At 68.8% G+C, this 57,671-nt stretch carries 41 protein-coding genes (2 of these 41 cut by a window edge); 23 read left to right on the top strand and 18 right to left on the bottom strand.

The genetic code is table 11. The features are described 5' to 3' along the window. On the bottom strand, nt 1-242 hold the 5' portion of the coding sequence (locus QHF84_RS39390) for a winged helix-turn-helix domain-containing protein (RefSeq protein WP_281318710.1). Its footprint begins 964 nt before the window's first position; only the first 242 of its 1,206 coding nucleotides appear in the window; the start codon lies at nt 240-242; the stop codon falls past the left edge of the window. A gap of 292 nt (nt 243-534) precedes the next feature. On the opposite strand from QHF84_RS39390, the gene QHF84_RS39385 reads away from it, so the two are divergent. Beyond that, a complete protein-coding gene (locus tag QHF84_RS39385; RefSeq protein WP_281318709.1) occupies nt 535-3,513 on the top strand; it encodes a hypothetical protein in 2,979 nt (992 codons plus the stop codon). Nucleotides 3,514-3,533: 20 nt separating this feature from the next. Here the strand turns inward: QHF84_RS39385 and QHF84_RS39380 are convergent, their stop codons facing one another. The 4 genes from QHF84_RS39380 to QHF84_RS39365 all read right to left on the bottom strand — a co-directional run bounded on the left by QHF84_RS39380 (nt 3,534) and on the right by QHF84_RS39365 (nt 7,477). Beyond that, nucleotides 3,534-5,321, bottom strand: a complete 1,788-nt coding sequence (locus tag QHF84_RS39380) for a hypothetical protein (RefSeq protein ID WP_281318708.1) — start codon at nt 5,319-5,321, stop codon at nt 3,534-3,536. Between the two features lie 185 nt (nt 5,322-5,506). Beyond that, nucleotides 5,507-5,995, bottom strand: a complete 489-nt coding sequence (locus QHF84_RS39375; RefSeq protein ID WP_281318707.1) for a hypothetical protein — start codon at nt 5,993-5,995, stop codon at nt 5,507-5,509. Between the two features lie 199 nt (nt 5,996-6,194). Beyond that, nucleotides 6,195-6,317: a hypothetical protein gene (locus tag QHF84_RS39370; RefSeq protein WP_281318706.1), complete on the bottom strand. Its 123-nt coding sequence runs from the start codon at nt 6,315-6,317 to the stop codon at nt 6,195-6,197. A 26-nt stretch (nt 6,318-6,343) separates the two neighbouring features. Beyond that, nucleotides 6,344-7,477, bottom strand: a complete 1,134-nt coding sequence (locus tag QHF84_RS39365; RefSeq protein WP_281318705.1) for a 50S ribosomal protein L11 methyltransferase — start codon at nt 7,475-7,477, stop codon at nt 6,344-6,346. 322 nt (nt 7,478-7,799) lie between these two features. Between QHF84_RS39365 and QHF84_RS39360 the strand changes: the two genes are divergently transcribed. The 7 genes from QHF84_RS39360 to QHF84_RS39330 all read left to right on the top strand — a co-directional run bounded on the left by QHF84_RS39360 (nt 7,800) and on the right by QHF84_RS39330 (nt 16,582). Then, nucleotides 7,800-8,453, top strand: a complete 654-nt coding sequence (locus tag QHF84_RS39360) for a hypothetical protein (RefSeq protein ID WP_281318704.1) — start codon at nt 7,800-7,802, stop codon at nt 8,451-8,453. Next, on the top strand, nt 8,454-9,401 hold the full coding sequence (locus QHF84_RS39355) for an alpha/beta hydrolase (protein WP_281318703.1): 948 nt from the start codon (nt 8,454-8,456) through the stop codon (nt 9,399-9,401). It abuts the gene before it with no gap. Next, nucleotides 9,388-10,665, top strand: a complete 1,278-nt coding sequence (locus QHF84_RS39350) for an ATP-grasp domain-containing protein (RefSeq protein WP_281318702.1) — start codon at nt 9,388-9,390, stop codon at nt 10,663-10,665. The genes QHF84_RS39355 and QHF84_RS39350 overlap by 14 nt, the downstream gene beginning before the upstream one ends. A gap of 279 nt (nt 10,666-10,944) precedes the next feature. Further along, nucleotides 10,945-11,094, top strand: a complete 150-nt coding sequence (locus QHF84_RS39345) for a hypothetical protein (RefSeq protein ID WP_281318701.1) — start codon at nt 10,945-10,947, stop codon at nt 11,092-11,094. A 264-nt stretch (nt 11,095-11,358) separates the two neighbouring features. Next, nucleotides 11,359-13,254, top strand: coding sequence for a patatin-like phospholipase family protein (locus QHF84_RS39340; protein WP_281318715.1), 1,896 nt, complete (start codon nt 11,359-11,361; stop codon nt 13,252-13,254). Nucleotides 13,255-13,295: 41 nt separating this feature from the next. After that, the gene (locus QHF84_RS39335; RefSeq protein ID WP_281318700.1) at nt 13,296-14,018 is read left to right on the top strand and encodes a hypothetical protein; all 723 of its coding nucleotides are present in this window, start codon (nt 13,296-13,298) and stop codon (nt 14,016-14,018) included. Beyond that, nucleotides 14,015-16,582 (top strand): cytochrome P450, encoded by a 2,568-nt coding sequence (locus QHF84_RS39330; protein WP_281318699.1) that lies wholly within the window; start codon nt 14,015-14,017, stop codon nt 16,580-16,582. Before QHF84_RS39335 ends, QHF84_RS39330 begins: the two co-directional genes overlap by 4 nt. 8 nt (nt 16,583-16,590) lie before the next feature. Here QHF84_RS39330 and QHF84_RS39325 read toward each other — a convergent pair whose 3' ends face one another. Beyond that, nucleotides 16,591-20,016, bottom strand: a complete 3,426-nt coding sequence (locus QHF84_RS39325) for a serine/threonine-protein kinase (RefSeq protein ID WP_281318698.1) — start codon at nt 20,014-20,016, stop codon at nt 16,591-16,593. A gap of 291 nt (nt 20,017-20,307) precedes the next feature. On the opposite strand from QHF84_RS39325, the gene QHF84_RS39320 reads away from it, so the two are divergent. Then, complete coding sequence (locus tag QHF84_RS39320; RefSeq protein ID WP_281318697.1) at nt 20,308-21,135, top strand: HAMP domain-containing sensor histidine kinase; 828 nt, start codon at nt 20,308-20,310, stop codon at nt 21,133-21,135. On the opposite strand, the gene QHF84_RS39315 is transcribed toward QHF84_RS39320, so the two are convergent. Continuing rightward, a complete protein-coding gene (locus QHF84_RS39315; RefSeq protein ID WP_281318696.1) occupies nt 21,047-22,954 on the bottom strand; it encodes a sigma 54-interacting transcriptional regulator in 1,908 nt (635 codons plus the stop codon). The genes QHF84_RS39320 and QHF84_RS39315 overlap by 89 nt on opposite strands. 168 nt (nt 22,955-23,122) lie before the next feature. On the opposite strand from QHF84_RS39315, the gene QHF84_RS39310 reads away from it, so the two are divergent. The 4 genes from QHF84_RS39310 (at nt 23,123) to QHF84_RS39295 (ending at nt 30,128) form a co-directional block, all read left to right on the top strand. Further along, complete coding sequence (locus QHF84_RS39310) at nt 23,123-26,890, top strand: serine/threonine-protein kinase (RefSeq protein ID WP_281318695.1); 3,768 nt, start codon at nt 23,123-23,125, stop codon at nt 26,888-26,890. A gap of 192 nt (nt 26,891-27,082) precedes the next feature. After that, nucleotides 27,083-28,504, top strand: a complete 1,422-nt coding sequence (locus tag QHF84_RS39305) for a VCBS repeat-containing protein (protein ID WP_281318694.1) — start codon at nt 27,083-27,085, stop codon at nt 28,502-28,504. A gap of 35 nt (nt 28,505-28,539) precedes the next feature. After that, the gene (locus QHF84_RS39300) at nt 28,540-29,103 is read left to right on the top strand and encodes a hypothetical protein (protein WP_281318693.1); all 564 of its coding nucleotides are present in this window, start codon (nt 28,540-28,542) and stop codon (nt 29,101-29,103) included. Then, nucleotides 29,100-30,128: a hypothetical protein gene (locus QHF84_RS39295; protein ID WP_281318692.1), complete on the top strand. Its 1,029-nt coding sequence runs from the start codon at nt 29,100-29,102 to the stop codon at nt 30,126-30,128. Before QHF84_RS39300 ends, QHF84_RS39295 begins: the two co-directional genes overlap by 4 nt. 4 nt (nt 30,129-30,132) lie before the next feature. Here the strand turns inward: QHF84_RS39295 and QHF84_RS39290 are convergent, their stop codons facing one another. Then, on the bottom strand, nt 30,133-31,422 hold the full coding sequence (locus tag QHF84_RS39290) for an Hsp70 family protein (protein WP_281318691.1): 1,290 nt from the start codon (nt 31,420-31,422) through the stop codon (nt 30,133-30,135). Between the two features lie 79 nt (nt 31,423-31,501). Between QHF84_RS39290 and QHF84_RS39285 the strand changes: the two genes are divergently transcribed. Next, nucleotides 31,502-32,551: a DUF2804 domain-containing protein gene (locus QHF84_RS39285; RefSeq protein ID WP_281318690.1), complete on the top strand. Its 1,050-nt coding sequence runs from the start codon at nt 31,502-31,504 to the stop codon at nt 32,549-32,551. Between the two features lies 1 nt (nt 32,552). On the opposite strand, the gene QHF84_RS39280 is transcribed toward QHF84_RS39285, so the two are convergent. Further along, nucleotides 32,553-34,334, bottom strand: coding sequence for a hypothetical protein (locus tag QHF84_RS39280; RefSeq protein WP_281318689.1), 1,782 nt, complete (start codon nt 34,332-34,334; stop codon nt 32,553-32,555). 673 nt (nt 34,335-35,007) lie between these two features. Here QHF84_RS39280 and QHF84_RS39275 point away from each other — a divergent pair. Next, on the top strand, nt 35,008-38,373 hold the full coding sequence (locus QHF84_RS39275; protein ID WP_281318688.1) for a hypothetical protein: 3,366 nt from the start codon (nt 35,008-35,010) through the stop codon (nt 38,371-38,373). 7 nt (nt 38,374-38,380) lie between these two features. Here QHF84_RS39275 and QHF84_RS39270 read toward each other — a convergent pair whose 3' ends face one another. Then, nucleotides 38,381-40,003: a DUF4419 domain-containing protein gene (locus QHF84_RS39270; protein ID WP_281318687.1), complete on the bottom strand. Its 1,623-nt coding sequence runs from the start codon at nt 40,001-40,003 to the stop codon at nt 38,381-38,383. Nucleotides 40,004-40,084: 81 nt separating this feature from the next. On the opposite strand from QHF84_RS39270, the gene QHF84_RS39265 reads away from it, so the two are divergent. Beyond that, nucleotides 40,085-41,098: an NAD-dependent epimerase/dehydratase family protein gene (locus tag QHF84_RS39265; RefSeq protein WP_281318686.1), complete on the top strand. Its 1,014-nt coding sequence runs from the start codon at nt 40,085-40,087 to the stop codon at nt 41,096-41,098. A gap of 51 nt (nt 41,099-41,149) precedes the next feature. On the opposite strand, the gene QHF84_RS39260 is transcribed toward QHF84_RS39265, so the two are convergent. Further along, entirely contained in the window at nt 41,150-41,887 is a 738-nt protein-coding gene (locus QHF84_RS39260) for a HEAT repeat domain-containing protein (protein ID WP_281318685.1), read from the bottom strand. Nucleotides 41,888-41,960: 73 nt separating this feature from the next. Here QHF84_RS39260 and QHF84_RS39255 point away from each other — a divergent pair, with 73 nt between their 5' ends. Together QHF84_RS39255 and QHF84_RS39250 are read left to right on the top strand one after the other, a co-directional pair. Further along, entirely contained in the window at nt 41,961-42,974 is a 1,014-nt protein-coding gene (locus QHF84_RS39255; protein WP_281318684.1) for a hypothetical protein, read from the top strand. 53 nt (nt 42,975-43,027) lie between these two features. Next, complete coding sequence (locus QHF84_RS39250) at nt 43,028-43,543, top strand: N-acetyltransferase (RefSeq protein WP_281318683.1); 516 nt, start codon at nt 43,028-43,030, stop codon at nt 43,541-43,543. Between the two features lie 40 nt (nt 43,544-43,583). Here the strand turns inward: QHF84_RS39250 and QHF84_RS39245 are convergent, their stop codons facing one another. Continuing rightward, nucleotides 43,584-45,803: a DVUA0089 family protein gene (locus QHF84_RS39245; RefSeq protein WP_281318682.1), complete on the bottom strand. Its 2,220-nt coding sequence runs from the start codon at nt 45,801-45,803 to the stop codon at nt 43,584-43,586. 609 nt (nt 45,804-46,412) lie between these two features. Here QHF84_RS39245 and QHF84_RS39240 point away from each other — a divergent pair. Next, a complete protein-coding gene (locus QHF84_RS39240) occupies nt 46,413-48,419 on the top strand; it encodes a hypothetical protein (RefSeq protein ID WP_281318681.1) in 2,007 nt (668 codons plus the stop codon). Between the two features lie 343 nt (nt 48,420-48,762). Here the strand turns inward: QHF84_RS39240 and QHF84_RS39235 are convergent, their stop codons facing one another. Beyond that, the gene (locus tag QHF84_RS39235) at nt 48,763-49,179 is read right to left on the bottom strand and encodes a VOC family protein (RefSeq protein WP_281318680.1); all 417 of its coding nucleotides are present in this window, start codon (nt 49,177-49,179) and stop codon (nt 48,763-48,765) included. 116 nt (nt 49,180-49,295) lie between these two features. Here QHF84_RS39235 and QHF84_RS39230 point away from each other — a divergent pair, with 116 nt between their 5' ends. After that, the gene (locus QHF84_RS39230) at nt 49,296-50,135 is read left to right on the top strand and encodes a class I SAM-dependent methyltransferase (RefSeq protein WP_281318679.1); all 840 of its coding nucleotides are present in this window, start codon (nt 49,296-49,298) and stop codon (nt 50,133-50,135) included. Nucleotides 50,136-50,159: 24 nt separating this feature from the next. On the opposite strand, the gene QHF84_RS39225 is transcribed toward QHF84_RS39230, so the two are convergent. Genes QHF84_RS39225 through QHF84_RS39210 form a run of 4 tightly spaced genes read right to left on the bottom strand, consistent with a single transcriptional unit; the run spans nt 50,160 to nt 55,524 of the window. Further along, the gene (locus QHF84_RS39225; RefSeq protein WP_281318678.1) at nt 50,160-51,605 is read right to left on the bottom strand and encodes a hypothetical protein; all 1,446 of its coding nucleotides are present in this window, start codon (nt 51,603-51,605) and stop codon (nt 50,160-50,162) included. Further along, nucleotides 51,602-53,536 carry a tetratricopeptide repeat protein gene (locus QHF84_RS39220; protein ID WP_281318677.1) on the bottom strand — a complete coding sequence of 645 codons (1,935 nt, stop codon included), beginning with the start codon at nt 53,534-53,536 and terminating at the stop codon, nt 51,602-51,604. Before QHF84_RS39220 ends, QHF84_RS39225 begins: the two co-directional genes overlap by 4 nt. A gap of 60 nt (nt 53,537-53,596) precedes the next feature. Beyond that, the gene (locus tag QHF84_RS39215; protein WP_281318676.1) at nt 53,597-54,721 is read right to left on the bottom strand and encodes a metallophosphoesterase; all 1,125 of its coding nucleotides are present in this window, start codon (nt 54,719-54,721) and stop codon (nt 53,597-53,599) included. Then, on the bottom strand, nt 54,718-55,524 hold the full coding sequence (locus tag QHF84_RS39210) for a tRNA(His) guanylyltransferase Thg1 family protein (RefSeq protein ID WP_281318675.1): 807 nt from the start codon (nt 55,522-55,524) through the stop codon (nt 54,718-54,720). The genes QHF84_RS39215 and QHF84_RS39210 overlap by 4 nt, the downstream gene beginning before the upstream one ends. An 88-nt stretch (nt 55,525-55,612) precedes the next feature. Here QHF84_RS39210 and QHF84_RS39205 point away from each other — a divergent pair, with 88 nt between their 5' ends. From QHF84_RS39205 to QHF84_RS39195, 3 genes are read left to right on the top strand one after another with little or no spacing between them, the layout of a single operon-like run. Next, complete coding sequence (locus QHF84_RS39205; RefSeq protein WP_281318674.1) at nt 55,613-56,386, top strand: methyltransferase domain-containing protein; 774 nt, start codon at nt 55,613-55,615, stop codon at nt 56,384-56,386. A gap of 32 nt (nt 56,387-56,418) precedes the next feature. Then, the gene (locus QHF84_RS39200; protein WP_281318673.1) at nt 56,419-56,667 is read left to right on the top strand and encodes a hypothetical protein; all 249 of its coding nucleotides are present in this window, start codon (nt 56,419-56,421) and stop codon (nt 56,665-56,667) included. Nucleotides 56,668-56,691: 24 nt separating this feature from the next. Continuing rightward, entirely contained in the window at nt 56,692-57,375 is a 684-nt protein-coding gene (locus QHF84_RS39195) for a hypothetical protein (RefSeq protein ID WP_281318672.1), read from the top strand. On the opposite strand, the gene QHF84_RS39190 is transcribed toward QHF84_RS39195, so the two are convergent. After that, nucleotides 57,372-57,671, bottom strand: partial view of a hypothetical protein gene (locus QHF84_RS39190; RefSeq protein WP_281318671.1) — the 3' portion only. Its footprint extends 126 nt past the window's final position; the window shows 300 of its 426 coding nt (coding positions 127-426); its start codon lies off the right edge, out of view; it ends in the stop codon at nt 57,372-57,374. The genes QHF84_RS39195 and QHF84_RS39190 overlap by 4 nt on opposite strands.

The raw sequence follows: 57,671 nt of genomic DNA, 5'->3' as shown, positions 1-57,671 counted from the left end.
TTCTTCCCCCAGGCCTCCTTTTCCAGGAGCGCCTGCGGATACACGCCGAGCCGCGAAAACGCGGGGAGATAGTGCGTGCGGACGAGGACGTTGACGCTGTCGAGCTGGATCACGCCGAGCCGCTCCGCCGCCTTCGCGAAATGGCGCCGGTTCACGCTCGCCGGTCGCGCTTCGGCGAAACCTTGCGCCGCGAGAGCGATGCGCCGTGCCTGCTTGGCCGAGAGGTCGAGCTTCTTCGTCATGAGGGCACCGCATGGTAGCCGCGGTACGTCCGAGGGCCAAACGGGGCGCGAGCGCCGCGCCGCTCGGGCAGCCGCGAGCGCCCTTGACAACGAGCCCTCCCCGCGTGCAAGCTCACGCCGCCATGCTCTTCTTCTTCGTGTAAGCGCGAAGCCCGTCCCAAATCGTCGCCCCTGGTGTTTCTCGTACCCAGGGCGGACGGGGACGAGTGCGCGCGCTGCACGTGAGCCGCTGGCCATTCGAAGCCGCGCCGTGCGCGCGCCATCCGCCCGCGTCCGCCCGAAGGAGGAGCGCATGGACTCCGCCTATGGCGCATCGAACCCGTTTGCGACGGACTCGATGGCGCGCGTGCTCGTTTTTGTCCGTCAAATGGTCTCGGTATCCGCAGAAATCCGCCGGCCCGCCGTGCGTGCCGCCGCATGGATTCACCTCGCCGCCGCTGTGCGCGCGCTCGAGCGGCGATATCTCGGGTCCGTGGCCCGCGAAGGCGAGCTTTCCGGCGAGATTCTCTCGTCGCTGCGCGCGCTCGTGGGCCGACGCGAGGGTTGTGAGGCCGGCCCCGCGGGCGCGCTGCTCGTGACGTATCTGGAGGAGCGGCTCGCGGCCGAGGAAATGCCCCGCCCGCGGGCCATCGCGCGGATCGCCGAGCGCGCGGAAGGGCTCTTCGGCAGCGTCGAATTCGCGCGGCTCCATCGCTTCAGCGTCGAGCTTTCGAGCGGCCGGCGTCGCGAGGCCCTCGAGCGCGCGAGGGCCTTGCCCAAAGGCGCGCTGCGGGAGCGCGCCCTCGCTCGGATCGAAGACGGAATCGAGCACCACCCAGGGCGCGAGCGCGCGTGCTCGTTCGTGGGGAATCTCGATTCGGTGGAAGAAGCGCGCGTGTATCGGCCGTCGTTGCCGCTCGTGCGCGAGCTGTTCGTGATCGGCGGGGACGCGCTCCCCATCGCCGAGGAAATGCTGCCGCGCATCGACGGCAGTGCAGGACAGGAGGCACGCGCGCTCCTTGCGATTGCGCGATATCCGGAGCGTGGTCCCGCGGGGGTCGTCGACCTGCTGCGCGCCGTGCGCCATCGAAACGCGTGGAATCACGGCTGGCTCGGCGCGATCGGGGCAGCGCTCTTCGCGGAGCGCCTGGACCACGCCGAGACGCTGCTCGCGCACGCGCCGGGGCGATATCTGCGAGGTCGCGCCGAGCTTGCCATCGCGGCGTTTCTCGCCGAGCGCGGCGAGCGGCTCGCGGCGCGGCGACGGATCCAGCGCGTGGAGGATCGCTCGCTCGGGCACGCGCTCCAGCTCTTGCTCGCGCGCCTCGATCTCGATGCGGGCCTCGCGCGGCGGGCCGAGAAGCGCGTGCTTGCCTTGCCGATGACGCTCCTCTGCCCGCCGCGGCGCGCGGCGCAGCACGAGCCGCGGCTCGCCGGCGAACCCGCGCCCATGGAAACCATGCTCGCCCGCGAGGCATGGCTGCTCCGGCACGCGCTCGTTCGTGCACGCGGCGGAGACGACCACGGCGGCCTGCTCCCGGGCGCGCTCGTGGCTCGTGCCTTCGAGGATGCTTCGCTGCGCCGCGCATTGTTCCATCGAATCAACCCGGGGAGTGACGTTCTCGTCCGGGACGACGCGTGGATCACGGAACACTGCCTGAAGCTCCTCGAGAGCGCCTCCACGCTGCAGGATACACTCGCCGATCTCGATCGCGGCGGCCACGTCACGCCCGAGGCGGCCTTTGCGCTCGGCGCGCTCGGCCCGGCGTCGAGCTGGGATCGCTGCCGTCGTGATCCACGTTTCCGCGACGCGCTCGGCGCCGCGCGCGCCCACTACGACGAGGGCATCTCGCTCACGAGCCGCCGCAAACGCCATCGTGTCGCGCTGATCGACGCAGCCCGCGCCCACCTCCGCCGCGTCATCGACATGGCCGCCATGGGCGGCGAGGAGGTGCGTGTCGCAACGGTATCGCGCATTCGCTGCCTCCAGAACCTCGGCGGGGAGCAGGCCGCGACGATCCTGCAAGGCGCGCTCTCGCGCTCCGTGGACCGCGGCGCGGATCCACGCGCCACGAAACCTCTGCTCCTCGCCCTCGCCAAGCTCTCGCCCCAGCGCGCGACGGAGGTCTTCGTCGAGCGGTACGACGTCTTCGCCCGCGAGCGGCAGGCGCGCTGGGCCGCCAAGTGCATCGAGGATCAGTGCCTCTTCCCGCCGGGCACTGCGAGCGCGCACGGCGGCGCGTTCACGCGCGTCACGTTGCGCCTCGGGGATCGTGCCTCCACGTGGCTCGCCGAGTTCGTCCGGACGTACACGAGGGAGGTCGGCACGCCCCCCGGCCCCGAGGTGCTGGCGATCGTGGACGGCCCCGATCTGCCGGCGACGGGCGAGGAGCGCGTGCGCCAGATCCTCGAACGTCGCGAGGCGCTGTTCCAGGGCGATGCCGAGGACTTCGTGCGTCGACTCGCCGAGGCGCCGGATCAGCTTCGGCTGCTCTCCGCGCTTTGCCCCGTGTCGCCGGGACATCAGGCCGGCGTGTGGAGCGATGACGACTGGCGCCGCATCGTGGAGCGCTTGCAGAAGGACGTCGGCCCGGTCGCCGTCGGCCCGATCGCGCGTCTCCGCCGACACCTGCCCGGCGCCGAGCACGCCGTGCAGGCGCTCGTCGAGGGGGCGCCGCCCGTGCCCGCGCTCGCGTGCCCCTTGCCCCTCGGATCGAAGGGCGTCCTGACGCTGCGGTACCTCGACAAACGGCGCGATTTCCCGGCGTTTCTGCGCTTCGCCGACTGCGTGCCCTGCTGCTTCAACAGCACGAGCTTCATGTACAAGCCGTACATGCGCGAGGAGGGCACCCAGCGCATGGTGCTCTCGCTCTGGAAGGACCCGCTCTCCTTCTGCTTTCAGCTCGTGCGCGCGCCCCGCGCGGGCGTCGCGGAGGCGCAGGGCTTCGTGTTTGGCGGCTTCGGGCTCTGCGAGGACGGGCCCGCGGTCCTGCTGAACGGTCTCTATTTGCGAAGGCAGCTCCCGTGGCTGCGCTTCGCGATCGTCGAGGCCATCGAGCAAGCGCTCTGCCGGCCGCTCGGCATTCGCCACGTCGCGATTGCAGCGCGATACGGCGGCGCGGGCCCGCTGCCGCCCGGCTATACGACGCAGCCGCGGCGCGTCGTGCACCGGCTGCGGGCGCTCTGCGAGCCGAACGGCGTCCTCGCGACGCGCGTGTACGACGACCTTTCGTCGCGGGTGAACGGCGACGTCACGTCGTTGTACGGCATTTCCTGGAAGAAAATCGCGTGACCCGCGGAGAGCCCGGGCTCTCAGGTCGGCAGCGCGTAGACGCCGACGTCGCCGTGCTCGGTGCCGACCACGAGCGTCTTGCCACGGAAGGCGCAGAAGGCGCGCTCGCCGTGGACGCTGCGGCGGCCGAAGATCGGGCCGGTCCATCCGGCGATCGTGCCCTCGCGATCGCAGACGACGACGCCGAGCGCGTGGCTCTTCGTCTTCGCGGTCATGGCGAGCCAGCGGCCGTCGTGGCTCACGGCCACGCTGCGCAAGGGGCCGTCGGAGAACTTCGGATCGGTCTTCGCGCCCCCGATGCCGTTCTCGAGCGCGTTGAGCCGCTCGCAGTTGCCGGCCGCGTCCCAGCGGAAGATGCGGCACCTCGCGAGCGCGTAGACCTCGCTCCCGTGAACGACGAGCTCCGAGGGCCACGTGTAGCCCTTGAGCTTCTTCGGGACCGTGAGCGTGCGCAAAACCGCGCCGCTGGCGTCGCGCTCGACGAGCGTCGTGTCGGTGCCGATGAAGAAGCGGCCCGCGCCGTCGCTGCCGAGGCAGGCCGAGCCCGGGAGCTCGCCGAGCGCCGTGACCGCGCTCGTCGTCACGTCGAGCACGCGCAGACCGGTGGAGCCTTGGACGGCGAGTCGATCCCCGTCGATCCATGCGACGGACGCCGCAGGCTCGATCCGCCGCACCTCGCGCCTCTCGGCGAGATCGAGGATCACGACCGGGAAGCCGGCATGGCCGCAGCGCACCGCGGCCCACCGGCCATCGGGCGAGATCCGGAGCCCATCGAGGACGGGTTCGACGGCCGGCTCGACCGGGATGGGCGCGCCGCCGTCGACGCGGACACCGTCTTCGTGGAGCGTGACGACACGCTCGCCGGCGAGCGCGAGGCCAAGCAGCGCCACGGGCCCGTCACCGATCGGGCGCCCCGTGCGCGGGTCGACGAGGAAGAGGCCGAAGCGCGACGCGATCGCCAGGTGCTCGTCGACGAGCGCCCAGATCCCGGGGCCGATCAGCGTATGCTGGGGCGGCACCGTGGGCAGCTCCTCCGGCTCGAGGCGCTCCGCGTCGAAGAGCGTGTTCTTGCCGACATAGCGACCGAGGAGGAAGCGGCCGTCGACGCTCGCAAGCATCGGGTTACGCGCGCGCCAGACGTCCGCGCGTCGCCAGGCCTGAAACGCCTCGGGCACCGGGAGCTCTTTGCCGTCGCGGTCACGGCGTTGCGTAGCGCCGGGTTGCTCGACGTCCCGACCGAGGTGGAGCGTGCCACGTCCGACGCGGAGCACATCGCCGGGGCCCTCGCCCCGCTCGATCGGGGTGAAGGCACCTCCCTCGCGCGCGTACCAGCCGTCGTAGAGCAGGACATCACCGGTCGCCGGATCGACCTGCGGCGGGGAACCCCCGCTGTTGCCGATGCGGAGCGTGTCGACGAGGGTGTTCGTGTTCGTGTCGTGCGTCTCGATCACCTCACCGCCGTCGCGATACATGACGAGCCGCAGCCGCTCGGGCGTGATGGGATCGAAGAAGGGCCACGCGCCGGGCGCCTCGATCTTCGACGCGCTTCCGCCGGGTCGGACGACGTGGATCGTGCTCCCCACGGCGAAGGCGACGACGCCGGCATCCGATACCGCTGCCTTCCCGAGCCGGGCGTCCCCGAAGCGATAGCCGATGCGCGCCGGGCTGTGGTCGAGGACCTCGGTGAAAACGCGCCGGTCATGCGAGAAGACACGGACCCGGAGCGCGTCCTTGTCATCGCGCTCGTTCTCACTTTCGGGCGGGAGGGCGTCGAAGACCGCGACGTACAGGCCGCGGGGCGCGACCACGACGGTCCCGTCGACCGCCGCCGGCCGACCGGAAAGCGGCGGAGACAGATCCGATACACGGGACAGAACGGCCCAATTCGTCGATTTTGCCATCATCTCTCCAGCAGAACGCGGACTCATACACAAGGCTGCGCTCATGGCCCCAGCCAAGAGCAAGATTTTCACACTGCCGTTTGGCAGGCGCCTTACGCGTATTCCGCTGCCGAACGCGCCGATGTGAACATCCCGATGATTTCCGCCCCGTCCCCCGACACGGTGACGCACGTGGCCTCGTCCCCGAGCAAACCACGCTCCCGCGCGAGCGCTCGCACGGCGACGCCAGCATTCTGAAGCTGGAGCCCCACGGCGCCGCCGCCGATCCGCACCGGCATCCCCCGCTTCAGCTCGATCACGTACGCCCGCCGCTCTGCCCGCCGCGGGTTCGACATGTCGACGGCCAGGAAATCGCCGCAAAAGGCGCGCTGGTTCGCGCGGAAGAGCCAGAGCTCGGTGCGGCGGGAGAGAAGCTCGCGGGCGAATTCATGCTCGTCCGCCTTGAACGCGAATGCATGAAATGCGAAGGCCGCCTCGGCCTGGGAAGGTTTCGTGATTTTCTGGACGAGCTCGCAAAAGAGGTCACGCCGCGCGACGGTGCGGCGCGTGAGCTTGATGGCAAGCGGAAGACGGGGCGCCATGAGGTCCTCGGGGGTCGAAGGTCGAACGCAGGCCAGCTCGCTCGCGCAATGGGAGCGCGGGACGAACGGCGACGAATCGCGCCGACGAGAGCAACGCGGGCGGCGGGGGGACCCGCCCGGCGAAAGGACCGCGTTGCTACCGGAAGACCTTCATGGCGCCACCTGAACGCGCCGAGACTACAACGAACGGATGATCGGGTCAACGATGCGTCGCCAGGATCAGGCGGCCGTCGACGGTGATCGGCTCGCCGCCCGGGTCCGGCAGGACGGCCGTCGCGCTGCCCGGTCGCACCACGAGCGGCGCCCGCCGCGATGCGGGCACGCCGCGTGGGGAATCGGTCGTTCGAATCAAGCGAGCGAGAAGCGGATGCTCGTATCGTCGTGCCTGCACGTGACGGTCAGGTCCTCGTCGCGCTCGACGTCGATCGGCGTTTCGAACACCTGAACAGCCTGCATCCAGTGGTTCTGATGGTTCGTCGGGGCGTTCGTCAGGACGACCCCGCCGCCGAGGTCGAGCTCGAACCAGAAGGCGATCCCGTGGACGCGCCCGCGTTGCTTCGTCGTGACTGTCACCGTGCGGGTGCGCGGCTCCAGGGGGCCTCGCTCGAAGTCGAATTCGAATGCCTCGACGACGGGGCTCAGGAAGGCGTGCGGGTGCGCGCACAGGCGTACCGGAAAGTACGTCTTCGTCGAGACCTGATTGAACAGGCTCACGTCGAAGCCGCCCGCCTCGAAGGCGAAGTTGTTGCGGTGGACCGCGTCGCTCTCGAGGAGCTGAAAGCGGATCTTCGCCCGCCCCGGGATGATCTGCGCCTCTCGTCGTAGGAGTTTTTCCCGCGCGTGGCGGACGATGGGAAGGATTCCTTCCCCGAGCAGACCACAATCGACGGTCTCGATGACCAGCAAATCGGCGCGCCGGGGAATGTCCCGGCCGACGACGAGGTCGGTCGACACCTTGGGGATGACCGAGACGTGATGATCGAGCCTGTTTTCCGCGATGATCCGCCGCGCCAACCGCGCGATCGTCGCGACCGACTCGCAGGTGAACACGGCCCCGGCCCCCGCGCGGGCCGCCATCATGGAGAGCAGCCCTGTCCCGGAACCGACATCGAGCACCGTGCATTGCGAGCCGCCGATGGCGATCTCGAGCGCTCGCTCGAAGGCTCGATTGCGCTCGTGATCGTTCAGCATCGCGAAATGCCAGCGCGGAACGAGCTTGCGCAGGAGCCCGTTCATCGTCAAAACGATGGCCTCGTTGTCGGCGTCGAGCGACGAAGCCTCCTCGAATCGTTCGAGGGCCCGCTCCAGTTGAAAGCTCGCGGCGAGGCGGTGGCCTTCCTCGACGAGAGCGCGCACGCGCGCTCGATCGGCCACCACGCGTAGCTTCGCGCGGGGCGCTCGTCGCTGCTCCCTGGTCGATTGCGGACCGGCGTCGGACGCGGGGGGCTGGTCCGCCGCGCCGATTCCGTCGTACAACTTCACGAGGTGTCCTCCTTTGGGCGGTGTGTCGCGAGCCCCCCACAGCATTCCGCATGCCAGACACAATTCGCGGCCTTCCAGGCCGCGTCGCGCGCCGTCGCCCGCGCCGCCGCGCCAAGCGCCTGCCGAGCCCGAGCATTGCGGGGCCTTGCGTTGACTTGCAGGGATTTGCTCGACCATGCAAACAAGCCGGGTTCGTCCGGCCGATAAAGGGGCGACAAACGGGCCGGATCGTGACCAAACGAGGATCGGGGCCCCGTGGCACGACGCTTGAGTAAGGGGGCGCCGAAGGTCCCGACCCCAACGAGACAACCAGGAGGCCACGATGCCCAAGGCCCATCCGAATGCCGACCTGAACGGCCGTCCCACCGTCCTCCTCGCGAGCAGCGGGTATCACCTTTACCGCGAATATCTCCTGCGGATGATCTCGCGGGCCGCGCGGGTATTTCTCCTCCTGGACCGGCAGCCCTCCTGGGAACGGTCGTACATCGCGAATTACAAGATCGTCGATACGCTCGACGCCGAGGCCATGATCACCGCCGCCCGCGAGATCATGGCGCGCCTCCCGATCGACGGCGTCATCTGCTGGGACGAGATCCGCATGGTGCACGCCGCCCGCGTCGCCCAGGCGCTCGGCGTGCACGGCGCGGGCGAAGGTGCGTTCGGCCCGACCTCGCTTCCGTTACGCCAAACCGCCTCACCTCCGCACTTGCTCGGCCGGATCAATGCCGTCCAGCGGCTATTGCTCTGGGGCACGGTCCTGCTCGGCAGCCTGATCGCGTCCCTCGCCATCAAATTCGTGGGCCTCCGCGGCGCCGTATGGATCGGCGTCCTCGGGACCTGCCTCTGCCTGCCCGTCCTGCTCCGCCGCGGTATTCGCGACGGCCTGGTCCAGCGCTGGGCCGCCGCACGCGGCCGCGTCTTCTCGCCCTGCCCTTCGACCCCGACCGGCGCTCCGAGCGCCCCCGAGGAGGATTGAATGCCTCTCGCCGATGGCCTCCAGACCTTCATCGACCGATGCAATCGAGCCATGCCGCCCGATTTCTACACGCGCCCCCTCGCGGAGCAGCGCGCCCTCTATCTCGGGCTCACCCGCGAATTCCCGTACGACGTGCCCTCGGACGTGACCATCACCGACGACGTGGTCGCCCACGGGCGGCGACGCCTTTCGATTCGCGTGTATCGTCCGCGCGCCCCGGTGGGCCGGGGCCTTCTCGTTTACCTCCGCGGCGGCGGGTTCGTCGTCGGCTCGCTGGAGACACACAATACCGTCGTCGCCGAGTTCGCCAGCCGATCCGGGCTCGTCACCATCGCGCCCGATTTCCGAATGGCGCCCGAGCACCCCTTCCCGGCGGCCCTCGAGGACTGCTACGGCGCCCTTTGCGGCATCGTCGTCGAGGCTGCGCGGCTCGGCATCGATCCCGATCGGATCGTCATTGCCGGCGACAGCTCCGGCGCGAACATGGCCGTCGCCGTGGCCATGATGGCGCGTGACCGCGGCGGCCCGCGGCTCTGCGGCCAGGCCCTCATCAGCCCGGTCCTCGATTTCACCCGCTGGCGCCGCAGCGGCGCCGACGCCCCGCTGCTCACGGCCGGCGAAATGGAATACTACACGGCCTGCTATGCGCCCGATCCCGGGCAGGTCGCGCACCCGTACGTCTCCCCGCTCCTTCGTGGAGCGTTCGACGGCCTGCCGCCCGCGTATCTGATGGGCGCGGAGCTCGATTCGCTTTGCGTGGACGCGGAGGCCTACGCCCGTTGCCTCCGCGAGCACCGTATTGCCGTCGACCTCGTAATCGAGCCCGGCCTCGTGCACTCCGCCGTCCGCGCGCGAGGGCTCTGTCCGCAGGTCGAGGACGCGTGGGCCAGGTATTGCAGCCGGGCCGCTCGGCTCGCTTGCGTGGAGGAGCGCCATGCCTCGAAGTGATCCGAATGGGCCGGCCGTGATCGTCGACCCCTATTCCTCGGGCGCCCTCTTCGCGCCTGCGTTCGCGGCGGCCGGCGTCCCGGTCGTGGCCGTCGTCTCCAGTCCCGCGCCGCCGGCCGTTTACGCCGCCTCCTACCGGCCGGAGCACTTCGAGACGATCCTCACCACGACCGACGGCCTCGAGCCCTTGGTGGAGCGCCTGCGGGCCTTGCGCCCCCGGTGCGTGCTACCGGGCTGCGAGTCGGGCGTGGAGCTCGCGGACGTGCTCGCGCCGGTCGTCGTCCCGGACGTCGCCAACGACCCCGAAAAGGCGGCCGCGCGCCGGCACAAGGACGAAATGGCGGCCGCCGTGGCCCGGGCGGGCCTCCCCATCATCCGGCAGCTCTGCACGAGCAACGCCGACGAGGTCGAGGCCTGGCTCTACCGTTCGAACCTCGCCGGCCGGGACCTCGTGATCAAGTCGCCGAAGAGCGCCAGCACCGACGGCGTGACCCGCGTGCCCCGCGGAGAAGACTTCCGGGAGGTATTTCATTCGATGCTCGGCCGCCCGAACCGCCTCGGCATCGTCAATGATCGGCTCGTCGTGCAGGAATACGTGACCGGCACCGAATACGTGGTGGACACGTTCACCTACGAAGGCAAACACACCGTCACCGACGTGTGCCGCTACCACAAGGTGGACAATGGCCCGTACATGGCGATCTACGAGCGCATGGAATGGTTGTCCCCGAAGACCCCGGGGATCGAGCGCTTGATCGGCTACACGCGTGGCGTGCTCGACGCGGTCGGGATCCGGTTCGGCGCGGCGCACGTGGAGCTGATGCTCACCCGCGAAGGGCCGCGCCTCATCGAGATAGGCGCGCGCCCGCACGGTGGCGGCCAGCCGAGGTTTTGCCGCGTCGCGACCGGCGACAGCCAGGTGGACCGGACGGTGCGTTATTTCGCCCGGCTGGGGCACGTCCGTGAAGGCTTCGGCCTGCAATCGCACGTCCTCGTGGTGTTCCTGATCGTCCGGACGCCGGGGATCGTGCAGAATGCCGAGGTCTTCGCCGACGTGGAGGCGCTCCCGACCCACCATTTCTCGGTCATCCGCATCCGGAACGGCGATCGATTGCAGCCCACGAGGGCTCTCTTCGGCAGCCTGGACCTCGGCTTCGTGGTCCTCGCGCACGCGGACCGCTCCCAGGTGCAGGCCGATTACCACAAGATCCGCGACATGGAGCGGCGGCTCCGGCTCGACGATTCACGAGGAGCGCCGGGATGAGCATGGAGCCGCAATCGTTCGTTCACCCCGCGGGGCGTCTGCACGACGTCGGCGGGCATCGCTTGTGGGCGGAGCAGGCCGGCGGGTCCCGTACATTTGTACGGCGTGCGCACGCTGGTCCTCGCCAACAGCCTGCACAGCCCTGTTTTGCGGGGCCGACGTCGATTTCATGATCGGCGGCGAGGTCGCCCGCATCCCGGATTTCCGGCCGCGGCGCAAAGACGTGGCCGTCCCGATGCTCGTGCTCGCGGCCGCTTCGACCGGGCGCTCTACCCCGCCTTGCAGCGCCAGTTCGCGACGTTCGCGCCCTCGGCTGAATTTCACGTGCTCGAGCGCAGCGGCTCGTTCGAGCGCGTCGAGAAGCTCGACGAGGTCCTCCGGATCCTGCGGGACTTCTGGGCCCGCGCGTCGTCCCCGCGCCTTGCCTGATCACGCAAGGCCCTGCACCCCTCCTCCGTCCCTCCTCCGAGAAACGGCCGAACCGTAGCGTGACGCGATCGGCGCAGAACCCGCGCCTTTCCTGTGAATCATAATCGAGCTGCGGCCGCCGGCGCGCTCGGCGGCGCGTGGCCTCCCGGTTGCACCGCCCTCGTGAGGCCTGGGGGAAAAGGTATGACCTATCGAGCAAGCGGCGATCGCAACGAGGTTTATCGACGCGTGCCGGACGACGACGACAATCGGTGCGACCTCGTCATGAAGGGCGGCGTCACGAGCGGCGTGGTGTATCCATCGGCGGTCCTCCGGCTCGCCAAGGAGCGACGGTTCCGTTGTATTGGCGGCGCCTCGGCGGGCGCCATCGCGGCCGCGTCCGCCGCCGCGGCCGAGTATGGCAGGGCCGACGGAGGCGGCTTCGCTCGATTCGAGCGCATGCAAGAGGACCTCGACCGGGAGGGTTTTCTGATGGGGCTCTTCCAGCCGACCCCACAGGCTCGCCCGATTTTCGAAATGCTCCTCCTCGCGAAACGACTGCATGTTCAGCAGCGGCAGAACGGAGAGGAGAGACGCGTGCCCCATCCCGCTTGGCGCCTCCTCCGTGAAGTACGCAAGGCGGGTATCGATTCCATCTGTGCGGCCTGCCCCGGCGAAGGCTACACGCAGGGCCGGCGGCGCGGCGCCCGCATGGGGGCGCTCGTCTCCCTCGTGGTCGTGGTCCCGGTCGCGGCGCTATTCACGTTCGTCCTGTACCAGACTCCGATATCATTCGCGAGCGAGCTCGCGTGGCTCCCCCTGCTCCTCGGTTTGTCCCTCTGCGGGGGCCTCCTCGTCTCCGGCGCCTACCTCGGTGGAATCGCGGGGACGCTCCTCGCGAGCCTCCGGCATATTCACGATGACGAGGGCAAGAGCCTGTTCGGTTTGTGCACGGGCTCGATCGACCAGGGCTCTCGCCATGACCAGGTCCCCCTCACCGAATGGATGCACGAGGGCCTCCAGGAAATGGCCGGCCTCCCCGACGATCGCCCCCTCACCGTGGGAATGCTTCATGCGAGAGGCATTCGTTTCAAGGTGGTCACCTCCGACCTCAACGTCCGGCAGCCGCGCGCGGTGCCCGAGGAGGAGCTCGACGGCACGATCAAGAAAGACCGCTCGTTCGTCTTCGAGGAAAACGAAATGCGACGCCTCTTCCCCGAAAGCGTGGTCCGCTTTCTGGTAAACGTCGCGCCCGCGCACGAGAGCGCCACACTCCCGCCGGGCTACCACGTCTTCCCGATGGACGAGCACATGCCCGTCCTCGTGGCGATGCGCATGAGCCTCGGTTTTCCCGTGCTGCTCTGCGCCGTGCCGCTGTATACCGTCGAGGAATCGGGGGAACTCCGGCGCCACTGGTTCAGCGACGGCGGTATCGGGATCAACTTCCCGATCCATTTCTTCGACGGCTGGTTCCCACGCTTTCCGACCTTCGGAATCAACCTGCGGGAAAAGGCGCCGCGCGCGAAGGAGAGCCGTCACGCGCAAGGGGACGATGTCTCCTTGCCCGAGCCCCGCGACGGCCACACGTCGAGCCCCTCGTTCCGCGAGATCTCCGACATGAAGGATTTTTTATGGGCCGTCTTCGAGCTGGCGCAGAGCTTCCGGGATGATAGCCAGGCCGCGCTGCCCGGCTACCGCGAGCGAGTCGCCCATGTCTACCTCGACGAACACGAGGGAGGGCTCAACCTGGACATGAACGTCGAGACCATCGAAAAACTCGTCGAGAAAGGCGACACCGCCGCGCGGCTTTTCCTCGAACGATTCGACTTCCCGCAACATCGATGGGTGCGCACGGTGCTCCTGATGTCGCTCATGGAAGTCGAGCTCGGGCGCCTCTGCAAGAGTTTCACCACGAACGGCCTGCGGCAGAAGCTCCACGAGCTCCTCGAACAGGAGCAAGAAGCGTATCGTAACGACAAACCTTGGTACGGCTCCGTGAGCCCTGCCGAGGACGAATGGTTCCGCCAGGCCAGGGCGCGGATGGATGCGCTCGTCGATCTCATGGCCCGGTGGTCCGAGCTCCAGGAGGCGTGGCAGGAGCGCCACCCGACCGAGGCGTTTTTCTTCGCCGAGCGCAGGCTCAGCCCGGCGGGGAAGCTCAGGTTCACGCCCGAGGTATGAGGTTTTCGGGGGCGATCTGCCCGCACGAACAAGGAGACATCATGCGTGAATTGGAAACCATTGCTCCGGCGACGCGCGTGCGATCGCTCGTGCTGATCACGCCGATCCTGCAGGGATTCGTGCCCTCGCTCCCCGCGCTCCGGTACGTCGATCGCCTCCAGGTGGTCCTCGGCGGGTCCTCGGACGGCAAGATCACGGGGCCGAGCGTGCTCGATCTCATCGATTCCGTGCATTTCGGCCAGTGGTCCATCCTCGACGGCGGAAGGCGGCTCCTCTTCGTCTCGATGTTCGTGGGCGAGCTCGAGCCGTACCTGAAAGACTTCTCGGTCCGCATGGCCTGGGGCCTCGACCTCGTCTGGATGCATTGCGAGGGATATCCGGGGGCCGCGCAATTCGAGCCGTTCGTCGCGTGGGTGAAGCGGCACATGGTGGAGGCGGACCGATTTTATGCAGCCAATCCGGGCGTGACGGTCATCGACGTTCGGTGGTGGAAGGCGCTCCACACACAATTCGAGGAATTCCGGCGCAAGGTCCGCTGCGGCGGCGACATCCACGCGCTGTTCGCCGAGCTCGAACGTGGGATCGCGCGGCTCTCCGGCGTCGACGAGGAAGCGGAGAGCCGCCTCCTCGGGTCGATCGTGGACAGCGTTCGCGCGAACCTCCGGGACCTCGCGGACAAGAGGCTCTTCGCTCCGGCCGAGATCGAGCCCATCGCGCGCAATTTCGAGCAGGTGATGGCGACGTTGCAGGGGGAGAAATCATGAAAACGACGAACGACGTTTCGATCGAGCTCGACGACGTGCAGGGCCACCTCCTGCTCTCGTACGGCAAGACATTCGGCATGCGCCACGCGCGCTTCCTGTTCCTGCATTTCGAGGACATCGCCGCCGGGCGCCGCTTCATCGCCGAGAAGATCCCCGAGGTCACGACGGCCCGCACCAGGCCGCCGGGGCCACGATTCACGCTGAACCTCGCGTTCACGTTCGAGGGGCTCGGGGTGCTGGGGCTCTCCGCCGAGGAGCTCGAAAGTTTCCCGGAAGAGTTTCGCCACGGAATGGCGCAGCGCGCGGCGTTCCTCGGCGACATCGGCGCGGACGCGCCCGAGCACTGGGATCTCCTGCCACGCGGCGCGCCGGCCCTGCACGCGATCGCGCTCGTTTATGCGCGCAGCCAGGACGACGCGGATGCGCGGGCCCATGAGCTGCGCGTCGAGGCCGAGGCCGCGCGGGTACGGGTCGTTCACGTGCAGACGGCGGCGGCGCTCGAAGGGGGGCGGGAGCATTTCGGGTTCGCGGACGGCGGCAGCAATCCCAGCGTCGTCGGCGACGGGAGCGACGCGCCGCCTGGGCGCGCGCTCGAACCCGGCGCGTTCCTGCTCGATCACCCCGACGATTTCGGCGCCGTCGCCGCTCGGCCGAGCCCGAAGGCGCTGCGCCGCAATGGCACGTACCTCGCCCTGCGCAAGTTGCGCCAGGACGTCGCCGGATTCCGCCGCTTCGTCGCGGAAAACGCGGCCATTCTCGGGATGGACGAAGAGCTCGTCGCCGCGAAGCTCATGGGCCGGTGGCGGAGCGGCGTGCCGCTCGTGCTCGCCCCCGACGAGGACGATCCCGACATGCCCGTCGAGCGGCGCGACGATTTCGGCTATCAAAAGCAGGATTCCGAGGGCCTCCGTTGCCCGTTCGGCGCCCACATCCGGCGCGCGAACCCGCGCGACGCCCTGCCCATTGCGCGGCGCACCGCCGTCCGCACGCACCGGCTCATCCGGCGCGGGATGGCGTACGGCCCGCCGCTGCCGGAGGGCCAGGGCGAGGATCACGTGGATCGCGGGCTCATCTTCATCGCCTACGGCGCCTCGCTCTCGCTGCAGTTCGAGATCGTGCAGCAATGGCTGAACAACGGAAACGTCGGCGGCGAGCCCAGCACCCTCCACGACCCCGTCTCCGGATCTCCCTGCGCGCACGGCACCTTCACCATTCCCACGGCCGGCCCGAACGGTGAGCTCGCCTCGGTCCGCACCCTCTGCGGGCTGCCGAGCTTCGTCCGGGTGCGCGGCGGCGCGTATTTTTTCGTGCCCGGCATCGAGGCGCTCCGGTACATCGTGAACAGGGAAAAACCTCGGCCTGATACCATCGAAAAGTTCCTGCAGAAGTACGCGCTCGCGCAAAACGACGAGGACAAGAAGAACTGCGTCGAGGTCTGTCTCCTCGACCCGGTGACCGCGCGGCGGCCGTTCTGCGACACGGCGGAGAACTGGCGCGCCCTCCGCCAGGAGCGGCCCATTTTCGAGACGCCGCACGGCGTGCTCGTCTCGCGATTCCGGGACGTGCAGGAGGTCCTCGCCAAACCCGAGGTCTTCTCGGTCCAGGAATACGGGGCTCGCATGACGGCCACCGTGGGGCCGTTTTTCCTGGGCATCGACGGCGAACGCCACAAGCGCGAGGCGTCCCTCGCGCGCCTCGTCATCCGGCCTCGGGACCTGCCAAAGCTCCTGGATCGCGCCCGCCTCGTCACGCCCATCGTCCTCGATCTCGTGAACAAACGCGCGAACGGCGCGCCGGACCTCCTTCCGCAGATCGTCATCGCCTCGGTGGTGCGGACCGCGGGTGAATACTTCGGCGTGCCCGGTCCTTCCGACGAGGGGCTTTTTCTGTGGCTGAGCGTGGCGTCGGCCTACATCTTTTTCCCATTGCCGAGCGACGAGCGCGCGGCCGCCGGCGCTGCGGCCGGCATTGCGTACCAGCAGTACCTCGAAGAGCTCCTCTGCGCGCGGGAGCTCTCGATCGCGAGCGGAAAACCCGCGGGCGACGACGTGCTCGGCCGCTTCCTCGCGCTCTCCGCCACGCATGGGCTCGACCGCATGACCGTCCGTCAAATGCTGGGTGGGCTCGTCTCCGGAACGATGGTCCCGACCGCGATGACCCTCCTGCATGCCCTCGCGCACCTACGAGGCGCGCCGGACGCCTGCGCGCAGGCGCGCGAGGCCGCGAGAAAGCGGGACATGGTTCGGCTGACGGACATCCTGCTCGAAGCCGCTCGGTTCGACCCTTATCCGTCGCTGCTCTACAGGACCGCCGTCGTCGATGTCGAGCTCGCAACGGGCACGCCCCGCGCGACCCGCATTGCGAAGGGCAGCCGGGTCATTCTCTCCCTCGCTTCTGCCATGGCCGACGAGGAGGCGCTCGAAGAGCCCGACGTCTTCCAGCCGGGCCGCCCGGACGAGCATTCCCTCCTCTTCGGCCATGGATCACACGCTTGCATCGGGCGATTCCTGGCCGGACCGCTGATGGCCGAGATCGCGGCCCCACTGCTCCTTTCGGGGCTCTGACCACACCTTTACGCGGCGCGCGTGCTCTCTGAAAGGGCGATCGATGCGAGGAGCGCGCGCGCCTCGACCACGAACCCGACCATTCCCATGGCCTCGAACGCGGCGAGCGCCGCGGCCGCTTCCTCGCGTGCCGCGGCGGCCGCCCCTTCATCGCGAAACACCCTCGCCGCGCAAAGGTGGGCGAGCGCCTCCTCGCGCGGGGATTTTTTCTGGCGCGCCGTTTCGAGGGCCGCATCGACATGCTCACGCGCCGCGTCCCCGCGCGCCGCGAGCGCGAGCGCCCGGTGCGCCGTCGAAAGACCAATACGATCCCCCGCTTCCGCCCGCGCGAGCGCGGCGCGTGCATAGGTCGCCGCCTCCTCGGTCCGCCCCGCGAGCGCGAGCGCCTCGGCCAGCGCGCCGTAGCTCCACGAGACGCTGAGCCGCGTCCCCGTGGCCTCGATCCATTGTACCGCCTCCTCGAGGAGCGTGAGCCCCTCCTCCCGCTTGCCGAGCGAAACCAGGGAAAGCCCCTCGGCGGTCTTGCTCATGGCCGCGACGTAGGGGGCGCCCAGAATCGCCGCGAGCTGCCGCGCGCGTTCGGCCGTCGCAGCGCACGCCTCGAACGCGCCTTGCCAGCCTTCGACCATCGCCCGCTGCACGAGCACCGAGCTTTCGAGCGAGCGGCGCCCGAGCTCGGCCGCAATGGCGAGCGCGGTCTCGACGTGCGCGTGCGCCTCCGTGAATTCGCCGCGATCGCCGTGGATCATGCCCAGGTATCCGTAACCGTACGCGCACCCCGCGGTCCGCCCACCCCCGGGCGCTCGTTCCTTCATCGAAATGCCCTGGCGGATGTGCGCGAGGGCCTCGTCGTAGGCGCCGGCCGCGGCGTGATTCTGGCCCAGGTTCAGCACGAGCTGGGAGAGCATCTTGTGGTCGCCGAGCGCGCGCGCCTCGTCGATCGCGCGCTCCGAGATCCGGATGGCCCCCGCGTGATCGCCGAGCGCATACGCGATCCAGCCCGCCCAGTAATCACACCGCACGACCGCGCTCGCATCCCCAATCCGAGCCGCGATTTCCCGCGCCTCCGCCAGCACCTCGATCTGCCGCGGCGACGGCTCGTACAGGCATGCCTCGGCCCAGCGCACCGTGACGCTCACGCGCCGCCGCAAAACGTCCTCCGTCTGGGGGAGTTTTCCCATCAGGGCGAGCGCGTCGCCATAACGCCGCCGCGCATCGTCGAGCGCATACACGCGCGCGGCCTTCGCCGCGGCCTCCTCGGCGTAAGACGCGGCTTTTTCGATCTCGCCACTCTCCCGATAATGGTACGCGAGCGCCTCGACGTGATCCATCCTCTGTTCGCCCGAAAAAACCTCCTCCAGCGCTCGCCCCACGCGTGCATGCGCATCCCTCCGCTCGTCCTCGGGGATCTCGGCATATGCGCGCTCGCGGAGTTTTTCGTGCAGGAACCGGAGGCGTCCCCCACCCCCGTCTTCGAGCACGTACGCGCGCCGCAGACTGCCGAGCGCATCCATCAACGTCGACTCGGGCAGATCCGCGGCGCGGCGCAGGACCTCCTCGTCCACCTCGCGGCCGAGCGTCGCCGATAGATGGGCGAGCCAGCGGCTCGGCGCGTCGAGGCCGGCGAGGTGCCGCTCGATGAGGCCCGCGAGCGAGCGCGGAAGCCCGAGCGCAGCGCGCACCGCGCACGGATCCTGCCCTCGCGCGGCGACACGAAATACGCCGCCGGCGTCCCGGTACAAGAGCCCCTCGGACAGAGCCGTGCGCAGGTATTCGGCCAGGAAAAACGGGTTTCCGTCGGAGGCCTCGGCCACGAAATCGAGGAAGGCCCGGGGCAGCTCCGGCAGGGCGAGCATGTCGCGTGCGACCTGCCGCGTGCTCGCCGAATCGAGGGCGCCGAGCTCGACGCACATCGCTCGGGGCGCGGCGAGCAGGCCCGCGAGCGTATCGCTCACCTCGTCCGTGCGGAACGTCCCCACCACGAGCATGCGCTGACCCGCGAGCGGCCGGAACACGAGATCCCGTAAAAAGCGCAGGGACAGCTCGTCCGCCCATTGCAGATCGTCGATCGCCAGGAGCAGCGGCTCGGTTTCGGCGAACGCGAACAACGTCTCGGTCAGGCCCGCGACGACCCGCTCCCGGGCCGTCGCCGAGGGCAATGCCGATAGGGGCTCGGCGGCCGTCGTCGCAGGCGCGAGCATGGCGAGGGCAGGCTCGTAGGCCGCGAGCATGGCCGCGCGCTCGCCGAGCATGCGCGCCGCCTCTTCGGGACCGGCGCGGCGGCAATGGTCCGCGATGGTGAGCAAGAGCGGGCGAAACGGATGGAGCGGCGCGGCGCCGGCCCCGTGCGTGCCGAATGCGACGCATTCGCCGGTCACCACCGTAAAACCCGCCCGCAAGGCGAGGCTGGCGAGCTGGGCGACGAGGCGTGTCTTGCCGATGCCGCTCTCGCCGCCGATGAACACGCACCGCCCCTCCCCGCCCCGCGCAGCGCCGAGGTGCGCTTGCAGCTTCCAGACGACGTCGTGCCTGCCGATGAAGCTCGGCCGATAGAGATATGGCTCCGCCCGGCACCGCAGCGTGAGCTCGGCCGGCGCAAAGACGGCGAGCGCGGCCGCCACGTCCTCGGCATAGCCCATTCGATCCTGCGGTCGTTTGGCGAGCAAATCGAGGACCAGCCGATCGAGCGCCGCGGGAATGCCGGGCACGCTCGCCGACGGCGGCGCGGGCGCCTCGCTGAGGTGTTTTCCGATCACGTCGCGGGGCGTGGGCCCCTCGAAGGGCCGCCGGCCGGTCAGGCATTCGTAGAGGATGCAGCCGAGCGCATACAGATCACTCCGTGCATCCACCAGATCGCCGCGGATCTGCTCGGGCGACATATAAGGCGGGCTCCCCGTCACCACGTCCATTTCGAGCGAGTCGCGCCCGCTCGTCCCGGAAAACCTCGCGGCGATCCCGAAATCCACGAGCACCGGCGCGCCGTCGTCCCGAAGGAAAATGTTGTCCGGCTTGAGATCACGGTGGACGAACTCGGCGCCGTGCAGGCACGACAGCGCCTCGCAGAGGCGGCGCATGACGCCGCAGATCGTCGTGAGCTCCTCGGCCGAGATGGGCTCGCCGGGGCGCCGCGCCTCGATGAGCGCGCGCAACGTACGACCACGGAGCCGCTCCATAGCATACCACGGCCGGCCGTCGTCCACGCCCTGGGCGAGGATCTGCACGATGCCAGGATGACGAAGCCGACCGAGCGCGTGGATCTCGCGTCGAATGCTGGCGATCTCCTGCCCAAAGGCCGCCTCGACGGTCTTGATCGCGACCTCTTGCCCCGTGTCCCGGTGCTCGCCCCAGTAGACGATCCCCATTCCTCCGCGCCCGAGGATGCCTCGAACACGGTACGGTCCGAACGTCGCGGGCTCGTCCTGCCCTCTGGACATGTCCGCAGTATAGCCCGCGCCCCTTGTTGGCATAACCCGCGCGCGCCGAGGCGAACGGGCGGCGCGGGCCTCTGCCTCTTGCCTGACCACGCAATGCCCCAGCGCTCAGGCGTGCCCGAGACAATGGCCGATCCGGGTCCGATCCGGCGAAAGAAAGGGGCGCGTGCCCTGGCATGGTCGATGCTCATGGGAAAACCGACGAGGAGTCCAACCATGTGTGCTCGGCATCCCTCCCCCGCCCTCGCTGCTCGATCGGGCTCCCCCGTCGAGGCACGACAAAACCCGCCTTGCATGCGGGCCCCGTGTGACGAGTTCATCTCGCTCGCCTCCCACGAGCTCTTGACCCCGGTCACCGCGCTCCGGCTTCAGGCGCAGCACATTCGTCGCCTCCTCTCGCAGCACCCCGAGGAGGTCCCGGCGCGCATTCCGAGCATGGTGGAGTCTTTCGACCGCCAGCTCGGGCGCCTGGCGCTCCTCTGCGACGAGCTCCTGCACGCCACGCAAATCGTGGCGAGCGAGCTCCCGCTCGCCTGCGAGGACGTCGATCTCGCCGGGCTCGTCGGCGACATCGTCGACCGCGTGGCACAGCGCCCGGACGCCCGCGCGCTCGTCACGATCCGCGTCTCCGGCGCCGCTCGCGGGCAATGGGACCGCATGCTGGTCGAGCAGCTCGTCCTGCACCTCGTCCGCAATGCGTTGGTGTATGGCGAGGGCAGGCCCGTCACCATCGACGTCGCGGAGATGGAGGGCGGAGTCCGGCTCGTCGTGCAGGATCATGGGATCGGAATCGCCGAGGACGACCAGGTGCGCATTTTCGAGCGATTCGAACGAGCCGTGCCGCCTTCACGCTTCGGCGGCCTCGGCCTCGGTCTTTACATCGCGCGCGCGGCCGCGGAGGCGCACGGCGGTTCGATCCGCGTCGAGAGCGAGCCTGGACAGGGCGCGACGTTCATCGTCGAGCTCCCGACCGAGAGCCGCGCGGCGCGGCGGGCGCTCGATCACGCCCCCCACGCTGCGCGCTCGCTCGGGCTCATTCATCCAGTTCGTCGTCGCTCCCGCTCTCGCCTCCCGGGTGCGGTTGCGAGGGCGGCTCGGCCGTCCCGAACCCGAGCTTTTTGATGCCGAGCACCTTCATGCGGTGCACCAGGGTCCGGAGCGGCATTTCGAGCTTGCGCGCCGCCTCCGTCTGGTTCCACTGGCACGCCCGGAGCGCCTCCACGATGACCTGCGCCTCGTAATTCTGCATTCGCGAGCGGAGCCCGCCTGCGTCGTTCGCCGGGGCGGGCTCCGCGGACGCGACGATCACCTCCTTCGCCGCGTGCGAGCCGATCCGCCCCTGCGCGCGCACGCGCTCGGGCAGGTCGTGCACCGAGATCGAATCCCCCTCCGCGATGACCACGGCCCGCTCGATCGCATTGCGCAGCTCCCTCACGTTGCCCGACCACGGATAACTCCGCAAAAGCGCGAGCGCGTCGGGCTGGATGCGCTGGATTCTGCGCTCGTTCGCCTGGTTGGCGAGCTCGAGGAAGCGCATCGCGAGCGGCTCGATTTCCTCCACGCGCTCCCGGAGCGGCGGAATGTCGAGCGTCATCGTGTTCAGGCGGAACAGGAGATCCAATCGAAAGCTGCCGGACGTCGCCATCGCCTCGAGATCCCGGTGCGTCGCCGCGATGAGCCGTACGTCGACGTCGATTTCCTTCGTCGAGCCCACGCGCGCCACGCGCCTCGTCTCGAGCACGCGCAGGAGCGCTGCCTGCGCCGCGAGCGGTAGCTCGCCGACCTCGTCGAGGAACACCGTCCCGCCCTCGGCGGCCTCGAAGATGCCTTTTTGCTGCTGAACCGCTCCCGTGAACGCGCCGCGCTCGTACCCGAACAGCGTGCTCTCGACGAGCTGCTGCGGAATGGCCCCGCAGTTCACGCATACCATCGGACGAGCATGCCGGGCGCTCTGCTCGTGCAGGGCCCGCGCGATCACCTCTTTGCCCGTGCCCGTCTCCCCCTGCAAAAGCACCGGGATCGAGGAGCGAGCGAGCCGCGCGACCGTCATGAAGACCTGGCGCATGGCCGCGCTCTCCACCACGGGCTGCTCGCCCGTCGGGGTCTGTCCCGACGGACCTCCCCACGTCCACGGGCCGCCCGGCATCGAATGCACCGGCCGCCCGGACGCCGCGCGTTGCAGGGCCGCGCGGCAGCCTTCGAGGAGCTTTTCCGCGGACGTCGCGGTCTCCGGCGAAGCGGCCACGCCCACGAGCAGCGTGGGGCCGCCCTCCTTGGGCTCGCTGATTTTATGCGCGATGTCGCAGGCGACACCGAGCGTCGCTTCGGGCAAGAGCACGGCCACGGCGTCGAGGCTGTACAGGCCCACCTTGTCGATGGGCCGCAGCTCGGCTTGCACGCGCGAGAGCCACCGGCTCACGTGCACGCTCTCGCGGCCGCCGGCCCGCACCATCAGAATCGCGGCGCTGCGCCCGAAAAACCGCGCCCGCACGACCTCGTCTTCGAGCGTGCTCCGCAGCCGCTCGAAACTCAGGAGCCCGGGGAGCAGGCTCGCCTCCGGCGCGCGCTCGCCGATCGTGATGATCACGCGCCCCAGCATCACCTCGTCGCCGATTCGCGCGACGCCCTCCGTCACCCGCTCGCCCTGCACCCACGTGCCGTTCAGCGAGCCGAGATCTTCGACGCGCACGCCCCCGCTCTCGAGCAGCGTGAAACAAGCGTGCTGGCGCGACAAACTATCGTCGTCGATTTGCACCTCGGACGGGGACGTCCGCCCGATGACCTGCCCGACGCCGGGCCGGAGCTCGACGAGCTCGGTGCCGTCGCGATGATAAACGAGCAAGGTCGGCCATTTGCGCGCCTGCCTCATGGCTGCGCCGACCTCGCGTCCGCCCGGCGGGAGAGGCATGGTCTCGGTGATCTGCGCTGCGCGTGAACCCATGTTGGTGTCCTGCAATCTTGTGGATCCTCGGACGCGGGTCGATGGGCGAAGTAAGCCCGCCGAGCCGACTGACGTGGCCGCGAGAAATTCGTGGCAGGCTCCGGATGCCGAACGACCTCCCCGACTCCATGAGGGCGCGAGGCGCCGCGCTTCCTCGCCACGGACATCATGGGCGCTCCACGCAAGGAGAACCAATCGAGCGAACGATTCTCGATCCTCCGCCGCCTCGGCGCCGGCGGGTTCGGCGTCGTCTACGAAGCGATCGACCTCCGGTACGGCGCGCGGGTGGCCCTCAAGGTCCTCTATCAGGACGACGCGGCGGCGCTGCTCCGCTTCAAGCAGGAGTTCCGCGTGCTCGCGGACATCACGCACCCGAACCTCGTGATGCTCCACGAGCTCATCTACGACGAGGGCCGCTGGGCGCTCTCGATGGAGTTCGTCGAAGGCGAACATTTGCTGAGCGGCTTCGTACCCGGCCGCACGGGCGACCTCTCCGCGTCGATCGTACGGCGCAAGCCTCCCCGCGACGTCGAGGAGCGAGCCGCCCCGCGCGCGGACGCGCGCCCGCTCGACTCCGCGCGCCTCCGGTTCGTCTTCTCCCGCCTCGTGCGTGGCGTCCGCGCGCTCCACGCCGCCGACGTATTGCACCTGGATCTGAAGCCCTCGAATGTGCTCCTCACGAACGCCGACAGGGTCGTGATCCTCGATTTCGGGCTCGCGCGGGAGCTCTCGCCTTCGCCGTCCGGCGATCTTTCGTCCCTGCACGAGGGCATCGTCGGCACGCCTGCGTACATGGCGCCCGAGCAGATCGTGGGCGAGCCGGGCAGCCGCGAAAGCGATTGGTACAGCGTCGGCGTGATGCTTTACGAGGCGCTCGCGGGGCGCCTCCCGTTCGAGGGCAGCGTGGAGGACGTCCTTTGCGCGAAGCTCACGACCCGCCCGATTCCCCCGTCGCTCGTCGCCGAGCACGTCCCCGAGGATCTCGAGGAGCTTTGCCTGGCTTTGCTCCGGAGCGATCCGAGGATGCGACCGTCGGACGAGGAGATCGCCGGCCGGCTCAAGGTGACGGGGGCGCCCGCCGAGGTGCATCCCCGGCTCGTCGAGATCCGGCAACGGCACGCGCTCGTCGGGCGTGAACGCGAAATGGCGGCGCTCTTCGAGGCATTCCGGGAGAGCTCGGCCGGCCGTGCGGTGCTCGTCCGGCTCTCGGGCGCGTCCGGCGTGGGAAAAAGCGCGCTCGCGTCGACGTTCCTCGCGGCGCTCCCTCGCTGGGAAGGAGCCATCGTCCTTCGTGGCCGCTGCCACGACCGCGAATCGGTGCCCTACAAGGCGCTCGATAGCCTCGTCGACGCGCTCGCGCGGTACGTGAAAAACCTCCCGCGGGAGGAAGCGCAATCCCTGGTTCCGCCGAATCTAGAGGACCTCGAGCGAATCTTCCCGGTGCTCGGGCTCATCGACCCCGCTCCGGCGGAAGAGCGAGCGGAGGTCATCGACCCGCCCAGGGCGCGCATTCGCGCATTTCAGGCGCTCAAGGACCTCCTCCGGCGCCTCGCCGCGCGTGGCCCGCTCGTGCTCTGCATCGACGACTTGCAATGGGGCGACGTCGACAGCGCCGAGCTCCTCTTCGAGCTCCTTTCCCCGCCCGACGCGCCGCCGATGCTCTTGCTCGCCTGTCACCGGAGCGACGATGTCGAACCGAGCGTATTCGTGTCGCGCTTCGGGCAGCTCGTCGCCGCCGCGGCGGGCCGGATCCGGCTCCACGACGTGGACCTCGGGCCGCTCACACACGAGCAGGCGATCGCGCTCGCAATGGATCGGCTCGGGCCCTCGGCACACGACGCGACGGCGCTGGCGATCGTGCGAGAATCGGAGGGCAATCCCTTCTCCATCGAGGAGCTCGCGCGGCATGTCCGCGCGGCGGGGCCACGCGCCGTGCCGCGCGTCGATCTGCGTGAGGCCATGCGGGAGAGGCTCAGCGCGGCGCCCGCGCCGTCGAGGCGCCTCCTCGAAATCGTGGCGGTCGCGGGGCGCCCGCTCGAACAGGACATCGCATTCGCGGCGGCCGAGCTCGCCGACGAAGCGCTCGCTTACCTGACGCCGCTGCGCTCGGCGGGGCTCCTCAGGGTATGCAGCGTGCATGAGCGCCCGGGCTGCGAGGTCTCCCATGATCGTCTCCGCGACGCGATCCTCGCCACGCTCGACGTCGAGGCGCTCGCCGCGCGACATCAGCGGTTGGCTTCCGTGCTGGAGACGTCGCCCGAGGTCGAACCGGAGGAGCTCGCGATGCATTTCCAGAGTGCTGGAGAGAGATACAAGGCGGCCCATTACGCGACCACCGCGGCCGACAGGGCGAACGAAGCATTGGCCTTCGCCCACGCGGCCGAGCTCTACGCGCTCGCGCTCGACTGGGGGCGCGGAGGGCCTGCGGATACCCCGGAGAACACGCACGAGCTCAAGGTTCGTCGCGCCCACGCGCTGGCGCACGCGGGCCGGTGCCGGGATGCGGCCGAGCTCTACCTCGCATGCGCCGACGGCGCGCCCCCCCGCGAGGCGCTCGATTTGCGACGTCGCGCGATCGAGCAACTTTTCGTAGGCGGGCACCTGGACGAGGGCAACCGTGTCCTCTCGACATTCCTCCCCGGCCTCGGCCTGCGTCCGCCCAGGACGACCGCCAGCGTCGCCATGATGGCCTTCCGGGGAATTCTTCGAATTCGGCGTCGTGGCTACGATTTCCAACCTCACGACGCTGCCCACGTCGATCCGGCCGTGCTCGCCCGGATCGACGTTTGCATGGCGGTGAGCATGGCTCTGACGGACGTCGATCCGCTGCGATCGTGCGCGTTTTTGATACGCGGCCTCGGTCTCGCGCTCGACGCCGGCGAACCCGCGCGTATTGCCCAGGCGCTCGGCACGTATGCGCAATTGTCGCTCCTGCAAGGCGGCCCGTCCGCGGTGGCCGAGGGGGCGCGCCTCCTCGCGCGGGCAGCGGAAATCGCGAGCGGCTGCGACGATCCCGATGTCCTGGAGACCGTCACCATGTACGGCGCCGCGACCACCATGATCGAAGGGCGCTGGCGAGCGGCGCTCGATCGTTATGACGCCATCGGCCGCCACCTCCGCAGCCGGAGGCTCGATCTCGCGATGTACCACAACATGGCGCACGTCGTCGCCGTCATCGCCCTCGACGCCATGGGCCGCCTGGAGGAGCTCGCCGAGCGCACCGCGGCCTGGCATCGCGAGGCCACGTCGCTCGGCAATCTTTTTGCGGCGATCAGCGCGTCGAGCGCTTCCGCGGTGACACGAATCGCCGCCGACGACGTCGAGGAGGCGCGCCGCCGTGTACGCGAGGGCGTCGCGTCCTGGACCCGCGGCGGCATGCACGTGCAGCACATGTACGCGCTCCGGATCGAGGCGTATGCGGACCTTTACGAAGGCCGCGCCGCCATGGCCCGAAGGCGCGTCCTGCAAGCGTGGGGCGCCATCGTCAGGTCGCAACAGCTCCGCGTGCAGCCGTCCCGGATCGACATGCTTTTCCTCCGCGCGCGCACCGCCCTTGCCATTGCCGCGGACGCGCCCCCCCGCCGCCGCGCGCAGCTCGCGCGGGAAGCCGAACGTATTGCGTCGCGGCTCGAGCATGAGATCCGCGCGGATGCCGCTCCCTCCGCGGCCTTGCTGCGGGCCGCCGCAGCAAGGCTCCATGGGCGTGAGGACGAGGCCCTCGCCCAGCTCGACGTCGCCATTCGTGGCTTCGACGAGGCCGAAATGGCGCTTCACGCAGCGTGCGCGCGCCGCCGCAAGGGCGAGCTCTCCGGCGGCGATTCCGGGCGCGCGCTCGTGGCCGTCGCGGATACGGTCATGGAGCAACGAGGCGTGCGTCGGCCCGATCGCTGGGCCGCGATCTTCGCGCCCGGCCTTTGGATCGAAGCGCCGGAATGAGGGGGAGCGACAGCAATGGCATGGGGCACCGCGACCAGGATCGGGATCGGAATGGTGTGCTTCGCGCTCGTAGGAGCCCTCTTCGGGACGGCGCCTCGCGAGCCCTCGCCTGGAGGCACCGCCGAGCAAGGATCTAAGCGCGCCGCGCCACCCTATCCGACGGAGCCGGGGTATCGCTCCTCGAACAAGGAAATGCATTCGCTCGGGGTTGCCCTCGCGGACATCGACGGCGACGGGTTCAAGGACCTCGTCGTCGCCAATGGGAACGACCTGGCGCAACGCCCCGTGACCGTGTATCGCAACGACGGCCGGGGCGGCTTCCCGAGCGAGCCGAGCTGGTCCTCCGAGGACGAGGACTTTCATGCCGGCATTGCCGTGGGTGACATCGATCTCGACGGGTTCGTCGACGTCGCGGTCACGGTGGGGCCCTGGATCGACGCGGACACGCCGGGGTACGCGAAGGTCTATTACAACCGAGGGGGCACCCTCGAACGGTCGCCCAGCTTTCGCACGGCGGACACGTTTTCGAGCTTCGGCGCCGCGCTCGGCGATTACGACGGCGACGGTGACCTCGATCTCGCCGTCGGGGTGGCCTTCGAGCGCGAGGACGAGTCCGAGACCGAGCCCGGGCGCGTGCGGATCTATGGGAACCACGGAGGCAGGCTGTCCCCGACGCCCGCGTGGCAATCCGCCGAGCGGTTGCACGCCCTCACCCCGAAATTCGCGGACATCGACGGGGATGGGCTCCTCGACCTCCTCGTCGCTGCGCGCGGGCTGCCGATTCATCGCGGAGCGCTCGACGAGGGCGGCAAGGTAAAACTCGATACGTGCGCCTCCTGGACCGCTCGCATTGAGCACGGCCTTCCGCTCTTCGTCGACGTCGGGACGATCGGCGGCCGTCGGGGAATCGTCACGTTTTACAACGACCATTACAAGGACATCCTGCCGCCGGACGATCTCGCGCCCGCGCGTGCGCCTGGAACGCCCCACACGTACGTCGGCAACGTCCATCCGAGCCCCCCTCCACCCGCGAGCTGCACGAGCGGCATCGGCAGCGATTCGCGCCTGATGGCCTACTGGCCTTTTTCCGGCGCCGATCCCATCTGGACCTCGGAGACCTCGGGCTGGGGCGCGGGCGTCCGCCTCGCCGACGTGAACGGCGACGGCGCGCTCGACCTGCTCGCGAGCCGATGGGGCCCGCAGTTTTACGGATATGGCGCGCCGCTCGTCATCTTCCGCGGGACGCCGCGCGCCTTCGAGCCGACCCCCGCGTGGTCCTCCAGCACGTGCGGCGTCGGCGAGGCGATTGCCGTGGCGGATCTCGATCGGAGCGCCCTCACCGAGACCGTCGAGACCTTCGCCATCGAAAAACCGCAGGCGGGTTTGACGCTCTCGGCGCAGCTCGTCGAGGACATCCGCGAAATACGTCGTGACGGAGCTCTCCTCGACCGCGGCGCGTACGTGGCGGTCCCCGGCGACAACTGGATTTCCTTCGCGCGACGCCTTGCGCCCGGCGAGCGGATCAGCGTCCGCTACACGCATTCGCCGGAGCCGGACATCGCCCTCGCGAGCACGATGGATTCCAATTACGTCTTCTACCATCACGCGCGCTGACGATTCGCTTCTTCGAGGCAGAGTGGGAGGCACACATGCTGCTCGCGTTCATCATGAGCCTGGCGCAGGATCCGGACATGCAGGAGGCTTACCGGCGGGATCCGGTCGCGGTCGTATCCCAGCGGGAGGAGCTGTCCGCGGAGGAGAAAGAGATCTTGCTGTCGGGCGATCGGAGCCGCCTCCTCGATGCATTGTCGAACGAGCCCGTTGGGCGTAGGCTCCGCGCCGAGCTGCTCGCGCCGACGCCCTTGCCCTGGGTCTACGGCCGACAAACGGTCACGGGCTTCTTCTGGGAGCCGAGGGACGGCGAGCTTCTCCTCACCGTCTTCGGGACCAAGCTCCGGGGCGCGTTCACGCGATGCGAGTTGCGGCAGGGAGAGACTCGCATTCGAGGGCAGATCGGGCAAGTGGAGACCACGCCCGGCGGAGAGAAGGTCACCTTGCGTTTTGCCCTCCCATCGAATGCACCCCGCGGTGTTTACTGGACCTACGCCAATCCACGGCGGGAGGACGGAAGCGCGGGTCCTGCGCGGGAGGAACTACAAAACCTTCATCTCGGCTTCGAGCTTTGCAGTGTGCCGAAGCGGGGCAACCCGTGATCGTCGCGCCCGACGCGATGCTCGACCTCGTCGCGCCCCTCCTCCCGGGAGCGCTGCTCGCGGACTCCGCCCGAAGCGCGCTCCAGGCCGTCACGCGAGGATTGCCGAGGGCCGCGTCCGGCATCGCCCTCGAATGCCGCCTCGAGGAAAACCCTCGGGTCGATTTCCTGATGTATCTGCTCGCGCGTTCGGGCGGCCCCCAGGCCTTCCTGCGACACGCTCCCGCGCTCGAATCGAGGGCGTGGCGCGGCGTGTTCGATTTTTGCGCAGAGTGGGCCGAGCCCGCGTCGCTGCTCCACGACGAGGTCCCGGCGTTGTGGCTCGAATTCGACGTGAGGGGCGATTCCGTCGTCGCGCCGCAGCCGCTCCCGTTCCCCTGCATCGAGCGGCACATCGGAGACGAGCAGCCGCCGGAAGAGCAGGACGAACACGGGCGCGCCGTTTGTCTCGACATCCTCGATCGCGCGACGTCGCTCCTGCTCGGGCGTCCGCTGCCTTGCGCGACGTTCGACACCGCAGCTCGCCTCGCCCGACGATTGCCTCGCCGAGGCCGCGTCCTCCACGTCGCGCCGCTCGCGTCTCGTGGCGTCGACGCGCTCCGCCTCGTCGCGACGATCCCCCGAGACGAGCTCCCGGCTCATCTCGATCGGATCGAATGGCCCGGAGCGCGCCCAGAGCTCGAACCGCTCCTCGCTGCCATGGTCCCCGCGAACACGCGGATGGGCTTTCACCTGGACATCAGCGACCGTGTTCTACCGACGCTCGGCCTCGAACTACATCACGCTCCCGGGGATCCTCGCTGGCGCCCGATCCTCGACGAGCTCGTCGCCCGGGGAGTGTGCACATCGGACAAACGCGACGCCCTTTTGCAATTTCCACCCTACGCGCGCCTCGCCCTGCCCGAGCATCGCGCGGCGAGCCCCGTCTCGACCACGCTCGGGATCAAGCTCGTCCTCGCGCCGGACGAGCCCTTGGCGGCCAAGGCCTACCTCGGGTTCGTCCCGCTGCACCCTCTCCTCGGCTGAAGCCTCAATCGAGGCCCCGCGCGAGCTTTCGCGCCCGCTCTGCGAGCCCCTGCACGACCGAGTGGAAGCTCCGCAACTTGCGCATCTTCCCTTGCCCGAATCGCTCTTCGAGCGCACGCGCGAGCCGCGGGACCCGCGCCGTCCCTCCGGTGCAACAAACCACGTCGATCGCCCCGAAGCCGATCCCGGCCTCTTCGAGCGTTCGATCGAGCGCCCGCAAGATTGCGTCGATCGAACGCTCGGCGCCGGCCTCGAACTCGTCGCGGGTGATCCATTCGTGGATGCTCATCGTCGGGTATTCGAACGCGAACCGCGTCTTCGTCGACTCCGAGAGCGCGCACTTGCTGTGCTCGATGGCCTCGAACACCTGGAACGCGAGCGAATCCTCGACCAGGCAGAGGAGCTGATCCATTCGCTTCTGATCGTCCTCCCCGAGCGACCACGCTTGCACGTCGCGCAGGAACGCGAGCATGTCCCGGTGCTGCAGCACAGCCATGTCCGCGGGCGAGCAGAGTTTTTCCATGATGCCTCGGGGCATCGTCAGAAGGTTTTTGCCGAGCGGGACCTGGTAGGTGACCTCCGCGCCGAAATGGCGCGCGATCTTGTGGCGCATCAAGCTCCCGTCGAGCGCGTCGCCGGCCACGGATACGCCCCCGAGCGAGAGCACGTCCGAGGCAATGAACCCCTCCGGCCGCATCCGCACGACCGTGTAATCCGAGGTCCCGCCGCCGAAATCGGCGACGAGGACGGTCATGGGCCGATCGAGCTCGAGCTCGAAATCGTGGGCGGCGGCGACGGGCTCGGGGCAAAAGGCGACCTCGGAAAAACCCGCGCTCTGCGCGGCGCGTTCGAGCCGGTTCTGGGCGAGCCGGTCCTCCTCGGGGTCGAGCGAGAACATGGCCGGTCGCCCCAGCACCACGCGCGTGACGTCGGCGTCGAAATGGCGGTTCGCGCGGTCGCGCATCACCCGCAAAAATCGGCTGATCAGATCCTCGATGGTGACGACGCGCTGGTTGATCTGCGTGCCGGAGAAGCCCCGATCGGGGAGGAACTTCTTGATCGAGCGGATGAGCCGACCTTGCATGCCGCTCGCGACGAAGTCGCGGACGGCCACCGCGCCACACGAGAACTCGTTCTTGCCGAAAAAGAGCAGGCTGCGCAGGATGGTCGGGTCGGACGCATCGTCGTCGAGCGGGATCGGGGGGCAGGTGGACGTGGCGTTCGCCGCCGCCAGCAGGGAATTGGTGGTGCCGAAATCGATGGCATAGACTTCGGGCTTGAATCGTGAGGACATGGGTTCGACCTTCCGGGGAGATGCCTGACGGCCCCGGGATATGGCCACCCCACGAGCCTCTTTACAAGCTAGAAAATTCGTGAGAAAATCCGTGGAGGCTCTCCGGATGGGCGGAAATTTCAGCGAGATCGACCGCGACGTGGTCCTTTGCACGCCGGAGGGTCGGCTGAACCCCGCGGCGAAGGGTTGGTCGCGCCGGCCCCTGCATCGATGCAACCTGCGTGGTCCCTGGGGGCGAAGGAAGCGCTGGGATTACTGGGGCGTCACCTGGAAGGGCGGCGTCCTGTCGCTGACGTACGCGGATTTCGACTACCTCGGCATGGCGAGCGCGCTGCTCCTCGACCTCGGGACCGGACGTGAGCTCGAAAAGGTCGTCCCGGTCCCGCTCGCGCTCGGGTTCTCGCAGCCCGATACGGTCGGCGGCGGCGACATTGTGTTCGATAGGCTCGGGCTCAGGCTTTCATTCCGCGAGGAGAGCCGAGGAACACGCCTCGTGACCCGGTTCCAGAGCCGCGGGCGCGTGGTGGAGGCCGACGTGCTCGTGGCTCGGCCGCCCGGGCACGAGACGCTCAATGTCGTGGTGCCGTGGAGCGAGCGGTTGTTCCAGTTCACCTCGAAGCAAAACACGCTCCCCGCGACCGGGACCATTCGGGTGGACGGCGTCGCGCAGGTGATCGGCCCGGAGCAGGAGGCCTTCGGCTGCCTCGATTTCGGTCGCGGCGTCTGGCCCACGCATACCGTGTGGAACTGGGCGTCGGCGTCGGGAGGCGTCGATGGGAAGGTCGTCGGCCTGCAATTCGGCGGCAAGTGGACCGATGGGACGGGAGCGACCGAAAATGGCATCTGCATCGACGGCCGGCTCCACAAGATCGACGAAGATGTTCGGTTCGACTACGACCGCCGTGATTTTCGCAGGCCGTGGCGAATCTCCACGGAAACCTCGGATCGGGTGCGGCTCGATTTTCAGCCGGCCTACGAGAAACGGACGAAGGTGCCGCTCGTCGTGGCCGGCGCGGAGCTCCATCTGTGCTTCGGCCGCTTTTCCGGCGAAGTGCGTGGCGACGGGGGCGAGCGCGTGATCGTCGACGGCCTCTTCGGCTGGGCCGAGGAGATGCGCGCCCGCTGGTAGGTCACCCGCCGATCGCGACCTGATACGACGCCACGGGCATCTCCCTCGTCTCCCCGACCTTCGGCACCACGAACGGCACGAATCGGGTTCTCTCCCAGACGAGCCACACCATCGAGGGATCGTCCAGCGACCGATCGAAATGGAAATCGATCCGAGAAGGCACCTTGCCATCCTCGGCCAAGGACACGATCTCGGCCACCATGGTTCCGATCGGGATGCGGTCGCCGACGCGTAGCGGGGCCTTCTCCGGATCCCGGAACACTGTCGCCGTCGGATCACGGAAATAACCATCGGTGAGCGTCACCGACAGCGTGCGCTCGTCCACGCGGCCTGCCTTCAGCGTCCCGCCGACCGCCGTCGAAAGCACACGGAGCACCGAGGGCAACGGTGAATTCTCGTTGATCCACGCCGCCATTACCGTACTCACGATCACGCTGTCGGGCGAGCTCACCACCACGAGCGTCCGCCCCTCGGCCCCATCCATTTTGGGGATGCTCGAGATCGCCCGCTCGGTGAAGCCGTGCAGCATCGAGCCCGTCGACCACGCCCGCAGCGGCAGCAGCAAGGGCGCGAGCACAAGGTGGAAGAGCACGAGGACCGCTGCCACAGCGCCCACGTACATGCGTGTGGCCCGCCCGAGGTACTCCCGCGAGGCCACGAGCATCGACGCGACGAGCCCCGCTCCCCCGATCCCCGAGAACAGCAAGAGCCGATCGCTCGGCCAAACCGCGCAGGCCGGCAGAAGGGAGAGCGTCATGCCCACAGCAAAAAACGCAGCATTGCGATCGCGGCGCAGCACGGCGAAGATCCCGCCCCCCACGACGAGCAGGACGAAGAGGCAAATCGACGCGAGCCTCCGCGTCTCGCTCGGCTGCCAGAGCATCCACACGTCGGCGGGCGGCGCGGCCATCTGCCCGGCGAGGAGCACCGGCAGCCGCGTGGTCACGGCGCGGACGAACTCCCCCGTTTGCCGCAGCGGGTCGATGTAAAACGCGCCGCCCGCCGTACCATAACCGCCGAGATTGTACCAGGCGAACCAGATCAGCACGGCTCCGACGTGCGGGACGAACGCGACGGCGCGGGATCGCAGCGGCGCGCGATCGAGGAAGAGGGCGTACGCGAAGAGATACGCGAGCGCGCCGAGCCCGCTCTCGCCGGAGAACATGGCCCCGAGCAGCGCGAGAGGCGCGAGGTAGACGCCCGGCTTCCAGCCGTCCCGGCGGGCACGATCGTGCGCGATGAGCGCGAGCACGCCGAAGAGTGTCGAGAGGATCGCGTGCCTGTTCGCGATCCAGGCGATGACCATCGAATGAGCGTCGTCGACCGCGAAGATCAGCGCCGCGAGCCCGGCGGCGACCGTGGCGCCGAGCAACCTTCGATAAAGGTGCGCCGCGAAGAAGGCCGTCGCCGCGAACGCGAGGACGCTCTCGGCGTGCATGAACCCGTGTGCGTTCGGCCAAACGCGGTAATCGAGCGCGTGCCACAACGACGAGAGGGGGCGCAGGAATGCGAGCCTCGATCCGTCGACGGTCCACCACGGCCAGATGCCCTGATCGCGGAGGGACTTCAGCGCGGCGGCATCTTCTTCGAGGAAACGGAAGAGATCCCAGTCGCCGTGGGGCCCTCCGGGCCGCGTGAACGTCGGATGATACGCCATCCGGTGCGTGTGATCGTCCATGATCGGCCCGGCGCCGAGCGTGGGCAGGAGCAGGAGAATCGCGAGAAGCGCGACGAGCAGGGGGACGTGCCTGTCGGCGAGCCATCCCTTGATGCGGGCCAGCATGGCCACCCTCTATAGGGGATCGGGCGAGCGCGGACCAGAGGGGCGTGTGCCATACCCTGCGCCTCGGGGCGCCTCACCTCCTCGTGCGGCGGCGTCTGGCTATCGCCACCCGCACCAGTGCACGCGCTCCCCATCGCGTGAGCACGCATTCCGCTGCGACATGATGAATGGTGCCGAGAGCCGCGAGGACCAGGCCAGGGGCGCTGATGGTGATGCACCTGTTGTTTCCAATCGGGGCGCTCACGCCGAACGATGGCGGAACATCACTCTCCACGTCGCCGGCGTGTCCGTGGAGAACCAGGTAGGCGGTCAAAATCCATTGGAGCACGGAGAGCAGGATGCCGATCCCGATCAGCACGCTGCCCATCCAGGCGAGGGCCCCCGCTCGAGCGCATCGGGTCGCCATCGAACTACCTCCTGCCCGAATGAAAATCCGCCGCGAGAGCACGGGGAGCGAGCCACCACGCACCCGAAACGCCGTCCAGGCAATCACATGTCGCAGGGGGCGACCGACGTCAAGCACGCCCCCGGTGAACGTCCTCCGTTGAATCGGGAGGATACGAGGCGTGCGGCGACGGCGCGGAAAGCAGGATCGACTCGATGACGCGCAATATGCCCCGGGCGCGAGGAAAATCTTGGCGCCTCGTCCAAAGATCGTATCATCCCCGCCACGATGTCGATGACGAAAGCCACGCTCCTCGCCGAGATCGAGCCCCTCACCAACAACGCGCGCATCCGCCGTGTCATCGATGTCGGACGGAAGGCGGCCCAGGGGGACGCGGACGCGCGAAGGACGCTCGACGAGCTTCACGGGAGCCCCGAGATCTACGAGCGCGTCCTCGCGCTCTGGTCCGTGTTCGGGAGCCGCGAGGGGACCTGGATTCTCGAGGGTCTCACCGACGCCTCGCGCACCGTCCGCCGCCGGGCGAGCCGCATGGTGGCCGTGTTCTGCGACGATACGCAGGCCATGCGCGCCCTCGACTCGATCGTCGAGAAGCGGATCCTCTGCCGCACCATCGCCGCGCTCGTGCGAAAAAGGCGCACGGCGCTCGTCGACGCATTCCTCGCGGCCCGCATGAAAAAGGGCCAGGAGCGGCTCGTCATCGACCTTCTGCCGTTCGGCACCGAGGCATTCATTTCCGGCTTCATGAAACACCTGGTCGAGGGCGGCGGCCCCATCGCCTGGTGGCGCTTGTGCTCACGGCATGCGAGGTTCGCCGCGGCCTGGTTCCTCGCGGATCTGCAGCGCAGCGACACTGTCCATCCCCGGCAGCGTCATCGCCTTTATGACGAGCTCCCGGGCCTCGCGAAGCGCGCGCCGGACGGCACGCTGAAGCTCGTGCAAGCGCTCCTCGACCGCGGCGAGCTGCCAGACCTGTTCCGACGGGCGCTCGGTCACCTCGTCCGCTCGCGCCCACGCGAGACCTTCGATCTCTTGAAGGCGCTCCACGAAAACGGAAGGCCCACGCACGCGCCGGGCGTGTTCGGCGTCGTCCGCTTCGACAAGGTCGCGAGACACCTCGGCCCCGAGCGTCTCGATTACCTCATTCGAAACGCATGGAGCACGCTCGGCGACGGCAAACAGGGCATTCGCTGGTTCCTCCGGCTCTCGACGGACGATCAGAAGGCCGTCCTCCGCGCGTTCGTCCAGGGAGGTCGCGGCGCGTTCGGCGCGTTCCTGTTCCGGTATTTCAAGGCCGAATCGGCCGAAGAGGAGAAGGTCCGCGAGCGGGCGTTCGATCGCTGGTCACGAGCGGCGCAGGGGACGGATGGGACGATCCCCGCGCACGTCCTCGATTGGCTCCCGCGGGACTTGCGGGAGCGCGAGGCGCGGCGCCACCTCGAACGGTGCCCGGCGCTGACCTCGAAACCCGAGCAACGTATCGTCTACGCGGGCCTCTTGTCCTTCGCCGAGGCAAAGCAGGTGCTCGCCCCATGGCTCGGACACCCCGAGGGAGAAGAACGCGCGCGGGCGCAATCGATCCTCATTTCGAGCGTACGCCACGACAAACCCGCGCTCGCCGACGCGATCGCCAACATCAAGGCGCGCAAGTTCGAGCAGGATCCGGTCCGGAAGAGCATGATCGAGGCGCTGGGCGCGCTTCGTGTGGCCACGTTCGGTCCCGAGCATTTGGATGCCGTCGGCGCCGTCGTGCAGGACGCCCTCGACGCCGCGGATCTCTCCTCGGCCACCGCGTCCGCCGTCGAACGCCTCGTCATGCGCTTGTTCCGCGTCGACGGCGCCTGGGGCGCGCAATGGATCACGCGGCTGTTTGCCGTGCGTGGATCGGTCTCCACGTGGGGGCTCGGGGACGGGCTCACGAAAAAGGACGCCGAGCGGCTCTCCCCTGCCCTCGCCCAGCTCGCCGCAGGCTGGGCCACGCAGGAGCGCGCGGGCGCCGTCATTTCGCTTGCGCAGAGCCTCGGCGTGCGGCTCGGCGTCGTGACGCCGCTCCTCGACGCATTGGAGAGGCTCGCGCGCGAGCTGCCCTTCGCGGGTGTCGCCGCGGCGGCCCTGGGATTGCTCGACGAGCACGATCGACGCCGCTTCACGCGCCTCGTCCCCGAGCTTCTCCGCGAAGACGAGAGTTTTGTACTCCTTCCTTTGGTCGCCCGGTACGTGAGCCTCCGCCGGCAGGATCTCCTGAGCCCCGCGCTTCTCTCGGCGCGACCCATGAAAGGCCGGTTCGCCACGGGACGCACGAGCTGGGTCATTCCGTTCGAGCTCGGCCACGGGCGGTGGACGGCGCTCCAGCAGCGCACGTATGCGAATGCGCTCGCGTCGATGTTGAAAGACGAGACGCGTGACGTTCCGACGCTCCGGTTCGCCATCACGACGCTCGTGCGGCTCGCGTTCGCGGAAGCGACGTCGATCCTGCCGTTCGCCTCGGATCCTCGCCAGCCCGTACGCGAAATGGCCATCCGCGGGCTCCCGTGGCTCGACGCGCGCCAGGGTGTTCCCGTGCTCATCGAGGCGCTCGGCGATGATCGGGCGCGGTGGGCGATTTATGCGCTCCGGAAGGTCTTTTCGGAGCTCAGGCACGCCGAGGTCCTGGCCGAGCTCCGCGCGGTCCCGATGACCAAGGTCACGGTCGCGAAGGAGGTCGTCCGGCTGCTCGGCGAATTGGGCGGCGATGACGCGTACCAGGACCTCTTGCGCCTCGACAAACCCGGGACGCATCGAGATGTGCGAATCGCGCTGCTCCGGGCGTTGTGGGATCACCTCGAAAAGCCCCAGACCTGGGCCGTCTTCGAGAAGGCCGTCCACGACCCGGACTGGATTGTCGCGTCGAAGCTGGCCGACATTCCGCTCGGCCGGCTCTCGACCGCGGCCGAGGAGCGGGTCGTCGAGCTGCTCGCGACGATCCTCGGGCGCGCGGAGCCGGAGGCGCGAATCGATCTCTTGAAGCGCGCAGCCTACTTGCCGCTGCGTGATTCGAATCGCTCGCTCTTCAAGCGGTTGCTCGAGCACCTCGGCGTTCCTTCGCACGACGAGGCCGCGCACGCGCTCGCGGCGGTCCTGCAGCGGATGTCGTCCTCGGAGGTGAGCTCCGTCTCGTGGCGATTGAAGGAGCTCTTGCCGAAAGGCCAGCACCTCCTCGCCTTCCTGCCCGTGATCTCATCGCGTCTCGGCCCGTATGCGTCGCACCTGCACGTGCAGGTCGCGACCCAGTTCGTCGCGGCGCTCGCGGAAAACCCCTGGACGACGCCGTATCATCTCTCCCTCGGTTCGCGCCTCTGGGACGCGAAGGAGCTCAGCGCCGCGCTGCTCGTGCTCTCGAAGCGGGATTGGCTCTACCACGAGACACTGGAGGCCGCGTTTGCCGCGGTGCAATCCTGCGTGCATCCAGGCCGCGTGGAGGAGGCGCTGCGGGAGCAATCCGACTGGAGGCTCCGCCGGATCGCGCTCGCCGCGCTCGTCCAGTCCGCGTCCCCCAAAAATGGGTGGACGGACGAGCGCCGCGTGCGGCTCGCCCATTACCAGAAAGACCCCGCGCCTGGCGTCGCGGGGCCCGCGCGGTTCGTGTTTCCGCCGTGATGGCTCCTCAGCGCCGCTTTTTCTTTCGAGGCGGCGGCGGAGGCAAGAAATACCACTCCGCGAGGATGTCGCGCAATCGACCGTCCTCGGGCAGATCCGTGGCGCCACCCTTGTCGAGGGCTCGGGTCAACACCTCGGCGAGCGGCAGGCGAAGGATCGTCACCTCCTCGAACGATTGGCTGGAGCGCCGCCCCCGCGGGAGAACCTCGATGGATTCGGGGCCATACGATTCCCCCTTCGCCTTGGGCGGCGGTGGAGGCTCGATCGCGTCGATCCGGCCGCGCACCAGGATCGTGTCGCGGTCGTGATACGTCCTCGCGAGGAACGTGCCGTCGGGCAGGTCGAGGAAACGCAGGACCTCCGTCGTGCGATCGTACGGCAAGGAGAAAACGACGTGATGGTGTTCTCCGGGCGGAAGGATCCGCCAGGGGTTCGTCTCGGGGAACAAGATCACCTCCTCGAACGTGTGGTAAATGGCCATGAAATCGGCCGGACCACTGAGCCCGTCCCAGGCGCGCGCGTCGCGGGCCCGCGCGGGGACGCATCGATGCCCGGCGCGGATGCGCTCGAGCAGCTCGCCGATCCCAGGGCTACTGCGACGCAGCGCCCAGCCGGAGATGGGCGCGAGGCGGCCGTCCGCGTCCTGCGAGACCGCGGTCACGCCGCCGTCGAGGGCGACGATGTGGCGCTCGTTCGTGAACAGGTCGACCACGTGGATCCGCACCGTCGACGGGGTGCCGAGCACCTCGCGGGCGCGAATGCCCGGACCTCGGTACCAATCGTCGTCGTCGTGGCCGCGTGGTTCGTCGAGGGGGAGATCCAGCAGGGAATTGCGCTGCGCTGCGCTGCCCAGCTCCACGGTGTACGGGTAGAGCCGCGCGATCCAGCCGGTGATCACGTCGCCGCCATACGCGTCGATCGGCTTGTAAATGCGGCGCCAGAACGCGAGGTCCGGCTGCCCCGAGGCCGCGCGCACGAACTCGTCGCAGATCGGCGCGAGGGAGCGCGTCCAGAACTCGAGGTCGAGCTCCGCGATCACGTCGATACGCTCGCGGATCCGCTTCCAGTCGGCGGGCGTGCCGAGCAGCGTGATCTCCGGAATGCCGCAGACGCACATGAGATAATAATCGAAATAGGGAGCATAGGCGTCGAGGAGGACGACCTGGCTCGCGATGAGATCAACCTCCGTGCTCGTGGAGAAATCGCATTCGAAGAGCCGCGCGCGCCCGGCGCCGACCTGATCCGCGACGCGGTCGCGGAAGGAATTGACGATCTTGATCCACGAAGCCGCGTCGGTCGGCATCGGTCCGTCCAAGGTAACCTCGATCCGCGCCGTGCCCGTGTGCCGGACGAGCCGCGATCGTAGCTGTTCCGCGTGGAGGCGGACGTGCTGCGCGACGCCCTGCGCGATGGTCAACCACACCACGTCGGGCGAAAGCACGAGCGGCCTGTGCTGCGCGAACGCAAGGTGGACGGCGCCGAGGAGCGCGTGCGTCCCGCCGTGGTCGACCACGGGAAGCTCCGGGTCTCCGCCGAAGGCCAGCGCATCGCCGTGGGTCTCGGCGAGCCTTCGCGTCGGCAGGGGCTCGGTCGCGCGGGGGACGTCGTCGACGAGGAAGGTCACGCTCATGGCGGGCATTCTACATCATCCCTCGGCCGGCGGGGGGCGGCCAAACTTGGCATCTCGGGCTCGAACGGGCATGGTGTCCGCATGCGGATCCTCGTTCTCGGCGGTACGGCGTTTCTCGGTCGAACGATCGTCACGGAGGCACTCGGGCGTGGCCACCACGTGACCACGTTCAACCGCGGACGAAGGTTCAGCGACCCGCCCGGCGTGGAGGTGATTCGCGGGGACCGGACCGAGCGGGCCGATCTCGAACGATTGCGGGCCGGGCGCTGGGACGCGGTGGTGGATACGAGCGGCTACGTGCCGCGTGTGGTCGGCCAGGCCGCGGCCGTGCTGCGCGAGGTCGCCCCCATGTATGCGTTTGCCTCGTCAGCGTCGGTCTACGTCGATCGGCCGCGGCTCCCGGTCGACGATACGAGCCGTGTGTACGATTGCGCGCCGGATGCCGGACCCGACGACGGCGATTATGGGACGCTCAAGGCCGGGTGCGAGCGGGCCATCGTCGAGCATTATGGCAATGCCGCGTTGCTCTTGCGCCTGGGCGTGATCGTTGGGCCGTACGAGGACGTCGGTCGGCTTCCGTGGTGGCTTTCGCGGATCGCGGCCGGCGGTGAGGTGCTCGCGCCGGGATCACCCGCGGTGTCGATGCAGCTCATCGACGCTCGTGACGTCGCGACATTGACCTTGGACCTCCTGGAACGCGGCGAAGGAGGCGCGCTGAACGTCGCCGGACCTCTGGGGCATCCGACGTTCGGTGCATTCCTTTCGGATTGCGCGAAGGTCACGGAGAGTTCGGCGAACCTCGTGTGGGTCGAAGATGATTTTCTCCTCGCGCACGACGTCGAGCCGTGGAGCGAGCTCCCGATCTGGGCGCCGATGAACACGGAATGCGGCGCCGCGTGGCAGATGGCCGGCCCGCGCGCCGAACGGCTCGGGCTCCGCTGTCGCCCGATGATCGAGACGATCGCGGACACGTGGGCGCTGATGCGCACAGGCTGGCAAGCAAAACCTCGGCCCGAGTTGCCCAAGCTCGGCATCGACGAAGGCAAGGAGCAACGAATCCTGGCCGCGTGGCGGGCGCGGGCGGGGGCGATGTGAAATTCGAGGCCGCGTGAGTCACCCGCTCGCGCACGCCGGCGAAGGTGCTCTTCAGGATCGAATTCGCCGGATGGCGTCGATCGCGCCATACCGCGGGCCCTCGGCCGTGTCGAGCGTCAGCTCTTCGAGGCGCCCCAGCGCAGGAGCCGCCCGGCTTCCCATCCGGCCGAGCGCGAAGGTGGCCCAGTAACGAACGAAGGGGTTTTCGTCGGAAAGGCAGCCGATGACGGCATCGAGCGCCGGGAGAGCGGCTTCTTCGAATTGGCCGAGCGTTTCGAGCGCGCGCCTGCGCACGTCCCCGCTCGGATCCGTGAGCGCGCGGGTGAGGGCCGGGACCGCGACGTGCTCGTCGTAGGCGGCGAGTTGTTCGGCGGCGATCGCTCGATCTTCCTCGCTCCCGTTTTTCAGCAAATCGATCCATCCCTCGGGATCGTCCGGCTCTGCTTCGACGGCCTCGACCACGATTCCGGAGGCCTCGACGCGCACGACGGCGAGGGGTTCGTCGTCCTCCCCGATGGCTTCGAGTTTGCCCATGAGGGACAAACCGCGGGGTGCGAGGACCTCGGCCAGGATGCGACGGAGCCATTCGACCTGCACCTCCCAGTCGAACGCTTGCTCGTTCACGAGCCCGCCGCCGATGGGCGTGAGTCTCCACGTCGAGGAGCGCCCTGGTTCGACGCCGGGCAAGGTCGCGATGGCGTCAACGGCGGCCCGGAGCGCGGGGACGAGCGCGGGATCGGGCGGCGGGTCGAGCGCGAGGAGGCCTTCGAGGCGAGATTCGTAACTCACGCCTCCCACTACCCTGGCCTCGGACCAAAAGAAAGGTCTCCACGCGCCGCGCCGCCGCAGCTACCTTGTATGCATGGTGTTCGGATCGATCTCGGCGCGCGTCGGTGGCCCCAAGGCCGCGCTGCTCGCGTTTTTCCTCGCCGCCTGCACCGCGCCGGCGCCCCCGCCGCCGGTGACCACGCCGCTGCCGGCCACCACGACGCCGCAGGCCACCACGGCGCCGCAGGCCTCTGCGAGCACGTCCACCGCAGCCGCGCCTTCCTCGCCGCCGCCGACGACGACGCCCGAGGACGACATGCCCTCCTCGTGGAACATGCCGCTGCCCGCGGGATTCACCGACATCGAAATGGATGGCGAGACGGCCTGCGGCGTGTTTCGGGTCGCGAACCTGCGCGAGGCGGGCCCGGGGAGCCTGGGGTTCGTCCGGATTCACGGCCCGAACGGGAAGGTCGTGTACGAGGCCCACGGCCGCACCGAGCGGGCCGGCACGGACGTCTTTCGCCAGACCCTCGGCGCCGATTATTGCGGCGACCTCACGGGCGACGGCGTCCCCGAGGTCGTGATGACCGAGAGCTCGATGGGCGCGCATTGCTGCTACACCTATTACGTCATCAGCCTCGTCTCCCCGCCGCGGCGGATCCTCATGTGGGAAAAGGGCGACGCCGCCACTGCGTTCGTCCCCGTGAAATACCGCCCCGGACCCGCCTGGCAGCTCCAGGGGTTTTACGTCTTCTGGCCGCCCTTCAATCCCGACGCGGGGGATCCGGCCCTCTCGTATCCCGCGGCGCCCATCATTCCGGCCGTGCTCTCGCTCGTGAACGGGGCGTATGCCCTCACCTCGCTCTCGTTTCCGGAGGCCTATCGCAAGGATCGCGACGAGCTGCGGGCCCGGTGCAGCAAGAGCGACGAGATGCCGCAGGATCTGTGTGATCTCTTCACCTGGGTGGATGCGGTGGCCATCGGCGACTGGGATGCGGAGCGCGACAAGGTGAAGGACCTCGAGTTACGAAAGACGCTCGATCAGCGTGCAGCGGCGACACGCGCGAAGCTCTTGAAGGAGCTGGGATCCCTCGAACAGCCGCGATAGCCTGCGCGGTTGGCCGTTGCAAACGTTCCTTCCTCGATCCACGCTCGCCCGCCATGAGTTCCCTCCTCGTGCGCCCCGAGGTCCCGACCGACATCGCCGCCGTGCGCCACGTGAACGAATGCGCGTTCGGCCGTCCCGGCGAGGCGTCGCTCGTCGATGCGCTTCGCCGAGCCGAGGCCGTCACGCTTTCGCTCGTCGCGGAGCAAGACGGCTGCGTCGTCGGCCATGTCCTGTTTTCGCCCGTCGTGATCGACCGGGAAGATGGCCGCGAGGTCGCGCAAGGGCTCGCGCCGATGGCCGTGCTGCCCGCATGGCACCGAAAGGGCATTGGCAGCACGCTCGTGCGCGAGGGGCTCGAACGGCTGCGGGAGGCCGGGCACGGCGCGGTCGTCGTGCTCGGCCATCCCGCGTATTATCCTCGTTTCGGATTCGAGCCCGCCGCGCGATTCGGGTTGCGCTGGGAGGTGCCGGGGCACGACGAGGCGTTCATGGCCCTTTCGCTACGTGAGGGCTTCCTCGGCACGCGGCCCGGCGTGGTCCGCTACCGGCCCGAGTTCGGCGCCGTTTGAGGCTCGATCTGCAAGGCCCTCGCGGCGGACGTGTCGTGGGTCAATGCATCTTGTAGGCGCGGCCGGTGGAGAGCGAATCTTTCGCGTAGAGATAAAGGACACCCTCGGCCCCGTCGTAGCCCATCGCGTCGTCGCTGTGGCCGGAGATGCTCTTCATGAGGACACCCGCGTCGAGCGCGTCGCCGCCGGGATCAATCACGACACGAATGTCGCCCCACTCGTCCCGGGCGTAGAGGTGTGCGGCGTTCTGCACGTCGTCGAGCACCACGGTCGTGCGGGTGTTCGCGACGCCGAGATAATCCCGGAGGTGCGCAATCTTCGTGGGCGGGGCCGCGAGGTCCGCGCGCGCGAGTCGATAGACGCCGTATCCGCCGGCGCCCACCGCGGCGACGTAGAAATGCTGTGCATCGACGGCGAGCCCCGTCGCGAGGTGGAGCTGGGTCGTCGAGCCGATGATCTGCGCCTGTGCCGGCGCGGCGGGGGAGAGAGCGTAAAACTCGACCTGGCCTGGGTCGACGCCATCGGAGCCCCTCGTGACGTAGAACAAGGTGGTCCCATCGGTGGCCATTGCCAGGGAGGGAGAGTTCGGGGCGTAATTGGGCGAGAGGTCCCAGGCGGTCGGCCCCCAGGTGTTCGTCGGGACGTCATGAATCCGCCAGATCCAGTTCTGGGTGCTGCCTGCGGTGCTGAGCGAGAACAACGAATCCCCGAAGAGAAGAAGGTCGTCGCCGAGGTGCGCCGTGGTGAGGCCGTTTGCCGTGCCATAAACGGTCGCCATCGTGTTTCCGCTCTTCGGGAACACGAAGACCCGCGTCGGCGTGCCCATGTAGACGTGGGTCGCGCTGAAGGTCATCGAGCGCGCGGACGCGGCGCCGGAAGAAAACGTGACGCCGAGATCCGTCAGGTCACCGACGAGCCCGTGATAGGGTCGATCTTCAATCGTCAAGCACGTGATGGGCGTGGGCGTCGCGACGGCCACGTGGTAGGTCTTTCCGGGCTTCGAGACCGTGGCGAGCGGCCCGTCCGTCGGGGGCGCGGCGCATTCGATGAGCTCGCCGTTTTCGTCGAAGAGCGCCACGGGGCCCTCCGCGTCCGCGGTGACCACGAGCAGTTTGTCCGCGGCGACGTGGCTGTACCAATGGACTGCGCCCTCGGGCGGGAAGCAGCTCGGGACATGCAGGCGCGCCTCCGATCCGTACGACATCGGGCATGCAGGGAGAGGTTCGGCGGTCTCGATGCTCTCCCCCACGCCTGCCGCCGTCACCTGGCAATTGGCGTCGCAGCTCGCGCCCCCGTCGCATGGTTCGCTGCCCTGGAGCAAACCATCGCCGCAGACCGTGGCCTCGATGAGGAGCGTATAGGCCGGGATGACGCCGTCATTGGGGTATCGTTCGACACGCAGGACATAGGTGCCTGCGGGAAGGCCAATGGCCGCGGGATCCTTGGCTCCTCCTTCGTCGCCGATCCCATCGATGCGCGAGCAACCGCCGATCCCGCCGTCGTCGCTCCAGGAGATCTGCGTCTGCCCGTCGGCCGCATAAAGCCGAATGAGCGTGTCGAGGGGGTGCCTGCACGAACCTGGCCCCGCGCCGTCGAACGTCTCGATGTGCACGTCGCCGGTCGTCGGCAGCGTGAAGACGTACTCGTCGACCTCGCCGGCGGCCGAGATGCTCCCGCAGACGAGCTGGCCGAGCGGCACATTGCTTTTGTAGACATCCTCGTCGTAGGCGCAGCATGCGCTCGGCTCGCCCTCGCCGCATACGAAGCCGGGTTCGACCTCGCAGGTGGCGTCGCAGCCGTCGCCGTTCACCGTGTTTCCGTCATCGCACGCCTCCACCGAGGCGCGCAGGCCATCGCCGCAGACGGTCACGCAAATGCTCGGGGAGCCCGTGCAGGCATATGCATGCTCCACCATGCACCACTGCGGGTCGCAGCCATCACCGTAGGCCGTGTTGCCGTCATCGCACGACTCGTCGTCGCCGACGATTCCGTCGCCACAAACGTTCGGGTTGCCCCCTGCCCCGCCCGCGCCTCCCATGGCGCCGTCACCGCCGCCTGCGCCGCCCGTTCCAACACCACCCTCACCGCCCGAGCCGCCAATTCCAGCACCAACTGCGTCGCCGCCAGTGCCTCCGGTCCCCGTCGAGCTCGCGCCGCCGCCTGCTCCTGGGTCCGGCGGCGGTGACGTGGGCACCTCGCATCCCCTCGATCCTCCGAGCCCCGTCAACACGAGCGCAAGAAAACCATCACGCAAAAGCATATCGCCTCCTCTCGACGAAACGGTCGATGAAGCGGCAACGAGCACGCAGCGTGCCAGGCCCGCGGCAGCGACGTCGGCCGCCCCGCTCGGCCTCGCGCACCATTTCGATGGCCGTTGACCGCGACGCGAAAACGGTGGTAGAGGCGCGATGCGCGAGGGGTCAGGGTTCGTTCGGTCCCTGGGCCGGCGCAAGGCCAGCGAGGAGCAGGGGCATCCGTGGGAACGAGAGCGAGGCGGACCTTTCGGTCGTGGGTATTCGTGGGCTTTGCAGGGCTGCTCGTCCTGACGGCATGTGGGGGTGACGAGGGGCCGTCCACATCGTCGCGCGGAGAAAGCACTTCTTCGAGCAGCAGCAATGGCTCGGGCGGCGATGCGGGCAGCGGGGGTGATGCGGGCAGCGGGGGCGATGCGGGCTCCGGCGGCGGCGGGATGGGCGGCGCGGGCGGCAGCGGCGGCATCGGCGGAGCCGGTGGCGCAGGCGGGGCCGGTGGCGCTGGCGGAGCCGGTGGCGCTGGCGGCAGCGGTGGCGCTGGCGGTAGCGGCGGCGCAGGCGGCAGCGGTGGCGCTGGCGGAGCCGGTGGCGCTGGCGGAGCCGGTGGCGCTGGCGGTATGGGCACCGGTGGCATGGGCGCCGGCGGTATGGGCGCTGGTGGCATGGGTGGAAACGGCGGCACCGGCGGCATGGGCGGCAACGGCGGCAGCGGCGGCATGGGCGGTGCCGGTGGCAACGGCGGCAGCGGCGGCGACGGTTGTGTCGTCGCGATGGGAGACGCATTCACCGTCGACATCCCCGTGGTCGACGTCCTCGTGAACGTCACGCTCGACGGCGCGCCGCTCGGCCCGGCAAACAGCAGCGACCTCGACGAAGGCTACATCAGCCTCCGCAACACCGAAACGGGCGAGGTCTTCAACCTCGGCGACACGTGGAACGACACGACGGACATGCCGACGTACCCCAAGGCCTTGCAGGTCGTCGCGGGCACATACGACGTGCTCTACGCCGTGCAGGACGACGGGCCGAACTGGCCGTCGAACACGAATGCCTTGATCCAGGCGGCATTGCCCCTGATGACGGACGGAGCCGTGACCGTCGACATCCCCGTGAGCAATGTGACGTTAGGCGTGACGCTCGACGGCGCGGTGCTCAGCGCGGCGAACAGCGGCGATCTCGACGAAGGCAACATCAGCCTACGCAGCAGCACGACAGGCGAGACCTTCAGCCTCGGTGATACGTGGAACGATACGACGGACATGCCGACGTATCCGAAGACTCTCCAGGTCGTATCGGGCACGTACGACGTGATGTATGCGGTGCAGGACGACGGGCCGAATTGGCCCTCGAATACGAATGCGCTGATCCAGGCGGCATTGCCATTGACGGGCGACGGACTCGTGACCGTCAACATCCCCGTGAGCAATGTAACGTTCGGCGTGACGCTCGACGGAGCGCCGCTCGGCCCGGCGAACAGCAGCGATCTCGACGAAGGCAACATCAGCCTGCGCAGCAGCACGACGGGCGAGACCTTCAGCCTCGGCGATACGTGGAACGATACGACGGACATGCCGACGTATCCGAAGACGCTACAGGTCGTGTCGGGCACGTACGACGTGATGTATGCGGTGCAGGACGACGGGCCGAACTGGCCCTCGAATACGAATGCGCTCATCCAGGCGGCATTGCCATTGACGGGCGACGGCCTCGTGACCGTCGACATCCCGGTGAGCAATGTGACGTTCGGCGTGACGCTCGACGGAGCGCCGCTCAGCGGGGCGAACAGCAGCGATCTCGACGAAGGCAACATCAGCCTGCGCAGCAGCACGACGGGCGAAACCTTCAGCCTCGGGGATACGTGGAACGATACGACGGACATGCCGACGTATCCGAAGACGCTGCAAGTCGTGTCGGGCACGTACGACGTGATGTATGCGGTGCAGGACGACGGGCCGAACTGGCCCTCGAACACGAATGCGTTGGTCAAAGCGGCACTGGCCCTGACCGGCGATGGACCGGTGACGGTCGACATTCCAGTCACCAACGTGACGTTCGGCGTGACGCTCGACGGCGCCGCGCTCAGCGCGGCAAACAGCAGCGATCTCGACGAAGGCAACATCAGCCTGCGCAGCAGCACGACGGGCGAGGTCTTCAACCTCGGCGACACGTGGAACGACACCACGGACATGCCGACGTATCCAAAGGCCCTGCAAGTGGTCTCGGGCAACTACGACGTGATGTACGCAGTGCAGGACGACGGGCCGAACTGGCCCTCGAACACGAACGCGCTCATCCAGAAAGGTCTCTCCTTGCTGAACGACGGCGCCGTCACGGTGAACATCCCCGTGTCGAACGTGGTCGTGCACCTGCTCCTCGACGGCGCGCCCATCACCACGTCGAACTCCGGAGACCTCGACGAGGGCAACATCCGTCTGCGCAGCATGGTCACAGGCGAAACCTTCAGCCTCGGCGATACGTGGAACGACACGACCGACATGTCGACATTCCCGAAGACGCTGCAGGTCGTCTCGGGGACCTACGAGGTGCTCTACAGCGTGCAAGACGACGGGCCAAAATGGCCCTCGAACACGAATGCCCTGATCATGTGCGTGGACATCCCTTGAGCCGCCGGGGTTTCACCCCGGACCCCGACCAGGGGTTGTCCACCCCTGGACCCGGACCAGCGCAAGCGCTGGACTCGGGGTCGATGAACTGCGCGATGCGCAGTTCATCGAACGGGCCGAGTCAAGACCGGCGACGACCCTGCCAGCCAAGACAGCGGCGCGGACGTTTCGATTGGCAACGCCGTCTTTGGTCTTGCCACCGGCCTGTGGGAAGAACTGCGCATCGCGCAGTTCTTCCCCAAATGGTCCAGCGCTTGCGCTGGTCCGGGTCGAGGGGCGGATAGCCCCCGCGGGGCCCGGGGCAGCGCCCCGGCTCCACGCCCCCCGATGAGACAACCCATGCTCAGGGTTTCGTCTCGCTCCCGCCGGAGATCATCCAGGGGACGCCGAAGCGGTCGGTCACCATGCCGAACGCCTCGCTCCAGAATGTCTTGCTCAGCGGCATTGCCACCTTGCCGCCTTCGGCCAGGGTGTCGAAGACTCGCCGAGCCTCGTCGGTGGATGCGAAGCCGAGCGACACCGAGAAGCCCTTGAAGCCCTCGTGTGGGTATTTCGGCACGGTGTCGGATGCGAGCAGCCGGCGGGCGCCGAGGGTGAGGCTTGCGTGCATGATGCGCCCGGCGCTGCCCTCGGGACATGGGGCCGGCCCCTCGTCGAACTTCATCATGAACTCGATCTTGCCGCCGAACGTGCGCTCGTAGAAGCGCATGGCCTCCGCGCAGTTGCCATCGAAGAAGAGGTAGGTTTCGAGCTCGTTCATCGGTGCCTCCGTGGGGTTTCTGGGGCTTGGACTGCCGGGGCGGCGAAGACTCATCGGTCGCCCGTGCATTTTTCCGGCGGCGGTCCGAGCCCGGCGGGGATGGATGCGCGTGGGCCTTGAAGTGCGGCGCGGGCGCCCTCATCATCGCGATCGTGCGCCGCATGCAACTCGTCGAGCTCGAGGATCTCCCTTGGATGCCCGCCGCCGTCCGCGACGGGGGCACCGATCTCCTCGATTTTGGCTTTGATCGCCTGGGGTTTTACCGCGGGGTCGTCCCGAAGCTCGAGGCGCTCCTCGATCGGACCGGCAAGACGCAGGTGATCGACGTGTGCTCGGGTGGCGGCGGCGGCGCGCTCTACGCGATCCGCGCGCTGCGTGATGCGGGGCGCGAGGACGTGCGGTTCGTCCTGACGGACCGGTATCCGAACGAGGCGGGCCGCGCGCGTGTTGCGGAGAGGAACGACTCCAGGCTCGTCTATCGCGAAGAGCCTGTCGACGCCCTCTCCGTCCCGTCCGAGCTCGACGGCGTGCGCACGATGTGGGGCGCGCTGCACCATTTCCCGCCCGAGGCTGTCACGGCGCTCGTTGCCTCCATCGTGCGCGACGGCAAGCCGCTCGGTTTTTTCGACGTCGCGGCCTCGCCCGCGCTGCGGCGGCTGCCGACCGTGCTCGCGCCGGTGGCGATGGGGGTCAACATGGCGACGTTGTTCGTCGGCTCGTTTGTCCTGGTCCCCTTCGTGCGCCCGCTGCGGGCGTCGCGCTGGGCGCTGACGTATCTCCTCCCGCTGATCCCGGCGCTCGTGGCTTGGGACGGCACGGTCTCCGCGATTCGCGCGTATGCGCCCGACGAGCTCCTTTCGATTGCGCGCTCCGTGCCCGGCGGCGACGCCTACGAATGGGACGCAGGCGTCGCGGGGTCGGCGCTGTATTTCACGGGATGCCCGCGCGCGGCGTGAGGCGCGGGCGGGCACGGGCGCTCTTCATTTCGATTTTGCGGCCTTGATCTCGATGACCCGGGGGCTTCTCGGGGCGTAACAGATGAGCTCGGGGTGCTCGTCCTTCATGTTCGCCTTGACGTGGGCGATGACGGCCTCGCCTTGCTCCTTGCTCTTCACCGTGACGCCGAGGCGCCGGCCGTCGTCGTAATACTCGACGAGCCCGATGTCGGCGACCGCGGGGAACGTGGAGAGCGCCTTCGAGGTCGTCGGATAGGTGTATTTCGCGTCGTTTTTCCAGGACACCTCGTACAGGTACACGAACGGCGTCGCGCAGTTGTCCTCCGTCTCGGCGTTTTGCGTCTCGCGCAGCCGCGACACGCCGCTGTACGACACCCAGATCGTCTCCTTTTCATCCATGGCGATCGTGCTGAACCGCATGGGCCGGGGGAAGTTCGCGATCGTCGTCCACTTGCCCTCGTCGAAGCGGACGATCGATCGGCCCGCGATGGCGTGGAGCTTGCCGCTCGGCGAGACGAAGAGGTTCTGGAGCGGTTTGTCCAGGGTCGGCAAGGCTTCGAATTTCCCGCCGTTGTAATGGAGCACCGGCTTCGATTCGATCCAGAGGTCGTCGCCCTTGCCGCGGAGGATCTTGGGGAAGTAGCCGAGCTCCTTGATCATGCTGCCGAGCTCGACGATGCGCGATTTGCCCGGTTGGTCCCAGACCTCCGCGGCCGGGCTCTTGTCCCGCTCGCAGAGGTTTCCGAGCGTCACGAGCGTGCCGGCCTCGGTCCCGGCGATGGCGCGGGGCGGGAGCGCGAGCGCCGCCTCATCGCCGCTCCAGGCCTTTCGCACCTCGTCCTCCTTGCAGCCGCCCTTCTCGGCGTCGAGGGGTTTCTGCACCCAGGTCGGCCCTCGAACCGTCTCGATGCGGTGGCCCCCGTCCCCGTCGTAGCCCACCACGAGCGTCGTCTTGCCGAGCCGCGTCGTGCCATTGATCCACCCGAGCCCGCCGCCCGGGCCGAACCTGCGCTCCACGCCTTTTCCGGTCAGCGGGAAGAGCGTGGGCATCAGCGCGCGGCCCTCGTTCGTCGTGTAAAGGACGTCGACGCCGTCCGGCCAGAAGCCGTGGACGGAGGAAATGCGGTTGCCGCCGAGGGACTGGTTGCCGTCCGGGATGCTGCCGATCCATTCGACGCGCTCTTCGACGATGCGGCCGACGCGCAGGCCCTCGGTGACGATGAGCGCGCCTTCGATGGCGAAGAGGTCCACCCACATGCCCTTCGTGCCCTCGAACGGCTCGGGGAAGAGCGTCGGAATCGTCGCTTTCGGCGGCTCGGCCGACGTGGCGCTCGCGCTCGCGCTCGGGGCGACGGGCGCGGCGCTCGGCGTGGCCGTGGCCTCTTTTTCGGGCGTCGGGGGCGATTTGGAGCAGGAGAGCGCGAGCGCGGCGAGGGCGGCGAGCGAGAGGATTCGAGGACGAAAGATCATTGTTTTTCCTGGCAAAAAGCGTTGATGGCGTCGACGAGCGGGTCCTCTTGCTTGACCGCCTTGTCGAGGTCGGCCTGCGCGGCGGTGATCGCGGCGGCGTCCTGCGCGTCCGCGGCCTTCGCCATGGCGCGCGCGGCCTTCGCGACGGCGACGGCCATGCCGCGATAATCGGCATTGAACTGGACGAGCTCGGGCACGGTGAGGCGGACGCCCGCCGCCTGCTGCGCCACGCGGTCCATCACATCGGCCATGCTGCCGAGCGCGCGCGCGCCCGTCGGATCGGTCGTCGCGTCCGGGCCCGGCGCCTTGTTGAGGTCCTCGACGCCCACGTTGATGACATCGATGAGCGCATTGCATTCGTCGACCTTCGTGCGGTGCTTGGCGTGCAAGGCGGCGCGATCGGCCGGCTTCGCGGCGACGAGCGTGCAGCCGATGTCGATCTTGGCTTCACACGCCTTCTGGAGGAGCGCGGTGGACGCGGCCTCGTCGCGCGGGCCGCCGCGACCCTCGGCGCGAAAGACGCCGAGCTCGAGGCACGCGCTCTCTTGCTGGCTATCGCACGCGCGGCGAAAAAGCTCGGCCGCGCGTGCGTCGTCGCGCGCCGCCCCCTTCCCCTCGGCGTAACTGATGCCCGCCTGCTCGCAGCCCATCGGCGCGCCCGCCTCGCAGCTCTCCAGGAAAAGCGCGAGTGCGCGCGTCGGATCCGGCGCGGCCGTCGTCCCCTTCTGGATGAGCTTGCCGAGCACCGTGCAGGCGTCGGGGGAGCGCGCGTCGCACGCCGCGGAGACGATCGCGTAGCCGCCCTGCTTGTCCGTCGCGATGCCTTCGCCTCGCACCATGACGAGCCCGAACGCCATGCAGGACTGCACGTCACCGGCGGCGCATGCACGCCGGTAGAGCGAGGCTGCTTTCTGCGCATCCTCGGGTACGCCCGCGCCCTTGTCGTACGCCGAGGCGAGGTGGATGCAGGCCGAGGGATCGGCGTCACAAGCGCGCCGCGCGACCGCGGCCCCTTCGTCGGGATCACGCGCGCCGCCCACGCCGTAGGCGAGGAGGGTGCCGAGCGTGCCGCAGCCGTGGGGGCTGCCTTCCTCGCAGCTCTGCTGTGCGAGGGCGCGGGCCCGAGGCGCGTCGATCGGGACGCCGAGGCCGTACGTATAGGCCACGCTCAGCCAGTTGCATCCGTCGGCGAGCCCCGCCATGCAGGCGCGCTGGAAGAGCGCCGCGGCGCGGGGTTGCTCCCGCCGCGCGCCGCGCCCGAGGACGAGTGCCTTTCCAAGGGAAAGACAAGCGCGTGGATCACCGGCGGCGCAGCCCTTCTCGCTCGTCTGCGCGGCCTTGACGAAGAGCTCCAAGGCGCGCTCCTGATCCGGCGTCACGGCGAGGCCGAAGATGAGCGCGGTGCCGAGCACGTCGCAGCTCGCGCCGTCGCCCTCGTCGCAGGCCCGCGCGAGCAGCGGGGCCCCGCGTTGCTCGTCGACGTCGGCGCCGATGCCGTGAAGAAGCATTCTCCCGAGATCACCACATCCTGCGGGATCGCCGCCGTCGCAGGCGCGGCGCGCGAGGGTCGCGGCTTGCACGGGGTCGGCGTCGAGCGCCCCGGAAAAACCGTACAGCATGAGCCGGGAGAGCTTCTGGCAGCCGCGTGCGCGGCCGCCGCTACACGCCTTGCCGAGCGCCTCCGACGCCGCACGGACCCGCGAAGGCCCGCGGTCGCGATCCTGCATCACGAGGTCGCCGAGACGCTCGCAGCAGGCCGCGTTTCCGCCGTCGCACGCAGCCTTGCACGCGCCCTCGGTCTTGGCCTCGCAGGCGCCCGCGGCGGTGCTCGTGGCCACCTTGGGCGCCGACTCCTGCGGCGCAGTTCCTCCACACGCGGCGGGCGCGAGCAGTGCGAGGCCGAGGAAAAGCGAAACGGCCGAGCGAGGCATAGGCTCCATCGGACAGGGGCGCCTGCATGTCTGTCAAGTGACATGCAGGGCGCCGTGGGCTCACGCGGGGACGAGGAGCTCGGCGAGCGGGAGGAGCGGGTAATCGGAAGCCGCGACGTGCCGCATCTCGCCGTCGACGAGATGGAGGTCCGTCGCGCCGGTCCGGCCCGGAAGGACGCCGAGGTCGTAGAGGACGGCGTCGCCCTCGATGCGCAGCGTGCGGATCCCGCCGATCTCGTGCTCGCGCGCGGCCTCCGTCAGCCAATCGTCCCCGAGCTCCGCCTTGCACTTTCGATGGCCGGTATGACCTGCGACCTGCCTCAGGCCTCGCGGGAGCGAGCGCGGGTCGAAGCGGCGCGGGCGCGCGGGATCGAGCTCCCACGTGGGATCACCGCCTGGCCGATCGACGCGCACAGGGCGATGGTACAGGAGGCCGCCGCCCTCCTGGCCCGCGGAGCCGGGGACGTGGAGCGGTGCGAGGGACAGAGGCGTACGTGCGCCGCCTTGCCACTCCGCGCGCCGCGCCTCGATCGCCGCGCGCATGTGCTGCTCGAGGGCCGCGGCCAGCCGGTGCGGGTCGCGCTCGTCCGGCAGGCCGAGCAGGACGAGCTCGCGCTGGGTCACGCCCGCGTGGGTCAAAAGCACTTCGCGGCCATCGGGAAGCACGCCCGAAAGCGCGAGGTGAAAGCGGCCGGCGAGCAAGAGCTCGATGACGAGCTCGCGCTGGGCCTCGCTGTACGACGCGTAATCACGCGCCGCGAGCCCTGGCGTCGGCACATCGGGGAACTGCTCTGCGAACAACTGCTTGCACCGTGCGACGGCCTCGTTGCCCTCGCGCCGCCAAATCTCGGCCATCGAGCGCCCGAGCGCGCGCGCCGCCGCGAAGCACGTGTCGTCGAGGCGGATCAGCTCCATGACCCGCGCCGCGTCGTGGTTGCCGAAGAGCAGCTGCACCTGCGCCGGATCATGATTGGCGAGCCACCGCAGCGTGCGGAGCCCCTCGACCCCCGCGCCCACGGGATCGTCGAGATCGTAATCGAAATGGTCTCCCATCGATACGAGCACGACGTCCTCGGCGAGCCGCCCGTCTGCGCCGAGCGCGGCGTGCGCTTCGAGCACGGCCAGCACTTTGGCCATGGGCGCTTGCGGGTCGCCCATCACGAACATGCGACGACGTCCGGTCATGGTTCGAGGCGCTCCTCGTCCCCCCGAGGGGTCTTCGCCGGCGTCGCCTCCTCGATCCGCTGCTGCACGAACGCCGTGTACGCCATCCCCAGCGGCAACTCGAACTCCACGTGGAGCCTGCGCCGCGTCGTGACGACGGCGCTTCCATCGCGCCCGTCTCGGCCGACGTGCTCGACGTCGCGATAATGAAGCCCCACCCCGCGTTTTTGCCACGCCGGCAGCTCGTTGAACTGGATCCCGTTCTGGAACAAGAGCTCGTTTCGCTCCGCCACCGATTGCCCTTCGAGCCGCCGCGTCGCCGCGCGATCCGAGAGCCCTTGTGATCGCAGCAGCCAGTAACAATGCCCGCCGAGCGCATTCCGGTGCGCGTCCTCGTGCCGCCAGCGGAAGTAATCGACGACGTCCTTCTCGGTGGGGAGCTGCGAGATGCGGGCGTCGAAGGCCGCGTGATCGTCGAGGAGCCGCGCGAACTTGGCGCTCGCCTCGCCGGCCAGGATCGACTCGTACTTGCGCAGCTTGCGGCCGAACACGTCCGTGTCGCGGCGAAACAAGAGGGAGATCTCGTCGCTTTGCGTGTAGCCGTAGACCACGGGGAATCCGCAGTCCATGAGGTGCTTTGTGGTCTCGACCATCATGTCGCGGACGCGGACGTCGAAGGGCGCCTCGAACGGCTTGCGCTCGCGGACGAGCTTGGTGAAGCCGCGGCCGTCGAGGCGCGCGACCATGTAGATACCCGGCAGGACGTGGTGATCGTGTGCGGTCTCGAAGATCCGCATCTTCGCTTCGAGATCATCGAACTTCATGGCGCGGCCAAGGTAGCAGCCCGAGGCCTTCGTCGCGACGATCCTGCATGGCAACCCCGGCACGGCCGTGTTACGTGCGCCGTGTTCGATGTGGGATCCGAAGCAATACAACCTGTTCCGCGAAGCGCGGCGCCGACCGTTTTTCGATTTGCTCGCGCAGGTGAGGACCGCGGCTCCCACGCGGGTCGTCGACCTCGGCTGTGGCACGGGCGACCTGACCCTCGCCCTCGGCGAGCGCTGGCCCGAAGCCGAGATCCTCGGCGTGGACAGCTCCGCGGCCATGCTCGCGGATGCGCAGGCGAAACACGCGTCCTTTCGCGTCCGCTTCCTCCAGGCCGATCTCGCTCGTGTCCCGCTCCCCGGGCCCGCCTCCGTGCTCTTCTCCAATGCGGCCCTCCACTGGCTCGACGACCACGCCGCCCTGCTCACGCACCTCGCCGGTCTGCTCGCCCCGGAGGGAATCCTGGCCTTTCAGATCCCCGCGAATTTCGAGGCGCCTTCGCATCGGCGCGTGGAAGAGGTCCGCGCCCTGCCCCGCTTTGCGGCAGCGCTCCGTGACGTGCGCCGAGGGCACGCCGAGCCCCTTTCGTTTTATCTGGATCACCTCGTCGGCCTCGGGTTCACGGTCGAGGCGTGGGATACGACGTACCTGCACGTGTTACCCGGCGAAGACGCCGTCTTGCAATGGCTGCTCGGCACCACGCTGCGCCCCATCGTGACCGCGCTCGGCCCCGAGGAAGGTGCGGCCTTCCTCGACACGCTCCGACCCTCGTTGCAATCGGACTACCCTGCCCGGCCCTACGGCACGCCGTTTCCTTTCACGCGCCGGTTCGTCGTGGCGACGCGCGTCTCGGCTCCTTGACGGGGCGGCGGCGTTCGCATCTACTCGCCAGGATGAGACGCAAAAAAGCTCCGCGGCTCGCGGCTGCGTTCGTGGTCACGATCTCCGCGGGTTGCGGCGGAGCGACGCAGGAGCCCCCCAAGCCGCAGCCGCAGGACGAGAGCTGGGTGCCGAACCTCGGCAGCGTGAAGGAAGGTTTCACCCGCAACGAAGACGGGACCTGCACGATCACGCACGCCGCGAATCCGCCGTGGGTCGAGCAGGTGGATTGCGAGACCCAAAAGCCCATCCAAAAACCCTGACCCGAGCCGCCTCGCTCCCACGCCGTGCACCCTCTCCCGCTCCGCGTCCGGATCCTCGGCGGACTCCTCTGCGCCGCGGCGCTGGCGCTCACGATCCACTGGGTCGCGAGCGGAACCGGTCCCTACGCGGTGTTCCTCGCGGCCGAGCTCGGCGAAGATCCCGCGACGCATCCGCTCGCGGCCGCCGGCCTCACGTTCATCGTCACCGAGGTGCCGGCGCTCGTCCTGATGTTCGTCCTCGCCGCGGTCACGTTGCGACGCGAAGGGCGTGATCCGCGCGAAATCATCGCCGCCGGGCGTGCCGAGATCCGCGCGGCCATGGACGACAAACACGCGGACCCCGAGAGCCTGCGCGCCGCGAGGAATTTCGGCATCGCCGCCGGCGGTGGCGTGGCCGGGGCCGTGATCCGCGCGGGCTGGCTCGACATGTGGTTCGGCGATCCCGGCGCGCTCGCCCCGGCGATCGTCGTGGCCGCTCTGTTCGGGCTCGTCGCGGGGCTCGTGCATGGCCGGACGGCGCTCGCGCGCCTCGGCTTTTGTATTGCGCTCGTCGCCGTCGCGCTCGGCTCGCTCCCGGCGGTCGCGTGGTACCTCGAACGCCGGCCCGAGCCGCTGACGATCGAGCTACTCCTGCCGATCTTCGTGGGGGGTCTGCCGGGCGCGCTCTTGTTCTGGGGGGTCACGGTCCTCGTCCGGCGCGCGCGCTAGGTCAAGTTCCGCACGTCCCCGTCGTTTGCGATCTCCAGGAGCCACGCTTCGAGGCGGTGCAGGAACTCCTCCAGGGACGCGGTGCTGAACGTGTGCCGCACGTGATCCCAGTCGGGATCGAGCACGACGATCCGGAAATGGTCACGATACCAGCCTGCGTCCACGTGAATCTCCCGCCACTGCGAGGCCGGATCCGTCGAATACACGTGGGTGCTGGGCGAAGGTAGCTTGACGGCCCAGAAGAGGTCTTCCGAATCATTGGTCTGGACCTCTCCGGACGGCAGCTTTCGTGCAAT

This window comes from Polyangium sp. y55x31 (assembly GCF_029946505.1).
Taxonomy (GTDB): domain Bacteria; phylum Myxococcota_A; class Polyangia; order Polyangiales; family Polyangiaceae; genus Polyangium.
This window is presented reverse-complemented; position numbering and strand designations above follow the sequence as displayed.

Bases quoted from the DNA above. Each gene is read 5' to 3' on its own strand.
- QHF84_RS39385 (WP_281318709.1), top strand. From the start codon at position 535: ATGGACTCCGCCTATGGCGCATCGAACCCGTTTGCGACGGACTCGATG.
- QHF84_RS39375 (WP_281318707.1), bottom strand. From the start codon at position 5,995: ATGGCGCCCCGTCTTCCGCTTGCCATCAAGCTCACGCGCCGCACCGTC.
- QHF84_RS39360 (WP_281318704.1), top strand. From the start codon at position 7,800: ATGCCCAAGGCCCATCCGAATGCCGACCTGAACGGCCGTCCCACCGTC.
- QHF84_RS39355 (WP_281318703.1), top strand. From the start codon at position 8,454: ATGCCTCTCGCCGATGGCCTCCAGACCTTCATCGACCGATGCAATCGA.
- QHF84_RS39350 (WP_281318702.1), top strand. From the start codon at position 9,388: ATGCCTCGAAGTGATCCGAATGGGCCGGCCGTGATCGTCGACCCCTAT.
- QHF84_RS39340 (WP_281318715.1), top strand. From the start codon at position 11,359: ATGAAGGGCGGCGTCACGAGCGGCGTGGTGTATCCATCGGCGGTCCTC.
- QHF84_RS39335 (WP_281318700.1), top strand. From the start codon at position 13,296: ATGCGTGAATTGGAAACCATTGCTCCGGCGACGCGCGTGCGATCGCTC.
- QHF84_RS39330 (WP_281318699.1), top strand. From the start codon at position 14,015: ATGAAAACGACGAACGACGTTTCGATCGAGCTCGACGACGTGCAGGGC.
- QHF84_RS39325 (WP_281318698.1), bottom strand. From the start codon at position 20,016: ATGTCCAGAGGGCAGGACGAGCCCGCGACGTTCGGACCGTACCGTGTT.
- QHF84_RS39320 (WP_281318697.1), top strand. From the start codon at position 20,308: ATGCGGGCCCCGTGTGACGAGTTCATCTCGCTCGCCTCCCACGAGCTC.
- QHF84_RS39315 (WP_281318696.1), bottom strand. From the start codon at position 22,954: ATGGGTTCACGCGCAGCGCAGATCACCGAGACCATGCCTCTCCCGCCG.
- QHF84_RS39310 (WP_281318695.1), top strand. From the start codon at position 23,123: ATGGGCGCTCCACGCAAGGAGAACCAATCGAGCGAACGATTCTCGATC.
- QHF84_RS39305 (WP_281318694.1), top strand. From the start codon at position 27,083: ATGCATTCGCTCGGGGTTGCCCTCGCGGACATCGACGGCGACGGGTTC.
- QHF84_RS39300 (WP_281318693.1), top strand. From the start codon at position 28,540: ATGCTGCTCGCGTTCATCATGAGCCTGGCGCAGGATCCGGACATGCAG.
- QHF84_RS39290 (WP_281318691.1), bottom strand. From the start codon at position 31,422: ATGTCCTCACGATTCAAGCCCGAAGTCTATGCCATCGATTTCGGCACC.
- QHF84_RS39280 (WP_281318689.1), bottom strand. From the start codon at position 34,334: ATGCTGGCCCGCATCAAGGGATGGCTCGCCGACAGGCACGTCCCCCTG.
- QHF84_RS39275 (WP_281318688.1), top strand. From the start codon at position 35,008: ATGTCGATGACGAAAGCCACGCTCCTCGCCGAGATCGAGCCCCTCACC.
- QHF84_RS39270 (WP_281318687.1), bottom strand. From the start codon at position 40,003: ATGAGCGTGACCTTCCTCGTCGACGACGTCCCCCGCGCGACCGAGCCC.
- QHF84_RS39265 (WP_281318686.1), top strand. From the start codon at position 40,085: ATGCGGATCCTCGTTCTCGGCGGTACGGCGTTTCTCGGTCGAACGATC.
- QHF84_RS39255 (WP_281318684.1), top strand. From the start codon at position 41,961: ATGGTGTTCGGATCGATCTCGGCGCGCGTCGGTGGCCCCAAGGCCGCG.
- QHF84_RS39250 (WP_281318683.1), top strand. From the start codon at position 43,028: ATGAGTTCCCTCCTCGTGCGCCCCGAGGTCCCGACCGACATCGCCGCC.
- QHF84_RS39245 (WP_281318682.1), bottom strand. From the start codon at position 45,803: ATGCTTTTGCGTGATGGTTTTCTTGCGCTCGTGTTGACGGGGCTCGGA.
- QHF84_RS39240 (WP_281318681.1), top strand. From the start codon at position 46,413: ATGGGCACCGGTGGCATGGGCGCCGGCGGTATGGGCGCTGGTGGCATG.
- QHF84_RS39235 (WP_281318680.1), bottom strand. From the start codon at position 49,179: ATGAACGAGCTCGAAACCTACCTCTTCTTCGATGGCAACTGCGCGGAG.
- QHF84_RS39225 (WP_281318678.1), bottom strand. From the start codon at position 51,605: ATGATCTTTCGTCCTCGAATCCTCTCGCTCGCCGCCCTCGCCGCGCTC.
- QHF84_RS39220 (WP_281318677.1), bottom strand. From the start codon at position 53,536: ATGCCTCGCTCGGCCGTTTCGCTTTTCCTCGGCCTCGCACTGCTCGCG.
- QHF84_RS39215 (WP_281318676.1), bottom strand. From the start codon at position 54,721: ATGACCGGACGTCGTCGCATGTTCGTGATGGGCGACCCGCAAGCGCCC.
- QHF84_RS39210 (WP_281318675.1), bottom strand. From the start codon at position 55,524: ATGAAGTTCGATGATCTCGAAGCGAAGATGCGGATCTTCGAGACCGCA.
- QHF84_RS39205 (WP_281318674.1), top strand. From the start codon at position 55,613: ATGTGGGATCCGAAGCAATACAACCTGTTCCGCGAAGCGCGGCGCCGA.
- QHF84_RS39200 (WP_281318673.1), top strand. From the start codon at position 56,419: ATGAGACGCAAAAAAGCTCCGCGGCTCGCGGCTGCGTTCGTGGTCACG.